Origin of the sequence: Shewanella sp. AC34-MNA-CIBAN-0136 (assembly GCF_040309945.1) — a bacterium.
In the GTDB taxonomy this organism is placed as follows: Bacteria; Pseudomonadota; Gammaproteobacteria; order Enterobacterales; family Shewanellaceae; genus Shewanella.
Window position 1 is genome coordinate 1 of record NZ_JBEOPJ010000012.1, and the last position, 57671, is coordinate 57671.

At 41.9% G+C, this 57671-nt stretch carries 53 protein-coding genes (1 of these 53 running past the window's edge); 29 read left to right on the top strand and 24 right to left on the bottom strand.

Annotation, left to right across the window (positions count from 1 at the left end; all coding sequences use genetic code 11):
* Window positions 1–870: 870 nt before the first annotated feature.
* From AAEY94_RS12915 to AAEY94_RS13015, 21 genes are all read left to right on the top strand, one after another.
* A complete protein-coding gene (locus AAEY94_RS12915; protein WP_101085232.1) occupies window positions 871–1326 on the top strand; it encodes a hypothetical protein in 456 nt (151 codons plus the stop codon).
* A gap of 172 nt (window positions 1327–1498) precedes the next feature.
* Window positions 1499–1957, top strand: a complete 459-nt coding sequence (gene tsaE, locus AAEY94_RS12920) for a tRNA (adenosine(37)-N6)-threonylcarbamoyltransferase complex ATPase subunit type 1 TsaE (protein WP_101085233.1) — start codon at window positions 1499–1501, stop codon at window positions 1955–1957.
* A 7-nt stretch (window positions 1958–1964) separates the two neighbouring features.
* Window positions 1965–3308 (top strand): N-acetylmuramoyl-L-alanine amidase, encoded by a 1344-nt coding sequence (locus AAEY94_RS12925; RefSeq protein ID WP_502959398.1) that lies wholly within the window; start codon window positions 1965–1967, stop codon window positions 3306–3308.
* A gap of 1 nt (window position 3309) precedes the next feature.
* Window positions 3310–5172 carry a DNA mismatch repair endonuclease MutL gene (gene mutL, locus AAEY94_RS12930; RefSeq protein WP_350979017.1) on the top strand — a complete coding sequence of 621 codons (1863 nt, stop codon included), beginning with the start codon at window positions 3310–3312 and terminating at the stop codon, window positions 5170–5172.
* Between the two features lies 1 nt (window position 5173).
* Window positions 5174–6100, top strand: a complete 927-nt coding sequence (gene miaA / locus AAEY94_RS12935; RefSeq protein ID WP_101085236.1) for a tRNA (adenosine(37)-N6)-dimethylallyltransferase MiaA — start codon at window positions 5174–5176, stop codon at window positions 6098–6100.
* Window positions 6101–6183: 83 nt separating this feature from the next.
* A complete protein-coding gene (gene hfq, locus AAEY94_RS12940; RefSeq protein WP_011638750.1) occupies window positions 6184–6441 on the top strand; it encodes an RNA chaperone Hfq in 258 nt (85 codons plus the stop codon).
* Between the two features lie 20 nt (window positions 6442–6461).
* Window positions 6462–7769 (top strand): ribosome rescue GTPase HflX, encoded by a 1308-nt coding sequence (gene hflX, locus AAEY94_RS12945; RefSeq protein ID WP_101085237.1) that lies wholly within the window; start codon window positions 6462–6464, stop codon window positions 7767–7769.
* A 33-nt stretch (window positions 7770–7802) separates the two neighbouring features.
* Complete coding sequence (gene hflK, locus AAEY94_RS12950; RefSeq protein ID WP_162023870.1) at window positions 7803–8963, top strand: FtsH protease activity modulator HflK; 1161 nt, start codon at window positions 7803–7805, stop codon at window positions 8961–8963.
* Between the two features lie 2 nt (window positions 8964–8965).
* A complete protein-coding gene (gene hflC, locus AAEY94_RS12955; RefSeq protein ID WP_101085239.1) occupies window positions 8966–9844 on the top strand; it encodes a protease modulator HflC in 879 nt (292 codons plus the stop codon).
* Between the two features lie 704 nt (window positions 9845–10548).
* The gene (gene petA / locus AAEY94_RS12960) at window positions 10549–11139 is read left to right on the top strand and encodes a ubiquinol-cytochrome c reductase iron-sulfur subunit (protein WP_101085240.1); all 591 of its coding nucleotides are present in this window, start codon (window positions 10549–10551) and stop codon (window positions 11137–11139) included.
* Window positions 11139–12353: a cytochrome b gene (locus AAEY94_RS12965; protein WP_101085241.1), complete on the top strand. Its 1215-nt coding sequence runs from the start codon at window positions 11139–11141 to the stop codon at window positions 12351–12353. Before petA ends, AAEY94_RS12965 begins: the two co-directional genes overlap by 1 nt.
* Window positions 12353–13087, top strand: coding sequence for a cytochrome c1 (locus tag AAEY94_RS12970; RefSeq protein ID WP_101085242.1), 735 nt, complete (start codon window positions 12353–12355; stop codon window positions 13085–13087). Before AAEY94_RS12965 ends, AAEY94_RS12970 begins: the two co-directional genes overlap by 1 nt.
* A 94-nt stretch (window positions 13088–13181) precedes the next feature.
* The gene (gene sspA / locus AAEY94_RS12975; protein WP_011638743.1) at window positions 13182–13811 is read left to right on the top strand and encodes a stringent starvation protein SspA; all 630 of its coding nucleotides are present in this window, start codon (window positions 13182–13184) and stop codon (window positions 13809–13811) included.
* Window positions 13811–14281, top strand: a complete 471-nt coding sequence (locus tag AAEY94_RS12980; protein ID WP_011638742.1) for a ClpXP protease specificity-enhancing factor — start codon at window positions 13811–13813, stop codon at window positions 14279–14281. Before sspA ends, AAEY94_RS12980 begins: the two co-directional genes overlap by 1 nt.
* 97 nt (window positions 14282–14378) lie before the next feature.
* Window positions 14379–14948, top strand: coding sequence for an aminodeoxychorismate/anthranilate synthase component II (locus AAEY94_RS12985; protein WP_350979018.1), 570 nt, complete (start codon window positions 14379–14381; stop codon window positions 14946–14948).
* A 128-nt stretch (window positions 14949–15076) separates the two neighbouring features.
* A complete protein-coding gene (locus AAEY94_RS12990) occupies window positions 15077–17566 on the top strand; it encodes a S9 family peptidase (RefSeq protein ID WP_350979019.1) in 2490 nt (829 codons plus the stop codon).
* 102 nt (window positions 17567–17668) lie between these two features.
* Window positions 17669–18811 carry an HDOD domain-containing protein gene (locus tag AAEY94_RS12995; RefSeq protein ID WP_101085246.1) on the top strand — a complete coding sequence of 381 codons (1143 nt, stop codon included), beginning with the start codon at window positions 17669–17671 and terminating at the stop codon, window positions 18809–18811.
* Window positions 18812–19147: 336 nt separating this feature from the next.
* Window positions 19148–20365 (top strand): aspartate aminotransferase family protein, encoded by a 1218-nt coding sequence (locus AAEY94_RS13000; RefSeq protein WP_101085247.1) that lies wholly within the window; start codon window positions 19148–19150, stop codon window positions 20363–20365.
* Window positions 20366–20481: 116 nt separating this feature from the next.
* On the top strand, window positions 20482–21501 hold the full coding sequence (astA, locus tag AAEY94_RS13005) for an arginine N-succinyltransferase (RefSeq protein ID WP_350979020.1): 1020 nt from the start codon (window positions 20482–20484) through the stop codon (window positions 21499–21501).
* Between the two features lie 9 nt (window positions 21502–21510).
* Window positions 21511–22971 (top strand): succinylglutamate-semialdehyde dehydrogenase, encoded by a 1461-nt coding sequence (astD, locus tag AAEY94_RS13010; RefSeq protein WP_182743169.1) that lies wholly within the window; start codon window positions 21511–21513, stop codon window positions 22969–22971.
* Window positions 22972–23040: 69 nt separating this feature from the next.
* Window positions 23041–23841, top strand: coding sequence for a DUF1338 domain-containing protein (locus AAEY94_RS13015; protein WP_162023868.1), 801 nt, complete (start codon window positions 23041–23043; stop codon window positions 23839–23841).
* A gap of 104 nt (window positions 23842–23945) precedes the next feature.
* On the opposite strand, the gene AAEY94_RS13020 is transcribed toward AAEY94_RS13015, so the two are convergent.
* The 4 genes from AAEY94_RS13020 to crp all read right to left on the bottom strand — a co-directional run bounded on the left by AAEY94_RS13020 (window position 23946) and on the right by crp (window position 27048).
* Window positions 23946–25280 (bottom strand): ATP-binding protein, encoded by a 1335-nt coding sequence (locus AAEY94_RS13020; RefSeq protein WP_182743171.1) that lies wholly within the window; start codon window positions 25278–25280, stop codon window positions 23946–23948.
* A complete protein-coding gene (locus tag AAEY94_RS13025) occupies window positions 25277–25951 on the bottom strand; it encodes a response regulator transcription factor (protein WP_101085252.1) in 675 nt (224 codons plus the stop codon). Before AAEY94_RS13025 ends, AAEY94_RS13020 begins: the two co-directional genes overlap by 4 nt.
* Complete coding sequence (locus AAEY94_RS13030; RefSeq protein WP_242445083.1) at window positions 25932–26282, bottom strand: PepSY domain-containing protein; 351 nt, start codon at window positions 26280–26282, stop codon at window positions 25932–25934. The genes AAEY94_RS13025 and AAEY94_RS13030 overlap by 20 nt, the downstream gene beginning before the upstream one ends.
* Before the next feature lie 130 nt (window positions 26283–26412).
* Window positions 26413–27048 carry a cAMP-activated global transcriptional regulator CRP gene (crp, locus tag AAEY94_RS13035; protein ID WP_350979021.1) on the bottom strand — a complete coding sequence of 212 codons (636 nt, stop codon included), beginning with the start codon at window positions 27046–27048 and terminating at the stop codon, window positions 26413–26415.
* Window positions 27049–27345: 297 nt separating this feature from the next.
* Between crp and AAEY94_RS13040 the strand changes: the two genes are divergently transcribed.
* On the top strand, window positions 27346–28125 hold the full coding sequence (locus tag AAEY94_RS13040) for a tetratricopeptide repeat protein (protein ID WP_502959399.1): 780 nt from the start codon (window positions 27346–27348) through the stop codon (window positions 28123–28125).
* Window positions 28126–28365: 240 nt separating this feature from the next.
* Here the strand turns inward: AAEY94_RS13040 and AAEY94_RS13045 are convergent, their stop codons facing one another.
* From AAEY94_RS13045 to AAEY94_RS13055, 3 genes are all read right to left on the bottom strand, one after another.
* Window positions 28366–29262 carry a phosphoribulokinase gene (locus AAEY94_RS13045; protein WP_059744602.1) on the bottom strand — a complete coding sequence of 299 codons (897 nt, stop codon included), beginning with the start codon at window positions 29260–29262 and terminating at the stop codon, window positions 28366–28368.
* Window positions 29263–29395: 133 nt separating this feature from the next.
* Window positions 29396–29644, bottom strand: coding sequence for a YheU family protein (locus tag AAEY94_RS13050; protein WP_101085255.1), 249 nt, complete (start codon window positions 29642–29644; stop codon window positions 29396–29398).
* 13 nt (window positions 29645–29657) lie between these two features.
* Window positions 29658–30671: a hydrolase gene (locus AAEY94_RS13055; protein ID WP_101085256.1), complete on the bottom strand. Its 1014-nt coding sequence runs from the start codon at window positions 30669–30671 to the stop codon at window positions 29658–29660.
* 112 nt (window positions 30672–30783) lie between these two features.
* Here AAEY94_RS13055 and AAEY94_RS13060 point away from each other — a divergent pair, with 112 nt between their 5' ends.
* Together AAEY94_RS13060 and AAEY94_RS13065 are read left to right on the top strand one after the other, a co-directional pair.
* Window positions 30784–31296, top strand: coding sequence for a TAT leader-containing periplasmic protein (locus tag AAEY94_RS13060; protein ID WP_101085257.1), 513 nt, complete (start codon window positions 30784–30786; stop codon window positions 31294–31296).
* A 23-nt stretch (window positions 31297–31319) separates the two neighbouring features.
* Window positions 31320–32909, top strand: coding sequence for a GMC family oxidoreductase (locus tag AAEY94_RS13065; RefSeq protein WP_101085258.1), 1590 nt, complete (start codon window positions 31320–31322; stop codon window positions 32907–32909).
* A 70-nt stretch (window positions 32910–32979) separates the two neighbouring features.
* Here AAEY94_RS13065 and AAEY94_RS13070 read toward each other — a convergent pair whose 3' ends face one another.
* Together AAEY94_RS13070 and AAEY94_RS13075 are read right to left on the bottom strand one after the other, a co-directional pair.
* Window positions 32980–33471, bottom strand: a complete 492-nt coding sequence (locus AAEY94_RS13070) for a TIGR02444 family protein (protein ID WP_350979022.1) — start codon at window positions 33469–33471, stop codon at window positions 32980–32982.
* 72 nt (window positions 33472–33543) lie between these two features.
* Window positions 33544–35454: an ABC transporter ATP-binding protein gene (locus AAEY94_RS13075; RefSeq protein ID WP_101085260.1), complete on the bottom strand. Its 1911-nt coding sequence runs from the start codon at window positions 35452–35454 to the stop codon at window positions 33544–33546.
* Between the two features lie 176 nt (window positions 35455–35630).
* Between AAEY94_RS13075 and AAEY94_RS13080 the strand changes: the two genes are divergently transcribed.
* Window positions 35631–35828 (top strand): YheV family putative zinc ribbon protein, encoded by a 198-nt coding sequence (locus AAEY94_RS13080; protein WP_162023862.1) that lies wholly within the window; start codon window positions 35631–35633, stop codon window positions 35826–35828.
* Window positions 35829–35864: 36 nt separating this feature from the next.
* Here AAEY94_RS13080 and AAEY94_RS13085 read toward each other — a convergent pair whose 3' ends face one another.
* The 8 genes from AAEY94_RS13085 to sfsA all read right to left on the bottom strand — a co-directional run bounded on the left by AAEY94_RS13085 (window position 35865) and on the right by sfsA (window position 43157).
* Window positions 35865–36383, bottom strand: a complete 519-nt coding sequence (locus AAEY94_RS13085; protein ID WP_101085262.1) for a hypothetical protein — start codon at window positions 36381–36383, stop codon at window positions 35865–35867.
* A 491-nt stretch (window positions 36384–36874) separates the two neighbouring features.
* Window positions 36875–37729, bottom strand: coding sequence for a pantoate--beta-alanine ligase (panC, locus tag AAEY94_RS13090; RefSeq protein ID WP_350979023.1), 855 nt, complete (start codon window positions 37727–37729; stop codon window positions 36875–36877).
* 243 nt (window positions 37730–37972) lie between these two features.
* Window positions 37973–38767, bottom strand: a complete 795-nt coding sequence (panB, locus tag AAEY94_RS13095) for a 3-methyl-2-oxobutanoate hydroxymethyltransferase (RefSeq protein WP_101085264.1) — start codon at window positions 38765–38767, stop codon at window positions 37973–37975.
* A 68-nt stretch (window positions 38768–38835) separates the two neighbouring features.
* The gene (gene folK, locus AAEY94_RS13100; protein ID WP_350979024.1) at window positions 38836–39321 is read right to left on the bottom strand and encodes a 2-amino-4-hydroxy-6-hydroxymethyldihydropteridine diphosphokinase; all 486 of its coding nucleotides are present in this window, start codon (window positions 39319–39321) and stop codon (window positions 38836–38838) included.
* A gap of 5 nt (window positions 39322–39326) precedes the next feature.
* Window positions 39327–40628 (bottom strand): polynucleotide adenylyltransferase PcnB, encoded by a 1302-nt coding sequence (gene pcnB, locus AAEY94_RS13105; protein ID WP_162024398.1) that lies wholly within the window; start codon window positions 40626–40628, stop codon window positions 39327–39329.
* Window positions 40629–40869: 241 nt separating this feature from the next.
* Window positions 40870–41751: a tRNA glutamyl-Q(34) synthetase GluQRS gene (gene gluQRS, locus AAEY94_RS13110; RefSeq protein WP_101085267.1), complete on the bottom strand. Its 882-nt coding sequence runs from the start codon at window positions 41749–41751 to the stop codon at window positions 40870–40872.
* A gap of 139 nt (window positions 41752–41890) precedes the next feature.
* Window positions 41891–42334, bottom strand: coding sequence for an RNA polymerase-binding protein DksA (dksA, locus tag AAEY94_RS13115; RefSeq protein ID WP_011638715.1), 444 nt, complete (start codon window positions 42332–42334; stop codon window positions 41891–41893).
* A gap of 118 nt (window positions 42335–42452) precedes the next feature.
* Window positions 42453–43157, bottom strand: coding sequence for a DNA/RNA nuclease SfsA (sfsA, locus tag AAEY94_RS13120; protein WP_101085268.1), 705 nt, complete (start codon window positions 43155–43157; stop codon window positions 42453–42455).
* Window positions 43158–43301: 144 nt separating this feature from the next.
* Between sfsA and pepB the strand changes: the two genes are divergently transcribed.
* Window positions 43302–44576: an aminopeptidase PepB gene (pepB, locus tag AAEY94_RS13125; protein ID WP_011638713.1), complete on the top strand. Its 1275-nt coding sequence runs from the start codon at window positions 43302–43304 to the stop codon at window positions 44574–44576.
* A 53-nt stretch (window positions 44577–44629) separates the two neighbouring features.
* On the opposite strand, the gene thpR is transcribed toward pepB, so the two are convergent.
* Complete coding sequence (gene thpR / locus AAEY94_RS13130) at window positions 44630–45175, bottom strand: RNA 2',3'-cyclic phosphodiesterase (protein WP_157822766.1); 546 nt, start codon at window positions 45173–45175, stop codon at window positions 44630–44632.
* A 221-nt stretch (window positions 45176–45396) separates the two neighbouring features.
* Between thpR and AAEY94_RS13135 the strand changes: the two genes are divergently transcribed.
* From AAEY94_RS13135 to mrcB, 3 genes are all read left to right on the top strand, one after another.
* Window positions 45397–47658: a putative bifunctional diguanylate cyclase/phosphodiesterase gene (locus AAEY94_RS13135; protein ID WP_182743183.1), complete on the top strand. Its 2262-nt coding sequence runs from the start codon at window positions 45397–45399 to the stop codon at window positions 47656–47658.
* Between the two features lie 184 nt (window positions 47659–47842).
* Window positions 47843–50389, top strand: coding sequence for an ATP-dependent helicase HrpB (gene hrpB, locus AAEY94_RS13140; RefSeq protein WP_101085368.1), 2547 nt, complete (start codon window positions 47843–47845; stop codon window positions 50387–50389).
* A 68-nt stretch (window positions 50390–50457) separates the two neighbouring features.
* On the top strand, window positions 50458–52758 hold the full coding sequence (mrcB, locus tag AAEY94_RS13145; protein ID WP_350979025.1) for a penicillin-binding protein 1B: 2301 nt from the start codon (window positions 50458–50460) through the stop codon (window positions 52756–52758).
* A 141-nt stretch (window positions 52759–52899) separates the two neighbouring features.
* On the opposite strand, the gene AAEY94_RS13150 is transcribed toward mrcB, so the two are convergent.
* The 6 genes from AAEY94_RS13150 to AAEY94_RS13175 form a co-directional block, all read right to left on the bottom strand.
* Window positions 52900–53709, bottom strand: coding sequence for an ion transporter (locus AAEY94_RS13150; protein WP_101085273.1), 810 nt, complete (start codon window positions 53707–53709; stop codon window positions 52900–52902).
* Window positions 53710–53838: 129 nt separating this feature from the next.
* Window positions 53839–54174 (bottom strand): hypothetical protein, encoded by a 336-nt coding sequence (locus AAEY94_RS13155; protein WP_101085274.1) that lies wholly within the window; start codon window positions 54172–54174, stop codon window positions 53839–53841.
* Window positions 54175–54197: 23 nt separating this feature from the next.
* On the bottom strand, window positions 54198–54851 hold the full coding sequence (locus AAEY94_RS13160) for a hypothetical protein (RefSeq protein WP_162023855.1): 654 nt from the start codon (window positions 54849–54851) through the stop codon (window positions 54198–54200).
* Window positions 54852–54857: 6 nt separating this feature from the next.
* Window positions 54858–55547 (bottom strand): PspA/IM30 family protein, encoded by a 690-nt coding sequence (locus AAEY94_RS13165; protein ID WP_101085276.1) that lies wholly within the window; start codon window positions 55545–55547, stop codon window positions 54858–54860.
* 10 nt (window positions 55548–55557) lie between these two features.
* Window positions 55558–55971, bottom strand: coding sequence for a YjfI family protein (locus AAEY94_RS13170; RefSeq protein ID WP_101085277.1), 414 nt, complete (start codon window positions 55969–55971; stop codon window positions 55558–55560).
* Window positions 55972–56050: 79 nt separating this feature from the next.
* Window positions 56051–57671, bottom strand: the 3' portion of a protein-coding gene (locus AAEY94_RS13175) for a polyamine aminopropyltransferase (RefSeq protein ID WP_259395368.1). It continues 140 nt past the right edge of the window; the window shows 1621 of its 1761 coding nt (coding positions 141–1761); the start codon falls outside the window, past its right edge — the gene reads right to left on this strand; the stop codon is at window positions 56051–56053.

The following is a 57671-nucleotide window of genomic DNA, read 5'->3' on the forward strand; positions in this document are numbered from 1 at the left end:
ATTAGCTCAGTTGCGCTTTTAGAAAATGCGATACCTTTTTGTTTGCCAAGCTAGACGTCATAAAGCGGTCATCAGTTCGAACCACTCTTTATTTATAAAGAAACGTCGCTCCAAATCACTTCCCTAGTTTAAAATACAACATTAGCTCAGTTGCGCTTTTAGAAAATGCGATACCTTTTTGTTTGCCAAGCTAGACGTCATAAAGCGGTCATCAGTTGGAACCACTCTTTATTTATAAAGAAACGTCGCTCCAAATCACTTCCCTATTTTGAAATCCCTATTTTGAAATCCCTATTTTGAAATCCCTATTTTGAAATGCGACATTAGCTCAGTTGCGCTTTTAGAAAATACGCTACCTTTTTGGTTGCCAAGCTAGACGTCATAAAGCGGTCATCAGTTCGAATCCCCCATTATTAAAAAGATATGTCACTCCAAATTACTTCCTTATTAATCCTATTTGCTCCAAATCTTCTTTGTTCTAAATCTTACGAATAACTACAGCGACATTAGCTCAGTTGCGCTTTTAGACTATGCGCTACCTTTTGATTGCCAAGCTAGACGTCATAAAGCGCTCATCAGTTCGAACCATTGCCGATATAGGGCGATCTACATTTCTGGTGTTCATCAATGTGCTCTAACTCACCCTAAACCTTATTATTTTAATAAATTTGCATCATTTGTGTTTGAGCAAATCTTTTTGCAATCAACAAATAAGTGATCTAGTACTCACTTCTTCATGGATCTCTAAAGTAAGCGCATATTGGTGAAGTAAAACATGATCTGGTTCAAATCATTTACCGTTGTAATCTTTGATAATCAACTCAAGATAGATTTTCCTAAGAAGTTAGGGCTTTAAACGAGGTGAGTTTTATGCGGATCCAACAACTAAGTGAGCTACTTGATTACGTTGCTAATTGCCATCTCGATATGGAGAAATTATATAAGCGCTTAGATCGTAATGCGGATTCCTCTCGAGTTAAGATGATGTTGACTTATTTTCAACAACACCAAAGACATATTTACGAAACGTTAGAAAGCTATATTGAAGATGCACCATCAAGAATATTAAATACTTGGTATAAAGACATTACTTTTGAAGATTTTAGCAAGCGTTGCAATGAAACGTCACTCCCTGCCAATATGAAAGAAGACGAAGTGCTTGAATTGCATTTAGACCTAGAAAACCGCTTAATCGCGTTACTAGAAAAAACAGCTATTAGTAGCCCAACTGATGAAATTAAAAGTGCATTAATGGACTTAGTCCGTGTTGCACAAACTCAACAAAAACGTTTAGTTCATAGCACCATCCGTATGGATGACATTTAAACGAGGCGTTGAAATTTTAATATAACTTCCTGAAGTGTGATTTTGCCAGCTATTCCCAGTAGCTGGTTTTTTTATTAACAAAAAATAACCACTATAACAGTGGGAGTTCCCCGGTAACTTCTGGTATATTTAGCATTCTTGTATCTCTTTTTTATGGAAGCTGACTTTACACATGACATCGCTGTTTAAAACCCTTGAAAATGAACAAGCTACTGTTGCCCTTGGACAACAAATTGCACAGTGGATAAAGCCGCCACTCACTATTTATCTTACGGGGGATTTAGGGGCGGGTAAAACAACGTTTAGTCGAGGCATTATTCAAAGTTTAGGTCATCAAGGCGCGGTGAAAAGTCCGACATACACCTTGGTCGAGCCCTATGAATTTAATGATATGGATGTATTTCATTTTGACCTATATCGATTAGCTGACCCAGAAGAGCTCGAGTATATGGGTATCCGTGATTATTTTACTGACAGAAGTGTGTGTCTAGTTGAATGGCCTAATAATGGTCATGGATTACTCCCTGAGGCTGACATCCATTTGCATTTGCGTTATAAAGAATCTCAAAGACAAATTGAATTACAAGGCTTATCCCCTGCTGGGCAGGCAATTATAAATAAAATAAAATAAAATAATAATGACTTCAAAAAATACGTTTTTTACCTCTGTAGTATTCATGCTGTTGTTTTTGCAGTCTAATGTGGTTTGGGCTGCCAACCAACTTGATAGCGTGCGCATTTGGGCTGCCCCAGAATCGACGCGAGTGGTGTTCGATTTAACTCAATCACCTAATTATGACAGCTTTACCTTAACCGGTCCTCATCGTTTAGTGGTCGATATTCAAGATACTGGCGCCAAGATTAATTTAGATAAAATAGCTAATAACAGTAAAATTATCAAAAAGATACGCTTTAGCTCTCCACCTAAAAAAGGTGTATTGCGTCTGGTTATGGATTTAACTAAACCGGTAAAGTCCAGTCTGTTTACATTGCCTCCAACCGCTCCTTATGGCAACCGCCTTGTCGTCGATTTAGAAGATTCTAACGGCGAGTCGCCAACGGTGAATACGGTCAGTCGTTCTGCTAATCAGTCATCTAGAGATATTGTGATCGCCATTGATGCTGGACACGGTGGTGAAGATCCTGGCTCAATTGGCCCCTCTGGGACTTACGAAAAGCGTGTGGTGATGGAAATTGCAACGCGTTTAGCCAGCAAAATTAATCAAACAGCAGGAATGCGTGCTGTGATGACGAGGCGTGGTGATTATTATATTCATCCAAATAAACGCTCTGAGCTGGCGCGTAATATTAAAGCAGATTTATTGATTTCAATTCATGCAGATGCATTTACTTCTCCTCAGCCTCAGGGCGCATCGGTTTGGGTATTATCTATGCGCCGTGCAAATACTGAAATTGGTCGTTGGCTTGAGCAAAAAGAGAAGCACTCTGAGTTATTAGGGGGTGCTGGAGAAATTATTCAAAACTCTGATAGCGAACAATATTTAGCCATGACCCTTTTAGATATGTCGATGAATAGTTCTATGGCAATAAGTAATTCTATTGCTGGCGATGTATTAAAAGATCTCAACAGTGTTACCAAATTACATAAACATAAACCAGAAGCTGCTAGTTTGGCGGTACTAAAATCGCCGGATATTCCTTCAATTCTGGTGGAAACAGGTTTTATTTCTAATCCACAAGAAGAGCGTTTACTAAGAAACCCAGCGCATCAAGAAAAGATAGCCCGCGCCATCCATTCGGGAGTGCAACGTTATTTTGCTAGTAATGCGCCCAGTGATACTTTGATTGCTAAAACACGCTCTGACAGCTCGCAAACACAAAAGCATAAAGTACAACGTGGTGAGTCATTGTCTGTTATCGCTCAGCGATACCGCGTTTCTATTTCACGTTTAAAGCAGGCTAATAACTTGAAGTCAGACGTGGTTCGTGTTGGTCAACATCTTGTGATCCCAAGGGCTTAATATGGCTATTCAGCTGCTACCACCTCAACTTGCAAACCAAATCGCAGCCGGTGAAGTAGTGGAACGTCCGGCTTCGGTGGTCAAAGAACTGGTTGAAAACAGCCTTGATGCTGGTGCGACTAGAGTTGATATTGATATCGACAAAGGCGGCAGCAAGCTTATTCGTATTCGCGATAATGGTGCGGGTATTCCTAAAGATGAGTTGGCATTGGCGTTATCGCGTCACGCAACCTCAAAAGTACATACGCTCGATGACCTCGAAGCTATTTTAAGCTTTGGTTTTCGGGGCGAGGCCTTGGCCAGTATTAGTTCAGTGTCGCGATTAACATTAACGTCGAAAACTGCAGAGCAATCTGAAGCTTGGCAGGCCTATGCTGAAGGCTCGCAAATGGACGTGAAAGTGACTCCTGCTGCGCATCCTCAAGGTTCGACTATTGATGTGGTCGATTTATTTTTTAATACTCCCGCCAGACGTCGTTTTTTAAAAAGTGATAAAACTGAATTTACTCATATAGATGAGTGGTTAAAGCGCATAGCCATTGTTCGTAGCGATATTCACTTTACCCTGACACACAATGGTAAGTTAGTACGTCAGTATCGTCCTGCTAATACTGACATTCAAACTCAACAACGTTTGGCGCAAATTTGTGGCAGAGCTTTTGCTGAACAGGCATTGAGCATTGCTTGTGAACACGATGATTTATTATTAACGGGTTATCTGCAGTCGCCACAAGACACTGTTATCACCGATACCAACTTTTTTTATGTCAACGGACGCTTAATTAGAGACCGATTGGTTAACCATGCCGTAAAACAAGCATTTGCTGAATATGGTATTGAACATCAGCCGGGCTATGTGTTGATGTTATCACTTGACCCACATCAAGTAGATGTCAATGTTCATCCTGCTAAGCATGAAGTGCGGTTTCATCAATCTCGTTATGTACATGACTTTATTTTACAAGCGGTGCAATCGGCATTAGTCGAAATGCCTTTGTTACCTTTATCAGATGAATTAGAGCATCATGATACTGTTGTCACAATGCGCACCGAATCAAACGTGATGCATGATGCGAAAGTGGTCGATACCACAGAAGACATTTTTACACTTAATCATGATTCGAGTAAGGCGATTAACAGCGTTAGTCAATTTGGTTCGATGCATGTACCTGGTAAGACAAATGGCTCATCTGGTGGCTATTCAGCTGCAATTAAGTCTAGCTATGGTACAAAGCCTTCTGGTGCATCTTCATCTGCCCAGACGAAAACCGCTATTGCTAATTATGGGCAGTTGTTGCATACCCCGATGAATAGCGCGGTATCCTATGTTAACGAGGCTGTACATCAAGTTGCCATGCCGCCGTTATTAGCGGGTGAGCATTGGGTTATCTGTAAAGATGATAAGCTGTCATTACTGTCGATAAAAACCGTGTTATTGGCAGTAAGAAAGAAAGACATAGCAACCAAATTAGCTAACGGTTTAGTGTCGCAACCTTTATTAATGCCTGTGTCTTTAGCCGCAGATTTGGACTGGATAGAAACCTTAGCCGCTCGTGATCAATTACTGCGTCAAATGGGTATTGAATTAACAATTCGCTTCCAACAGTTGATTATTAAAAAAGTGCCCCCATATTTGAGGGAATGCCAACTTGCTATTGTGATCCCAGAGTTACTGCAATGGATACAATTAGAGCAACCTACAGAAAGCGCTATCGTAGGTTGGTTGGCACAACAAAGTTTATCGCAATTTGAGCCAGCTCAAGCTTTATGGCTGCAATTTTGTTCACTTGACGATGAAACGCAACAAACTTGTTATGACCAAGAGCGCATAATGCCTTGGCAAAATTGGATGAAAGATAATTAACGTGAATAGTGTCGATAAGCCGAAAGTGATTTTTTTAATGGGGCCTACCGCCTCAGGCAAAACGGCATTAGCCATTGATATGGCAACTCAATATAATTGTGAAATTATCTCAGTAGATTCTGCGTTGATCTATCGTGATATGAATATAGGGTCTGCTAAACCCAGTGCTGAAGAGCTGGAAATGGCTCCGCATAAATTAATTGATATTCTTGACCCTAGCGAAAGTTATTCCGCGGCAGATTTTCGCCGTGATGCATTATTGGCTATCGAAGACATTATTAGCCGTGGTAAGACCCCTTTACTCGTGGGTGGCACCATGATGTACTTTAAGGCATTGTTAGAAGGCTTATCACCTTTACCCAGTGCTGATGAAGCTATTAGGCAACAAATATTAGCGCAAGCGCAAACCGAGGGTTGGGATGCGCTGCATCAAGAATTGTGTAATATTGACCCTGTTGCTGGAGAAAGAATTCATCCTAACGATCCACAACGATTGTCGCGGGCTTTAGAGGTTTATCGGATCAGTGGCAAAACAATGACTGAATTGACACAAACTAAGTCAGCCGCTTTGCCGTATGATGTAGTGCAATTTGCTATTGCACCAAACGATCGAAAAGTATTACATGAGTTAATCGCAAAGCGTTTTAATATCATGTTAGAGCAAGGTTTTATCGAAGAAGTTGCGCGTTTGAAAGCGCGTGATGATTTGCATTTAGAGCTACCATCTATGCGTTGCGTTGGTTACAGACAGTGCTGGCAGTACCTAGATAATGAATTTGATCATGCGACAATGGTCGAAAAAGCTACCGCAGCCACTAGGCAATTGGCTAAACGTCAATTAACATGGTTGAGGAGCTGGCCAGATTTACAGTGGCTTGAAAGTGGTGTAGAAGGGAATTTAGTTACGCTTATGCGACAAAGCCGCTAGCTTATTAGCTGTTGCTGTATAATACTAAAACTAAACAATAAAACTTAATTCAACATATTTTAAAATAAAAAAGGAAATTGAAAATGGCTAAGGGGCAATCTTTACAAGACCCATTTTTGAACGCATTGCGTCGAGAGCGTGTACCAGTCTCTATCTATTTAGTGAATGGTATTAAATTACAAGGCCAAGTTGAGTCATTCGATCAATTTGTTATCTTGTTGAAAAATACTGTAAGCCAAATGGTTTACAAACACGCTATTTCAACAGTCGTACCAGCACGCCCATTTAATGTTTCTGCTCACCAGGGTACTGCCCATGGTGAAGAAAGCGATGCTGAATAATTTGAAAAGGAATATAATTTTTGTTTGATCGTTATGAAGCGGGTGAAACAGCTGTATTGGTTCATATAGACTTTTCAGACGAAGAGCGTCGAGAAGATCTAATTGAATTACAGTTGTTAGTTGAATCTGCTGGTGCTCGCTCTGTTGGAGTGATTACTGGCAGCAGACGCTCGCCGGACCGAAAGTTTTTTATTGGTTCCGGTAAAGCAGAAGAACTTGCTGCTATGGTCGCTGCTACTGAAGCCAATGTAGTGATTTTTAATCATGCATTGAGTCCAGCTCAAGAGCGTAATCTTGAAGTGGTGTGTCAGTGTCGAGTCTTAGATCGAACTACGTTGATCCTTGATATTTTTGCTCAACGAGCGAGAACTCATGAAGGTAAGATGCAAGTGGAGCTAGCGCAATTGCGCCACATGTCGACACGCCTAATTCGTGGTTGGACTCATTTAGAGCGACAGAAAGGTGGTATCGGGATGCGAGGGCCGGGTGAGACCCAGCTCGAAACAGACCGACGTTTATTACGAGGCCGGATTAAGAATATTAATCGACGCCTCGATAAAGTAGATAAACAACGTGAGCAAAGCCGACGAGCTCGTAAGCGCAGTGATTTAGCGACTGTGTCTTTAGTAGGCTATACAAATGCGGGTAAATCGACATTATTTAATGCGCTAACGTCATCGGATGTTTATGCAGCCGATCAGTTATTCGCAACATTAGATCCGACACTGCGTAAATTATCGTTACCTGATGGTGCGGTGATTTTAGCGGATACTGTTGGCTTTATTCGTCATTTACCTCATGATCTCGTCGCAGCATTTAAAGCCACATTACAAGAAACTCGACAAGCTGAAATTCTTTTACATGTCGTTGATTGTGCTGATGACAATATGACTGAAAATTTTGACCAAGTACAAAGAGTATTGGAAGAAATTGATGCAGATGAAATCACTCAATTGATTGTATGCAATAAGATTGATTTACTTGAAGATTTCGCGCCTCGTATCGATTACGATGAAGATGGTAAACCTGAGAGGGTTTGGGTCTCTGCGCAAAAACGCATTGGATTTGATTTGCTGCTGAAAGCGATAACCGAATTAATCGGTGAAGTGATTTGCGAGCTTACATTGAAAATACCTGCATCAGCAGGACATTATCTTGGCCAGTTTTATCGACTGGATGCAATACAGCAGAAAGAGTATGACAATCTGGGGAACTGTATTTTATCTGTTCGTTTATCGGACGCCAATTGGCGCCGATTAGCTAAACAGAGTCAAGGGGAATTAGAGGCATTTATTTTTGAACCTTCAGAAGTAGACGCCACTTGTTAATCTCATTTATTTCATCCAATTATGGAGTGCTAAATGGCTTGGAATGAGCCCGGTAACAAGGGGAACAAAGACCCTTGGGGAAATAAAGGTGGTAACGATAAAGGGCCACCAGATCTTGACGAAGTATTTCGTAACCTATCAAAACGCTTTGGTGGCAAGGGAGGCGGTAGCGCCACTGGTCAGCCATTTAATTCATCTTTACTGATTATAATAGCAGTGATTGCCTTAATTATTTGGGCATTGTCTGGCTTATACACGGTTAAAGAAGCTGAGCGTGGAGTGTTACTCCGTTTTGGTCAGCACATCGGTGAAGTGAGTTCCGGTTTACATTGGAAAGCCACTTTTATTGACGATGTGACAATGGTTGATGTGGAAACGTTCCGTTCGATTCCAGCGTCTGGCAGAATGCTGACATCTGATGAAAATATCGTGAATGTTGAACTTGTGGTTCAATATAGCGTATCAGATGCTTATTCATACTTGTACAGTGCAGTCGATGCCAATTCGAGTTTACGTGAAGCGACTGATAGTGCGTTGCGCTATGTCATTGGTCATAATCGTATGGATGACATTTTAACCACTGGACGTGATGCTATTCGTCGTGATACTTGGACTGAGTTAGAGCGTATTATTGAGCCGTATAAATTAGGCTTGGAAATTCGTGATGTTAACTTTTTACCCGCTCGTCCTCCAGAAGAAGTAAAAGATGCATTTGATGATGCTATCTCTGCTCAGGAAGATGAACAGCGCTTTATTCGCGAAGCTGAAGCTTATGCTCGTGAAATCGAACCCAAAGCGCGTGGTCAAGTAGAGCGTATGGCACAACAAGCTAGTGCTTATAAAGAGCGTGAAGTTCTTGAAGCTAGAGGTAAAGTCGCTCGATTTGAGAAGTTATTACCTGAGTATAAAGCTGCTCCAGGTGTAACCCGAAATCGTTTATACATAGATGCGATGCAATCTGTGTTGGCTGATACAAATAAAGTTCTTATCGACACTAAGAGTAGCGGTAATCTGATGTATTTACCTTTGGATAAGCTGATGGATTCTTCTAAGAGTCTGCGCAATCAAGTAGAACCTGAGGTAGAACGTCACATCAATTCTGTTTCTAGTAGTGGTGTAGACACACCTATTACTAGCATGCCAACAGATGGTCGTCTCAGCCGCGAAGATCGTAATCGCCAAGGGAGGAACTAACAATGGGTAGATTAGCTCTGATCATTCTAGTGATCATTTTAGGGGTGAGTTTTTCCTCTTTGATGGTGGTAAGCGAAGGTGAACGCGCGATTGTTGCACGTTTCGGTAAGGTGCTTAAAGATGGTGACGTAACAACCGTTTTTGCTCCTGGCCTTCACTTTAAATTACCTTTAGTCGATAAAGTTCGCTATCTGGATGCTCGTATCCAGACATTGGACGGCGCAGCAGATCGTTTTGTTACTTCTGAAAAGAAAGACTTAATGGTCGACTCTTATGTTAAGTGGCGTATTCGTGATTTTGAAAAGTACTATCTTTCTACCAATGGCGGTATTAAAGCCAATGCAGAAAGCTTATTACAAGCCAAAATTAGCAACGATTTACGTACTGAATTTGGTCGTCGCACAATCAAAGAAATTGTTTCAGGTAAGCGTGATGAATTGCAAACTGACGCATTAGAAAATGCTTCTGAAAGTGCACAAAATCTCGGTATTGAAGTAGTTGATGTGCGCGTAAAGCAAATTAATTTACCTGCTAATGTCAGTATTAGTATTTACCAACGTATGCGTGCTGAACGTCAAGCTGTGGCGAAAGAACACCGTGCACAAGGTAAAGAACAAGCTGAAATTATCCGTGCGACTATTGATGCCAATGTGACAGTAAAGATTGCTGAAGCTGAACGTAAAGCCCTTACTATTCGTGGTGAAGGTGATGCATTAGCGGCAAAAATTTATGCTGATACTTACAGTAAAGATGCTGAGTTTTATAGTTTTTTACGTAGCCTAGAAGCATACAAAGAAAGTTTTGCCGGTAAAAATGACATTATGGTGTTAGAACCTGAAGGTGATTTCTTCAAGTACATGAAATCATCTAGCGTTAAATAATACCCGCGTATGTTTTTTGCATTAAAAAGCTCGGTTTTTACCGAGCTTTTTTGTGCCTATTATCTAGGTCTGTTGATCTTTACTGGTAGAATTTTGTTCGAGATAAAAATGTGTTAACCGAGGCGAGTAGATTACAGCCTAGTAATCTAAGCAACTATCACGTCGAGAAGATGCACTCAACAAAGAGTAAAACGTTTTTAGCCGAACCCTTGGGCAGTGTTTGTGAGCCATTTCTACTGCGTTATCAGCTTTTCATGTAGAATAACTACGCCACAAAGCCTCTGCCTTGTAGCTCTTGTTTAAGTAATGACCAAAAGTTCGCTGTAAAAATAACCTTGAAAGATCAACCGGCCCTAATGTTTTTGCTATGAATTCAGTTTTCCCAAAAGCGGTCATCAATCACAACAGTAGATATTTCTGATGTCTTTTATTATTTATCATTAATAATTTATTGTTTTAAATGCATTTCTCAAGCTTTTTATTGCTAATTAAGTGGCAACTAATTGTTATAAAATGGCTGATTTATAAGCGATTTTGAAAAAAATGTTAATATCCTCATCTTAGATGTGTGTTTTCACTATGATCTGGTTCTAATTTTTCGCTATAATGAGCACCGCCTCAAACTATGATTTTAGCGTTTCACCATTTTGGGTCGCTAAAGTATTGAAATATAAAAATTCCAACACCCTCTGGGAGATAAGTGGATGAGCAATGCGCCAGTCGATACCGGACGTCGCAGATTCCTGACAGCTGCAACCGCCGTAGTAGGTGGTGCTGGTGCCGTCGCTGTAGCGGTTCCTTTCATCAAGTCATGGAATCCGAGCGCCAAAGCGAAAGCTGCAGGTGCGCCGGTCGAAGTAAATATTAGTAAAGTAGAACCAGGTCAGTTAATTCGTGTCGAATGGCGCGGAAAACCGGTTTGGGTCGTTCGTCGTACAGAAGCTGTGCTAAATAATCTTAAAACATTAGACAGTCAATTACGCGATCCTGCTTCAGAAGAAATGCAGCAACCAGAATATGCAACTAACCCTGCGCGTTCTATTAAGCCTGAATTTTTTATTGCAGTCGGTATCTGTACTCACTTAGGTTGTTCACCAACTTATCTGCCTGATTCATTCGGTGAGCAGGTTGAAGGTGTAACTTCTGGTTTCTTCTGTCCTTGTCATGGTTCTAAATTTGACATGGCTGGTCGTGTATTCCAGGGTGTTCCAGCACCACTAAACTTAGTGATCCCACCGCACAAATATGTTGATGATGCTAACGTTATCATCGGTGTAGATACAGGAGCGGCGTAATGGTTAAGAATATTATTGATTGGATTGATGCTCGCATCCCAATGACGGCTACATATAACCGTCATGTGGGACAGTATGCGACACCAAAGAACTTTAACTTTTGGTATTTCTTTGGTTCATTAGCGCTATTAGTTTTGGTTAACCAATTGCTGACAGGTATTTGGCTGACCATGAATTACGTACCGACAGCAGAAGGCGCATTTGCTTCTGTTGAATACATCATGCGTGATGTTGATTACGGTTGGTTGCTACGTTACATGCACTCTACAGGTGCATCGGCATTTTTCTTTGTCATCTACATGCACATGTTCCGTGGATTAATATACGGGTCTTATCAAAAACCAAGAGAGCTATTATGGCTGTTTGGTATGTTGATTTTCCTTGTGTTAATGGCTGAAGCATTTATGGGTTACTTACTACCTTGGGGACAAATGTCTTACTGGGGTGCGCAGGTAATTATCTCTTTGTTTGGTGCCATCCCTATTATTGGTGATGACCTAACATTGTGGATCCGTGGTGATTACGTTATTTCAGGTGCAACACTAAACCGTTTCTTCGCCCTGCACGTTATTGCGCTACCACTTGTATTGGTTGTGTTGGTGTTCTTACACCTAATCGCCTTGCATGAAGTTGGCTCAAATAACCCTGATGGTGTCGAGATTAAAAAGAACAAAGATGAGAACGGATGGCCTATTGATGGTATTCCATTCCACCCTTACTACACTGTAAAAGATATTATGGGTGTCGCTGGGTTCTTAATCGTGTTCTGTTATGTGTTGTTCTTCATGCCTGAAGGCGGTGGATATTTCCTAGAAAAGCCAAACTTTGAAGCGGCTAATCCAATGAAAACACCGGAACACATTGCGCCAGTTTGGTACTTCACACCTTTCTATGCCATTTTACGTGCTATCCCTGATAAATTGGTAGGCGTTATTGGTATGGGTCTGTCTATTGCAGTGTTATTCCTACTGCCTTGGCTTGACCGTTGTAAAGTGAAGTCTATTCGCTATCGCAGCATGATCCACAAGATCAACATTGCACAATTTACAGTGTCGTTCATTATTTTAGGATATTTAGGTGTTGTTCCTGCAACTCCTGAGTTAACTATTGCGGCACGTGTATTCACTTTCACTTACTTTGCTTTCTTCGTAGCCTTATGGGTTTACAGTAAGAATGAGAAAACAAAAGAAGTCCCAACGAGGGTGACACACTAATGAAAAAGTTATTAATTGCATTAGTTACATTGCTGCCATCTCTCGCAATGGCCGCCAGTGGACATAGTGTTCACTTAGAAAGTGCTAACGTTGATTTGCATGATAAAGCGTCATTAGAGCGTGGTTTGGATTCATTCCAACATTACTGCTCTGGTTGTCACAGCACTCAATACCAACGCTACGAGCGTGTTGCAACTGATTTAGGCATCTCTAACGATGATATGCGTAACAAGTACATGTTCACCGGTGCAAAAATCGGTGATTTAATGGAAAACGCTATTCCTACTCCAGATGCCGCTAAATGGTTTGGTGCTGCGCCTCCTGATTTAACGTTGGTTGCTCGTGTTCGTGGTGCTGATTGGGTATTTTCATACCTAAAAGGTTTCTACGCAGATGAGACTCGTCCATTTGGTGTGAACAATATAGTGTTCCCAGCAGTGGGTATGCCACACGTATTACAAGACTTACAAGGTCTTGCTACTGTTACGAAAGATGAAGCTGGTAATGTATCTCTTGTAAAAGATAAAGATGGTAATATTGTTACCACGGGTGGCAAATTGACGGCAGAAGAATACGACCAAGTCGTTCGTGATATCACGGGTTTCTTAGTTTATTCTGCCGAACCAGTTCAGCTAGAGCGTGAAGCTTTAGGTTGGTGGGTACTTGGATTCTTGTTTATTTTCTTCATAATTGCGTATTTGTTGAAGAAAGAATACTGGAAAGATGTGCACTAGCCATCAATAACGGTTAATATACATTATCCGCATTTTGTAAACGGGGGGCTTAGCCCCTCGTTTGTTTTGTTTTTCTAGATTCTGGAGGGTATCAATGGCTGTTGCTGCCAACAAGCGCTCTATCATGACACTTTTTTCTGGTGCCGATGATTTATATAGTCACCAAGTACGTATCGTATTGGCTGAAAAAGGGGTTACCGTTGATGTTTTACAGGTAGACCCAAGTGAGATGCCTGAAGATTTACTTGAAGTAAATCCATACAACTCTGTACCGACTTTAGTTGATCGTGAACTCGTGTTGTACGAATCACGCATTATTATGGAATATTTGGATGAGCGTTTTCCACATCCTCCATTAATGCCTGTATACCCAGTATCTCGCGGCCAAAGCCGTTTAATGATGCACAGAATCGACACCGATTGGTATGCGCTTGTAGAGCGTATCCGTAAAGGTGAAAAGGCTGATGCAGCGCGTAAAGAGTTAATGGAAAGCTTAATTGCTTTAGCGCCAGTATTTGCTGAAATGCCATACTTCATGAGCGAAGAGTTTGGTTTATCTGATTGCTACTTAGGCCCATTATTGTGGCGTCTACCAGTATTAGGTATTCACTTAGATCCGCGTACATCGAAAGATATCAGTGCTTACATGACACGTATTTTTGAACGTGAATCATTTAAGGCATCGCTAACTGAGGCTGAGCGCGAAATGCGCATGGGCATGTAATGAAACCAATAACAGCTAATCGTCCATATTTGTTGCGTGCTTACTATGAGTGGTTGATGGATAACCATTTGACGCCACACGTAGTCGTGGATGCATTTGTTAACGGTACGCAGGTTCCGCAGCAATTTGTCAAAGACGGTCAAATCGTCTTGAATATTGCAACCGGAGCGGTGGCTAATCTTCACATGTCTAATGATGCAGTAGAGTTTAATGCACGTTTTGGTGGTGTACCACAGAATGTGTTTTTGCCTATGGCATCGATCGTGGCCATTTACGCTCGTGAAAACGGTGCTGGTACGGTGTTTGATATGGAAGATGCATATATGATCGAAGGTGAACATGATGAGTTATCATCTGTACCGCCATCAATGAAATCTGTTGACGACACTTCGACATTGCCACCATCGTCTAAATCGACAAAGCCTGATGATAAAACTAAGCGTAAAAACCATTTAACTGTGGTGAAGTAGCGTTTAGTTAACATTACATAAAACCAGTCGCAAGGCTGGTTTTTTTTAAGCTAAAATTGATGTGCTACAAACATTTATAGCGCAACTGGAACCCATAATGTTGTTGATGATTGATAATTATGATTCTTTTACGTTTAACTTAGTTCAGTACTTCCAAGCTCTTGGGCAAGAGATACTGGTTAAACGTAACGATGAAATCAGCATTGAACAAATTGAAGCTTTAGCACCTACACATTTGATAATCTCTCCCGGTCCATGCACTCCTAATGAAGCGGGTATTTCACTTGCAGCTATTAAACATTTTGCCGGTAAAATTCCTATTCTTGGTGTGTGTTTAGGACATCAAGCTATCGCACAAGTGTTTGGCGTTGATGTTGTGCGTGCCAAGCGTGTTATGCACGGAAAAACCAGTTTGATTGAACATAATAAACAGGGATTATTTCGTCAATTAGCATTACCTCTGCAGGTTACTCGTTATCATTCATTGTTGATTAACCATGTACCTCATGGCTTTAGTCTGGATGCGTGGTTTGATGACCCAATTTATGGCCGTGAAATTATGGCGATGAGCCATGACGCGTTACGTATTTACAGCGTCCAGTTTCATCCTGAATCTATTTTAACTCAGCAAGGTCATGAACTTTTGGATAACTTTTTGCATTTATAAAGCATTTTCGAATTTATATCTTCGGGTTCATTATCACGTATTCTGTTACAACTTCTGCAACTAATCTGGCTAAATTCTCGCGTCTATTTGTGCTATAAATAGCGCTTAAAATAATAAAAGGGATAACCATGACAAGCTTTATGCGAAACTTTGCGGTTAGCGCACTTTCTTTGGCAATGATAAGTGGCTGTGCTGCCACGGCTAAACCTGACGATACAATGGTTATCACAACGCCGAGTGCAACGACATTGACCGTGCCATTTGCACAGCCTCCAAAAAACCAGCAACCGTTGACACTTAATCAAATTATGGCTAATCCAGATTGGATGGGCATATTTGCTCAAGGAGCTTATTGGAGCGATGACAGTCAGTCGGTATATTTCAGTCGCCAAGCACATCAATCTCCGGTCCGTGATTTTTATCAACAAGCTATTGGACAGTCTGAAGCAAATAAACTAGCACTCAATCAGCTACACCTTGCCGATCAACGTAATGGTGTCTTCGATCAGGCAAAGACTCAAAAAGCCTATATTTATCAAGGTAACGTATTTGTAAAAGATTTATCAAACGGTGAAATAAAGCAACTTACCCGTCAAAACGATGCAATTAATGGGGTACGTTTTTTAAAGGGTGGCGACCTTGCATTCTGGCAAGGTAATAATATTTTTCGTGTGCACCAGTCTAGCGGCCTAGTAGAACAAATTGCCGCGATCCAAATGGAAAACGAACCAAAAGCGACGCAAGAGCCAAGTAGCTTTATTGCTAAGCAACAGCATAGACTTATTCAATATGTTGCCATGGAACATGATAACAGCCTGAGGCGTGATCAATACCGCGACTCATTGGCTAAAGCCGATCCCACTTTTTCTGCTAAACCTTGGTATTTAGGTGACGCTGAAGTGGTATCAGAAATGAGTTTGTCGCCAGATGGACGCTACGTAGTATTAGCGTTAACCGATAAAAATTATGATTGGCGTGCAGAACACGACATTATGCCGAATTATTTGGGCCAAGAGGGTTATGTTGACCCTGTACCAGCCCGCTCTCGGGTTGCCGAAGATGTCTTTCCTGGTCAACGTTTAGTGTTACTCGACCTTGTTGACCACAGTAAAAAAGACATTTCCATTGAAGGCTTAACGGGTTTTGATGAGGATGTACTGGCGAGCGTTAAAGCTGAAAATGCTCAAGCGAAAGGTAAAACCTATAAAAGCGAAAAAGCCCCGCGTTTAGTGCAGTTAATGCAAGATTGGGAATGGAGTCAGAGCGCAATTCAGTGGCATGAGTCTGACGATAAATTATTGGTGATGTTGGAAGCCGTTGACAACAAAGATCGCTGGATCGCCAGTGTTGATCTTCAAAAAGGTAAGCTGATAACCGAACACAGATTACATGATGATGCTTGGGTAAATTATAATTTTAATCAATTTGGCTGGATACCAGGTACAGATAGCATGTACTACTTATCTGAAGAAACAGGGTTTTCACAGTTATATATTAAAACCGCAGCAGGTAAGGTATCGGCATTAACCAATGGCAAATTTGTGGTTGATAATGTGACTTTATCACCCGATGCAAAACATCTTTATTATCGTGCCAATAAAGACCACCCAGGTAGCTATAATGTTTACCGTGTTGAGATTGCCAGTGGTAAGTCAGAGCAATTGACCCAGTGGTTAGGTACATTGGATTACAGTTTAAGCCCTGATGGACAATCACTATTATTAACCGCTTCGTCTGCGATTCATCCAGATGAGTTATATATTCAACCTATTGGCGGCGACATAAGCCAATTAACCGATTATACCAGTACAGCATTTAAACAATATCCATGGCAAGTACCACAAGTTGTCGCGCTAGCTTCAACTCATGGCGCTGAGCCAATTTATGCACGGGTTTATTTGCCGCAAGGTTATGATGCTAAGCAAGCTGAAAAATATCCAGCTGTGATGTTTAACCATGGTGCGGGTTATTTACAAAATGCCCATTATGGCTTTTCGGGTTACTTCCGTGAATTTATGTTCAATAACTTACTCACACAACAAGGTTACGTGGTAATGGACATGGATTATCGAGGCTCGAAAGGCTATGGACGTGATTGGCGTACGTCCGTTTATCGTAATATGGGCCATCCAGAAGTTGAAGATTTGAAAGATGGTGTGGCTTGGATGGCAAGCAATGTTAATGTAGACCCCCAGCGAGTAGGGACTTATGGCGGTTCATACGGCGGATTCCTTACTTTTATGGCGCTGTTTAATGAACCTGAGTTATTCCAAGCAGGGGCCGCATTGCGCCCTGTAGCTGATTGGGCTCATTATAATGCGCCATATACCTCTAATATTTTAAATACGCCTGACGTTGATCCTATCGCTTATGAGCGTAGTTCTCCGATAGAGCATGCTCAAGGTTTACAAAAACCATTACTGATCATGAGTGGTGTGTTAGATGACAACGTGTTTTTCCAAGACAGTGTGCGCATGGTGCAACGGCTTATTGAATTAGAAAAGCCGATGTTTGAAACCGCAATCTATCCTGTCGAGCCGCATGGATTTAAGCAACCTTCTAGTTGGTTAGATCAGTATCGTCGTATTTATAAACTGTTTGAACAAGAGTTGAAGTAATCGGCTCTGAGTTCAAAAAAACAAATAAATATCTATTAAGGCTTCCTTTGTGAAGCCTTAATTTTTATGATTAAGTGATGAAAACAGTAAAAGGCAATGTGAGTGGCAATATCAATAGCAGGTGGAGTTCGGCCCGGAAAAGTCATTGAGATTGAGCGCCGACTCTATAAACAACTTATTGTGGGTAAGCATAAAGCCAATGCAATGCCTGATGAGTTGAACGAAGAGTTAGAAGAGAGTGCCAATAAGCTTGATATTGAGCGCAAAGCATTGAAAGTGCGCCTTGATAAGCAAGCAAAAGAGAAAAATGTGTATTTAGAGGTGTCCGCGCTGTTAACTAATACGGTTAATAATGCGATAGAGCATCAATTAGCTCATCCTCAAATGATATTAGAAGCATCGGCAATTTGTGAAAATCAAATTTTACTGCTCGACCTATTATTACATCCTGACCTGAATATTAATCGACTTCGACCGATTATCGAAAGTATTAGCTGGTTATCACGTGATTTAATCAATTTAATTAATAGTCCAGCATCTCGTCACCGACGGCCTAAACATGGCGATGTTCAAGTGACCGACATAAAGCTGGTGCTTAACTACATTGGTATTGAAAATTTACGTTTGCTGATCCCTTATTTTTGTTTACGTAACTGGTTACCTTCAGGCAATGCTAATTTATTGTGGATAACCCGCAAGCTTTGGCGTTACAGCATGGTCAGTGCCATTGCGGCGCAAACCTTAGCAGAGTTGCATAATGAAAAGCCTGGTTTGGCTTATAGCTGCGCGTTAATGTACCAATTTTCTACCTCGATTATACTGAGCCAAAGTGGACGTATATTTGATAACACTTGGGGGACTTGGTTACGAGAGGCAAGCCATAGTCGAGAAAAACAAGTTTACGATGCCATTATGGCAACGGATTTTCCTGCTGAAGCTGTATTGGGGCAAGTATTACTCCATAGCCATCGATTGAATTGGCAACTGTTGAGTTTACTTAAATTTGATGATTCACCGATCACACAAGTATTAAAAGAGCTCGACCACGATTACCATTTTACAGAGTTGTCTGTCGATGCCGCCATTGTGGCTAAGGCGAGTTGTTATGCCAAAGTGCTTTTGTTAGAAGAGCAACAACAAATCGATCCACAAGAGAAACGCATTATGTTTGATTATTATCAGTTTTCGGCGCAAGAACTGATTCGGCTTAAAGGGCAAAATTTTCGTAAGCTTGATTTACTGTAAATAGCCTTTTTCTATCAAAAGCGTAAATGTTAAATCTGTGTAATTATTCACTTTTGATGAATAGCTACACAAATTCGAGTCAAATAACTTTTTTTATGACTATTTATGCTTCATAACCCCCCAATAAACGCGTTGTTTAGTCATATTTCTCAATCTTTATGCAGAATGCCAATCAGGCCTGCAGAAGTTAATTGTACTGAACTGGTATTTTGATCACATTTTCGCTAATAATGTCGCATAAATAACACAAACTTCCGCTAATGCACTTACAGAATATAAAGCAGACAGCGGAAACAGCGGCTTTCAAGCCGCTTACAACCTGAAGGATGAAATGCAATGAGTGTAGAAATGAATCTAACCCGTGCCCAATTCGATGAAGTTATGGTGCCTAATTATGCGCCTGCCGCTGTTATTCCTGTTCGTGGAGCGGGTAGCCGAGTATGGGATCAAGAAGGTAATGAATTCATCGATTTTGCCGGTGGTATTGCAGTAAATTGTTTAGGTCATTGTCACCCAGCTTTAGTGTCAGCATTAAAAGAGCAAGGCGAAAAATTATGGCATTTATCAAACGTAATGACCAACGAGCCCGCGCTTGAATTAGCGACAAAGTTAGTTAATGCCACATTTGCTGAGCGCGTCTATTTTGCTAACTCAGGTGCTGAAGCGAACGAAGCTGCATTAAAATTAGCTCGTCGTTATGCATTAGATAACCATGGTGCAGATAAAGACCAAATCATCGCATTCGATAAAGCGTTCCATGGCCGTACATTCTTTACTGTAACGGTTGGCGGACAAGCTGCTTATTCAGACGGATTTGGTCCTAAGCCACAAAGTATTACCCACGTGCCATTTAATGATATCGCTGCACTTGAAGCAGTAATTTCAGACAAGACTTGCGCCATCATGCTTGAACCTCTTCAAGGTGAAGGCGGGATTATCAATGGTGATCCTGAGTTCTTAAAAGCAGTACGTCGTTTAGCAGATAAGCACGACGCATTAGTGATTTTTGATGAAGTACAAACTGGTGTAGGCCGTACTGGTGAGTTATTTGCTTACATGGGTACTGACATCGTGCCAGATATTTTAACCAGCGCCAAAGCACTAGGCGGTGGCTTCCCTATTGCTGCAATGCTAACCACGGCAAAAATTGCCGCTCATTTAAAAATTGGTACTCATGGTTCTACTTATGGCGGCAATCCATTGGCTTGTGCTGTTGGTAATGCGGTAATGGACGTAGTGAATACCAAAGAAGTACTCGACGGAGTTAAACATCGCGAACAGTTATTCCGTGATGGTTTAGCGGCTATTAACGCCAAATACAACGTATTCAGTGAAGTGCGCGGTAAAGGTTTGTTAATTGGTGCGGTATTAAATGAACAGTATGAAGGTCGTAGCCGTGACTTCTTGGTTGCTTCTGTTGCTGAAGGCCTTATGAGTTTGATGGCTGGTGCAAACGTTGTGCGTTTTGCTCCTTCATTAGTGATCCCAGAAGCTGACATCGCAGAAGGCTTATTGCGTTTTGAACGCGCAGTAGCAAAAGTGGTTGCTGGTTAATTAACAAATCAGTGCGGGCCTAGCTTGCACTGATGTGTTTGGGTACGCCTGTTGGGTGAATACGTGTTGAAATGTATTTCAGCGCGATTCGCTTATGGCGCAATGAGGAGATTAAGATGTTAATCATACGTCCTATCCGTGCAAGTGATTACGATGCACTTTATGGTATCGCAGTTGAGTCAGGCCACGGTTTTACATCTTTACCAGTTAACGATGAGTTGCTGCGTTCGAAGATTGCTAGGGCAGAGGCATCTTTTATCAAGCAAATTGATAAACCTTTTGACGAAGGTTATTTAATGGTACTTGAAGATACAAAGACCAATGAAGTTGTCGGCACCTGTGGTATTGAAGCAGCCGTCGGCATGCAAGATGCTTTTTATCATTACCGTTTAGGTACTGAGGTCTATCATTCTCAGCAAATTTCTGTTCGCAATGAAGTTGAAACCCTCACATTATGCCACGACTACACTGGCGCAGCAGAAGTGTGCACTCTGTTTTTAAAAGACGGATATCGCAAAGGCAATAACGGCCGCATGTTATCACGCTCGCGCTTTTTATTATTAGCACAGCATCCTGAACGCTTTGGCGAAACGGTTATTGCTGAAATGCGTGGTGTCAGTGATGAACATGGCGACTCACCGTTTTATGAATGGCTACAAAATCACTTTTTAGGTATCGATTTTGTTGAAGCAGACTACTTGTCTGGTTTAGGCAAAAAAGCCTTTATGGCCGAAATGATGCCGCGAAACCCCGTTTATGTTTGCATGTTGCCTAAAAAAGCCCAAAAAGTGATTGGTGAAGTGCATAAAAACACTAAGCCAGCATTACGTTTATTACAAGCTGAGGGTTTTAAGTTCCGTAATTATGTCGATATTTTTGATGGCGGCCCAACGGTTGAATGTGCACTAGCTGAGATCCGCTCAGTGAAAAAGAGCCGTTTATTGACCGTTTCAGTTGGCAAGATGCCACATGCCGATCATCATTTTATTATCTCCAACACCTCGCTTGCTGATTATCGTGCGTCAGCAGCTAAATTGTTGGTCTCTGATGAACACGATAATGTTGTGCTCAGCCCTGAAATCGCAGCTGGTTTACTGGTGAGCGATGGTGAGCAAATTCGTGTTTTAGCAATGTAGGAGCAAGAAATGACACAATATATTCAAGGTCAGTGGTTAGCTGGCGAAGGTCATGAGATTAATTCAAAAAACCCTGCCAACGGTGACGTAATTTGGCAAGGTAACACGGCTACTGCTACTCAAGTTAATGCAGCTGTAGATGCCGCTCGTGCGGCGCAGTTTGATTGGTTTATGCTGGGGTATGAAGCTCGCTTAGCGATAGTAGAAGCGTATCGTGCACAGTTAGAAGCTAATAAAGCCGAGATCGCAGAAACCATCGCTCAAGAAACCGGTAAGCCACAGTGGGAAACGGCTACTGAAGTGGGCGCTATGATTGGCAAGATCGCATTGTCAGCAAAAGCTCATGACAAACGTACTGGTACTGAAACTAACGATTTACCAGCAGGACGTGCCGTATTACGTCACAAACCTCATGGTGTTGTAGCGGTATTTGGCCCTTATAATTTCCCTGGGCATTTGCCAAACGGTCACATAGTGCCAGCATTATTGGCCGGTAACACCGTGGTATTTAAGCCATCAGAATTAACGCCTAAAGTGGCTGAGCTAATGCTGAAGTGTTGGGACAAAGCCGGTTTACCACAAGGTGTGGTTAACTTAGTGCAGGGTGAAGTTGAAACCGGTAAAGCGTTAGCGTCACATCCACAAATTGACGGTTTATTCTTTACCGGTAGTTCACGTACTGGGCATATTTTACATGAACAATATGCTGGCCTGCCTGGTAAGATTTTAGCCTTAGAAATGGGCGGTAATAATCCGCTTATCGTTAAAGGTGTTACCGATACCAAAGCTGCGGTACATGACATTATTCAGTCTGCTTATATTTCGTCTGGCCAACGTTGCACCTGTGCCCGTCGTTTATATATTGAAGAGGGCGCACAAGGTGATGCGTTAATCGCAGAGCTAGTAAAGGCTATTAAACAAATTAAAGTGGGTGCTTGGAACGTTCAACCACAACCTTTTATGGGCTCGATGATTTCTGAAACCGCTGCACGTGGCATGGTTGCCGCACAAGCAACACTTCAGTCATTAGGTGGTGTTTCATTAGTTGAGTTAGTGCAAGTTGAAGCTGGTACTGGTTTAGTCACTCCAGGCTTAATAGATGTCACTAAAGTCGCTGAGTTACCTGATGAAGAATACTTTGGTCCATTATTGCAATTAGTGCGTTACAGCGATTTTGACCAAGCGATTCATTTGGCCAATGCGACTCGTTATGGTTTATCTGCCGGTTTATTAGCCGATAGCCGTGAAGATTATGATTACTTTTTAGCGCGCATTCGTGCTGGGATTGTTAATTGGAATAAGCAGATTACAGGCGCATCAGGTGCAGCACCGTTTGGTGGCGTTGGCGCATCAGGTAATCATCGTGCAAGTGCATTTTATGCGGCTGATTACTGTGCTTACCCTGTCGCTTCAATGGAAGCTGACTCAGTAAGCTTACCCGCTACTTTAAGCCCTGGTTTATCAATTTAACTGATAAATTCATCGCATGATCCGTGCTGGTGACTTTGTTCACCAGCCTTATTTTAGAAGGATTTAACCATGCATACTGACGTTAATGCTTTATTTGCTGCCTTATGGCAAGACTACATTAAGATGACGCCTTCAGCGGCGAAAATTCATCAGCTATTAGGCCATGGCGCGCCAATCATCAATGACCATATCGCTTTGCGCACCTTTAATATCGCCAAGGTGAATTTAAGCGTATTGGCTAAACACTTTACCTCTATCGGTTATGTCGACAGTGGCGATTATCAGTTTGTGCAGAAAAAACTGATTGCCAAGCACTTTGAACATCCGGATCCAAAGCAGCCGAAGGTGTTTATTTCTGAGCTATTAGTAGAAGAATTTAGCCCTGAGTTGCAAAAGAGCATCCATGGTTTAATCGATCAGGTTGATGAAACGGCAACCACTGCAGATAATTTTATTTATTCTGGTCGTCATTGGGATGTAGATAAAGCAACATACCAAGCCTTACTTGCTGAAAGCGAATATGCTGCTTGGGTTGCTGCATTGGGATATCGTGCCAATCACTTTACGGTTTCAATTAACGATCTGCCTGAGTTTGAGCGTATTGAAGATGTAAACCAAGCCTTAAAGCTGGCTGGGTTTGTGTTAAATAGCTCTGGCGGTGAAATTAAAGGATCGCCAGAAGTCTTGTTAGAGCAATCTTCTACCATGGCGGATAAAGTGGTGGTTAACTTTACTGATGGCGATGTGGAAATCCCAAGTTGTTTCTATGAATTTGCCCGCCGTTATCCAATGGATAATGGTCAGCTTTATACTGGCTTTGTTGCGGCATCAGCTGACAAGATTTTCGAAAGTACCAATGCAATGATGTAACGTTTATGCATGGACAAAAAAAGACCTAATTGAGTGATCAATTAGGTCTTTTTTATTGGTTATTTTAGGCAAAAAAGCTTAGTTGCTCATCAATATACTGATGCTTAGTTGCTCATCAAAATACTGACATTAAGTCCTTGTAATGCCTTACTACGACTAAATTGCAATACAAAACCATATTGGTCGCATATCTCTTTAACAATCGATAAGCCCAATCCGTGGCCAATAGTGGCTTCATCTAGTCGTGTGCCACGAGAGGTTAATAATGCAATTTGCTCCTGCTTTACGCCTCGACCATCGTCCTCGATCTGAATTAATATCTCTCCCGAAGGTAATTCTTCGACGCTGACATTAACCTGTGAATTCGCCCATTTAAAGGCATTATCGAGCAGGTTGCCAAACAGCTCCATACCATCTTCGCGATGTATTGGAATACGACTAATATGTTGTGGGTTAACAATGCTGCCATCAATACTCCGCTGATGATGCACTTTATGTAACGTTTGGATTAAACTATCAAAATCTTTTGGTACCGCCAGTTGTGCTGCGGGTAGCATGTCTCCGGTTATCCTCGCTGCAGCCAATTTACGTTCAATCATTTTATGAACTAAATCTAATTGCTGCTGCATGGCTATAGCGGCATCCGGATGGGTGAGCCCGAGCGCTTCAACTTGTTGCTGCATGACCGCTAATGGGGTTTTTAAGCCATGGCTTAAATTACCCAAGTTATTGCGACTACGTTCAATTTGTTTGGCTGTGTAGTCTAATAACTCATTATAGGTTTCGGCTAACGGGCGGATCTCTGCTGGAATTTGTGAAATGGCTAACGAGGCAATTTCCCCTTCGCGCAATTTAGCCAGCGCCCCTTGGATTTGATTCACCGGTTTAAATGATTGGCGTAAAATGATAAAAATACCGGCAATCATCGCTAATAACATGCCGATATTAATTGCCAGTTTAGTGCCAAATACTTCGCTAAAAACACGCCGTCCAATACTGAGATCTTGGGCGACAGTCAAGGTTGCTGTGTTGTGGCTGTTTGGCGCACCGATGCCGATAGATAACAGCTGCATATCATTGTTTTTTGGCCCTTTAGCCTGCCAAACTCTTTTCTGCTGCGCTTGTAACTGTTCAATCTGTAATTCCGCATCCCACAGTGAACGGGAGCGAATTGTACGGTCGGGCAAATTTAATTGGAAATAACGCCCTGAATAGGCAGGTTTATAAAAACTGGATAGTTGGCTTTGGTCGATAACTATCTCACCATCATCGAGTCTGGTGGCGATAATGATGTGTTCTAAATCTTCTTCAAGACGATTAATAATGGAGTCATGAAAGGCATCTCGCAACATCGACTCAAATAAAAATAAACCTATGAGCGTGGCAATAATGATTAAGCCACTGAGCCATAAGCTTAATTTAAACCGAATTGAAATCATTCAATAATGCCATGGAAGATATAACCCTGACCACGGCGGGTTTCGATAGCGGTTTTACCGAGTTTTTTACGTAAGTGTGTTACGTAAACTTCCACGACATTACTTTCTTTTTCATCATCAAATTGATAAAGCTTGTCTGTAAGCTGCTGTTTCGAAAGAAGCTTCTTTGGTGACATTAAGAAAATTTTCAATAACCTAAATTCCATCGACGTCAGTTCGTATACGTGTCCGCCTACCGTCACTTTTTGCTCATTTTCGTCTAAATTAACCCCGGCATAACATAGTTGCTTCGACGACGAATTAACCCGCCCATGGGCACGATGGATAAGTGCCTGAATACGGGCGAGGAGCTCTTGAGTATGAAAAGGTTTGCCTAAGTAATCATCAGCACCAGCATTAAAACCTTCAACTTTTTCGTGCCACTGACTGCGGGCCGTTAGCATAATGACAGGGGTACTGATGCCACGTTCACGCCATTGAGTCACTAATGACAAGCCATTGCCATCGGGTAAGCCGATATCAAGAATGACACAGTCATAATCTGTTTCTTTCATCAAATAATCGGCTTCAATAGCTTTGTCTGTAACATCCGTAATATAACCAGCTTGCTTGAGTTGTTTTTCAAGTTCAGCAACCAGTAATGGGCTATCTTCAACGAGTAACAGTTTCATGTTTAGTACATTCGCTCGGTAATTGAGTCAATGAGTCCTGCATACCGTTAGCTGCATCTAATTGCAGATTAACAACATGCCCTTGTTTTAGCTTAAATTGTAAATCATAGCGCCACTTATCTTGATGTTGATAAAGCTGGGCGTCGATTAAGTGACCATCACAATACTGCGATAGCCAAGTTAAGTAATCATCTAATGAACGTATATTACCAGAAGATACCAATTTTTGGACGTAGTCATGATCCAGAGGGAGTTCTTTTGCGGGAATATCTTGTTGATTAATGGTGATGGCCATTAAGCTGCTTATTGCTGTAAAGAACAAGCTATTCATGGGCGCTCCAAAATAAAAAAGTGGCGTTCAGAGTATGAACACCACTTTAAGTATCTTGGCTTAAATCAAGCTGAAGCTTATATGATTAAACATAAACATTTTGCTTGATTCGTCGTTAGCCTTTTGTCATTTAGCGTGTACCGTAAACTACGATCGTTTTACCGTGTGCTTGGATCAAGTTTTGTTCTTCAAGCATTTTTAAAATACGACCAACAGTTTCACGTGAACAACCAACAATTTGACCAATCTCTTGACGGGTTATCTTAATCTGCATGCCGTCAGGATGTGTCATAGCATCGGGTTGTTTTGCAAGATGTAATAGCGTTTGTGCAATACGTCCAGCAACGTCAAGGAAGGCTAAGTCGCCTACTTTTTGACTAGTACTTTGTAAACGATAGGCCATTTGCGCCGAAAGTTTCATCAAGATTTCAGGATTTACCTGAATCAATTGCTTAAATTTCTTATAAGAAATTTCTGCAATTTCACATGCTTGTTTAGCACGAACCCATGCAGTATGTTCAGATTGCTCTTCAAACAGCCCTAGTTCACCGATAAAATCGCCTTGATTTAGATAAGAAAGGATCATTTCTTTACCTTCTTCATCTTTGATCAATACAGCGACGGAACCTTTGACGATGTAATATAAAGTGTCAGACTCTTCACCTGCGTGAATTAAAGTACTCTTTGCTGGGTACTTATGAATGTGACAATGTGAAAGAAACCATTCTAATGTTGGGTCAGGTTTTGGCTTACCAATCAGAGCCATATGATATTCCTCGATTGATTAAAAATGAAAGTAAGTAATGTCTAATTAAGCATTCTACGCTATTGAAACGGTGAAAACTTTGATAGAGATCGTATTTAGAAGTGTGCGTAGTGTATATTAACTTGTTAAATTTTAGATTAAATTTATCTCGTTTGTGATGGCGGTCGACTTTTTTTGTGAATTTGTCTTAATCATCACTACGATTGAATTGTTGCCAATGTTATTTGTCTATTGTATTGGATCCATGAGTTAGCTAATGTTATTTAATCAGCTTCATAAATAGTTGTCGAGGTATGCGTGAAAAAACTGAGTCAAATTGGGGTTATTGTTTGTGTTGTTTTATTAAGTGGACTTAGTTCATCTGTAAAAGCATTTGTTATCCCGCCCTCTATTGAGTCTCAAGCGGCGAGTAAACTGGTTCATATTCAGATTAAAGCTAAACAAGGTAATGCAGACGCACAATTTCTATTGGGCTTAATGAACCTTTCCGGACGATTTGTTTCTCAAGATACCAAGCAAGGATTAAGCTGGGTTAATCTTGCTGCGCAACAGCAAAATATTAAGGCGCAACAAACATTAGCCGACCTAGCTTTTGACGGCAAATTAATTCCGCGGGATTTAGCACTTGCCGAGAAATGGTATTTGCAAATGGTTGCACAGGGGGATAAGTGGGCTCATTTTCGTTTAGGGTTTATTTATTCTGCTGGTGGTGATGGCGTAGTGCGTAATTGTGGTAAAGCAATGGAGCAGTTTAGTGCTGCGGGAGATGCTGTTTCAATGGGCAATATTGCGTGGATATTAGCTACATGCCCTGAAGCGGAATATCGCGATGGTTCACGTGCAGTATCGATGTCGTTAAAGTTACTTGAGCATAATCAAAATGATCCGACGGTATTAGATAATCTTGCGGCCGCGTATGCAGAACAGGGTGATTTTACTGCGGCGATAGATACCCAGAAAAAAGCGATTGATGCGTTGAAAGATAACCCTGAAATTGTGCGCAGCGATGAATTTATTTTACGTTTGAAGCAGTATCAGAATAATCAAGCTTATCGAGAAGTTATCCCACTGATGTAATGCTCTGAGTGAGCAATGTGAGTCATTTACTATTATCAATCAGTCAGTGTATTCACTTGTTTATCAGAAGAGATAAAAGTTGATGTGGGTGCTGGAACATCGACTTTTTTGGGTTTCGTTGATGTGCTTAATGCACTAACAGATCAAAAAGGGGGAATTAGCACTTCAAGCACATCAACTGCCGTTATTTCGCTTGAAATCACGATGCAGCTATCTTAATAGTTCTGACTTAAATCAAACTTAATCGGGTTTGATATCATCAAGGTTTTGCAACTCTATACGCTTATCCATTAAGTCTTTAACTAATGGCGTTAAAATTAATTCCATTGCTAATGACATTTTTCCACCGGGAACAACCAGTGTATTAACGCGTGACATAAATGAGCCTTGGATCATGTTGAGGTAATAAGGGAAATCAACATTGTTAATGCCGCGAAAGCGAATCACTAAAAAGCTTTCATCTAGGCTAGGTATGTCTTTTGCGCTAAAGGGATTTGAGGTGTCTACGGTCGGCACTCGTTGAAAATTAATGTGTGTCCGTGAAAATTGCGGCGTCATGTGCTTGATGTAATCGTCCATACTACGGACTATCGAGCCCATTACTTTTTCACGACTATGACCCCTATCGTTTGTGTCGCGAATAATTTTCTGAATCCACTCTAAATTGACAATCGGCACCATGCCTATCAATAGATCAACATGTTTAGCGACATCGGCATCTTCCGTCACCACACCACCGTGTAGCCCTTCGTAATACAACATATCGGTATTGGCTGGCAAATCACGCCATTGCGTGAATGTACCAGGCATTTGGTTAAATGGCACCGCTTCATCGAAGGTGTGCAAGTAGCTGCGGGTTTGGCCATTGCCTGTATCACCATAGCTGGTAAAACACTCTTCGAGTTTTTTGAAATTATTGGCTTCGGGGCCAAAATAGCTTAGATTTCGATTTTCAGCTTGTGATTTTCGAATTAACACTTCCATTTCTGCGCGGGTGAAATTATGGAAACTATCACCTTCAACGAATGCAGCATTAATACCCAGCTGTCTAAAAATATGAATGAAGGCCGTCGTGGTTGTCGTTGTGCCAGCACCAGATGAACCGGTTACAGCAATAATAGGATGTTTTGCTGACATGTTATTTGCCTAGGTAAAGTTGTGGACGCGAAAAATCGAGTCACTAGTTATACGGTAATCATCACCCGTGGGTCAATTCTTCGCGGGTAACAATGTGATCATTTTGTGGTAAAACCATTGTTTTGTTTTACAACTAATCGAAAGATGAACGTGAAATATGCTCGCGTTGTCTAATGGCGATAGACTCATCATCCTCACTATACTCGACAACCAAGTCGCCTTTTTTTAGTGCTAGCTTACATTGGTCCATTGCACGACTTAATTGTTGCTCGTCTGCGTCACTAAAACTGCCATCTTCAAGTTGTGATAACAGATATTCTTTTATCATACGTTGAAGTACTTCTTGAGGTAATGAAAGTAACGCTTCATAAGGCACAAGCATGGTGTATTTCCTATTAATGACTGACTAAAGAAGCATGGGCATCGTGTTCGGTTACTGTATCACTCGCCGTTAGTATAAACTCGATGATGCGACGTTCGAGGTAAAAGCGCGGTTTCCAAGGCCAGCCACCTTCAACAAAACCTACATGTCCGCCAAACTGATGCAACTCGTATTCAACCATAGGCGACAATTGAGCTTGGTTTGGGATCACTTCATCAGTCATGAAGGGGTCATCTTTGGCGTGGATGACTAATGTAGGCTTGGTAATATGTTGCAAATAGCCTAGGCCGCTAGATTGTTGATAATAATCATTAACGTCAATAAAACCATGCAAAGGTGCAGTGACTTTATCGTCAAATAAATAAAAGGTATTGAGCATTTTGAGCTGTTCTTTAGTGATCGGCATTTGCTCGGTTAACTCTGCAGTGTTAATTTTTTCGAGCATTTTATCTTGTAAGCGTTTAATTAAAAAGCGTTGATACAGAGTTGAAAAACCATTTTCTAAGCGTTTTGCACATGCGCTTAACGTGAGAGGCGCCGACACCACCACAGCGCGTTCGAGTAAGCTATGTTGTTGTTTGCTGCCTTGGTATTTTGCCAATACATTACCGCCTAAACTGTAGCCAACAGCATACAATGGCGAGTCTGGATAGTAGTGTTTTAGTTGTTCTAGGGTGTAGGCTAAGTCGTTTACATCGCCGCTATGATAACTGCGAGCTAAGCGGTTAGGTTCACCCGAACAACCTCGATGATGATGAACAACAGCAGATATTTTGGCTTTTTTTGCTTCGATGAGCATTCTGCGTGCATAATGCGATTCTGTGTTACCTTCAAGACCATGGATAATCACTAAAATAGGCGCGCCATTTTGCGCTTGGCCTAGCCAATCTAAATCGATAAAGTCGCCGTCGGGTAACTCTTGTCGTTGCCTAAATGTTATTGGTCTGGCCACTTTAAAAATGAATGGTAGAATCGTTTGTACATGTGGGCTAGCAGCCCACCAAGGCGGAGTGAACAAGGTTTTCATAGAAGGAATATTTCTGTAATTGTTTGTGAAAATTTAAACGTATGTTTAAATGTTACTCATGCCACTCTACCACATAAAAAATAGAGACAACAATAAACTCAAGGGGAAGTAAATGAAGCGGCGTGCCTTTCTTACTGGTGCTTTTGCTGGAACTGCGGCAATAGCACTCGGCGTTAATTTATATTCACCTAGTATCACGACCTCTACCGATGATATTCATCATCGAGTGTTGTTCAGTGTGTTGCTGCCAGTGTTCCTAGACGGTGCATTGCCCGAGGTTCCAAGCCATAGAGAAATCGCGATAAATCGCACATTGGATGCGATTTCACAATCAATTACCCATTTGCCTGTAGAACAACAACAAGAGTTAATGGAATTGTTGGAGTTGCTTGAAGGACGCTTCGGCTTATTGTTGCTCAGTGGCAGTATGACACCGTTGCTAATGCGTGAACCAAAGCAATTGATTGACATGTTAGAGTTTTGGCGCCACAACTATTTGGATATGTTAACGACCGCTTATAACGGATTACGTGAATTGATAATGGCAAGTTATTACGCCTGTCCGGAACATTGGGGCAATTTACGTTATGTAAAGCCTACTTTCTTGGTGCATAACGCGCATTAATCCCTCATGTAAGGAGCTCTCCCTTGGCCATTATTGATCCTATTATTACCGGATTAAGTTCAGGCTGGCATCATATCGATGCTAGTACCTTAGAAATGGATCGCCACTTTGACGCTGATGTTGTTATTGTTGGCACCGGAGCTGGCGGCGGCACCGCAGCAGAAATACTCACTGAAGCTGGATTAAAAGTGATTATGATTGAAGGCGGATCGCTAAAATCATCAACTCACTTTGATATGGAAGAGCGCCACGCTTATCCGAATTTGTATCAACAAGCAGCCGCAATGAAAACTGCAGATAAAGGTATTGGTATATTTCAAGGTCGAACGGTAGGCGGTTCAACCACGGTCAATTGGACAACCTCAATTAGAACCCCAGAACAAACCTTGGCCTTTTGGGAGCAAGAAAAATCGGTAAAAGGTTTGTCCTCGCAAGATTTACTGCCTTGGTTTGAATTGATGGAGCAGCGGCTCAATATTGAGCAGTGGCAGTTTGAGCCCAATAGAAACAATGGTGCACTGCGCGAAGGTTGTGAAAAGCTGGGTTGGGATTACACCGTCATTAAACGTAATGTTAAAGGTTGCTGGAATACCGGTTACTGTGGCATGGGTTGTCCTGTTAATGCCAAACAATCTATGTTAGTGACTACTATTCCAGCGGCTTTGGACAAAGGCGCGACGTTGATTTCTCGCGCCAAGGTCATCAAACTTGAACACAAAGGCGATCAAGTTGTTGGTTTAACGGCGCAGGCATTAACCGAAGGGTTAATGCCGACATCGGTTAACATTACTTTTAGTGCTAAGCATTATATTTTAAGTGCGGGTGCAGTTCATACACCAACGATATTAATGCGTTCTAATACCCCAGATCCACATAAGCAATTAGGCAAAACGTTTTTACATCCGTCATTGTTATCGGGCGGTATTTTTGCAGAACAAATTAATGGTCACAGTGGTGCGCCGCAATCTATCTATTCAGATGAATTTGTTTGGCGTGATGGCGCGACTGGCGATTTAGGTTATAAGCTTGAAGTTGCGCCTGTACATCCCGTGTTGATAGCATCTAAAACCATTGGTTATGGTGTAAGCCACGCACAATTAATGGCTAACTTTAACCAAATGCAGGTGACTATTGCGCTTATTCGTGATGGTTTTAATCAGCAATGTCCTGGTGGTCAGGTAAGATTAACCGATACGAGTTTGGCGTTAGATTATCCTTTAGATAAAGGTTTTTGGGATGGTGCTCGTCGGGCATTTTTGTCGATGGCCGAATTACAATTTGCTGCAGGAGCAAAAAAGGTGTTGCCGATGCATGATGGCTTGTCATTTCTTAATTCGTGGAGTGAAGCAAAGCAGGCTATCAATAATGCCGATTTAGGTTTATTAAAAACCATTGTCGCGTCGGCCCATGTGATGGGCGGTTGTGCAATGGGTGAAGATAAAACCCTATCAATGGTCGATACTTTTGGTTATTCGCATTACCTTGAAAATTTATCGGTGATGGATGGTTCGGTATTCCCAACAAGTTTAGGCGCGAATCCGCAGTTGTCTATTTATGGTCTAGTGGCTCGAAATGCAACGGCATTAGCACAAAAATTGACTCAAACTAGCTAGCTGAACAGCTTGGTATGCCGTAGCATGGCGGTATATCAACGTACGGCGAGTCGCTAAACTAGATGATGCGTTATGAGTGAGTAAGGCCTGTTTGGGTGGTCAACTCAGTCATAATGCTTTCATCTAAACCAAATAAGCTAAGGTAGTGTTGTATATTGCTCGGCTCAGTATTATCAGGTTCAATATCTAACGTTTTTCCCTGCAGTAAGTTCAATTTGTGTAATAACATGTACTGAGATTTACGTTCCATAATGAGCTCAACATCGAGCATTTTTTGATATTCTTCACCGTCTAAGTATGCTTTAGCAATCCGCCGTAATCGTCGATAAGGTTGCAACACATTTGCTTCCCATTGATCTACAACACCCGTCAATAATTCCCACAGTTGTGGCGTCAACACATAATGCTGTTGATCAAGGTATTGAGCCAATAATAAAATATTCACATTTACTTGGTAAGTGTCTTGTAAGTTTATGTAAAAATTGGGATTAGTTGAGTAATTTTGTTCGCAATCATGCCAAATTAAATAGCTAAATGTTTGCTGGTGAGAAGGCCGCGACATACAGTATCCCTTACAGCCTTAAGTGGTGTGAGTTAACACCACTTAAGGCTTGAATAAAATAAAACTAACTGTTTATTGAAAATCTTGCTCGAAAAGCTCTATCTGCTCTTGAATGTCTAACCAATGCATTTCACTTTCATCCATAGCTTGAGTCAGCGTAGTCCGTTCGTTGAGAACATTGGTCATTTTAGCTTTGTTCTCGGCTTCGTATAAGCTGCCATCGGCTAACTCAATTTCTAATTCGGCTAATCTGGCATTAATTTTTTGCTGTTGAGTTTCTAACTTTACTTGTTGTTTTTTCAGCGGCGATACTTTCTGACGTAATTCAGCTTCCATTCTTTTTTGCTGTTTTTTATCAACTGCATCACCGCCAGTGCCAACATCTGTTTTGTTGTTGGCTTGTGCTAGTTTAGCGGCATCGAGCAACCATTGATGGTAGTCATCTAAGTCACCGTCAAAAGGTGTTACAACACCTTGGTCAACTAAGTAATAATCACTACAACTTAAGCGTAATAGGTGACGATCGTGTGACACGATGACCATTGCACCCTCAAAGGTTTGCAATGCCATGGTGAGTGCGTGACGCATCTCTAAATCTAAATGGTTGGTCGGTTCATCGAGTAATAGTAAATTTGGACGCTGCCAAACCACTAATGCTAATACTAGGCGGGCTTTTTCGCCGCCAGAAAACGGCCGTACTGGCGATAAGGCCATATCACCATTAAAGCCAAACCCGCCTAAAAAGTTGCGTAATTCTTGTTCGCGAACACTTGCTGGTGCAAGCCTTACTAAGTGTTGCATTGGAGAGTCATCAAGCGTTAAAAATTCAACTTGATGCTGAGCAAAATAACCAATATTCAATCCTGGGTTAGGTTGGTATTTACCCGTTTTAGCTTGTAATTGCCCTGATAACAGTTTGATCAGCGTCGATTTACCGGCACCATTTCTACCTAACAAACCAATACGCGCACCAGGGACTAGGTTTAACTCAACCTGTTTCAGGATGGTGTTATCTTCATAACCAATAGAGACATTTTCCATTACCACTAATGGGTTAGGTAGCGCTTCTGGTTCTCTAAAGGCCATTTGAAATGGATTGTCTACTTGTGAGGGCAACAAATCGGCCATGCGTTCGAGGGCTTTTAAGCGGCTTTGTGCTTGTTTAGCTTTACTGGCTTTATAGCGGAAACGATCAACAAATGACTGCATATGTGAGCGTTCTTTTTGTTGACGCTCAAAGGCGACTTGTTGCTGGGCCATGCGTTCGGCGCGTACTCGTTCAAAAGAAGAGTAATTACCTTTATAGTAATTTAGTTTGTGATTTTCAACATGAACAATTTCACCAACAATGCCATCGATAAAGTCACGATCGTGACTGATCAAAATGAGTGTCCCTTGATAAGATTTTATCCAACCTTCTAACCAATACATGGTATCTAAGTCTAAGTGGTTGGTTGGCTCATCGAGTAACAATAAGTCTGAACGACATAATAGTGCTTGGGCTAAGTTGAGGCGCATACGCCAACCACCAGAGAAGCTTTTTACCGGGTTACTTTGGTCTGCATCCTTAAATCCTAAGCCTGCTAATAGCGCGCCTGCTCGAGCTTTAATGGCATAGCCGCCAATAGCATCAATTTTGCCGTGAATAAGCGCAATGGCATTACCGTTATTGTCGGTTTGGGCTTTCTCTAGTTGGGCTTCTAAATCACGGTATTCAGTGTCACCGTCGAGGACATACTCTAGAGCCGACACATCTAATGCCGGTGTTTCCTGCGCAACAGAGGCAACTTGCCAGCCTGAGGGGAAACTAAATTCACCCTTATCTAGATGTAAATGACCCAAAATCAAGGCAAGCAATGATGATTTACCTGTACCGTTGGCGCCGACAAGGCCAACCTTGTGTCCGGGATAAATCGTCAGTGAGGTTTCATCGAGTAAGGTTTTACTGCCGCGAATTAACTGAGCTTGGCTTATGTTGATCATTAATTACAACTTGATACTTAAGAATAGAATAATGGTGCAGATAATATCGCATCTACGATTTATTTCCCACAATCACGGGACTCATGTGGGCTAATCATGGCAAAATAGGCGTATAAATCAGGTAAAGACCTTATTGAGTTAACCGCTCATTCAGTAAACACTAAGTTGAGTAAATCATGACCAAAATTAAAAAGCGTTTTGTTGCAGGGGCTAAATGCCCTAAATGCAGTGCTAAAGACAGTATTTTATTGTTTAAAGAAAATGGAATTGAAACGGTTGAATGTACTGACTGTGATTATCGTGAGCAACAAACGGATATTAAAGTGCCTCAAAAAACCAGTGGTAGCATGATCGGGGTATTCAAACCTGATTAACATGTAGTGGCATCTCAACGCAGATGAAGAGTTGAGTTAGTTACTCATATATTCATCTGGTTGTGTTTCAGCAGATATCTTCATTTTATGTTTAGTTAATATCTGGATAACATTAGTATTATTTTTAATTAGGCCGTTGAAGCGTGTAGTAATTTCTTGTAATTCTAGGCCGTAACTTGGGTCGTCTCTAGGTTTAGTTTGCCAGTAACGCTTACGATCCAATTTTTGTATTTCGCTAGCCCGTAAAATTTCAAAATAGCTGTTTTCTTGATTTAAGCGATAAATTTCACCATCAAGTAGCTGCAGTAATTTCTCTTTAGAAATGGTTTGTTTATTGAGTATTGCTTCTAAGGGATCTTGTTTGAGCTCGCGCTTGTCAGAGTCAACCTCAGTGGTTATACCCAATTGGTATTCAATTTTATGTTGGCTATATTCCTGAGGGCAAGCTGTTTGGCTGAAAACGACTTTTTCATCCATCATGCATTTGTAAATAGTATTGGCTTGAGCAGTAAAAGTGCTCATGGCGAGTACGATGAATAACAGTCTTTTTGCCATGCGGCCACACATCCTTTTGTCATCACTATTACGATTTTGATATCACATGTTTACGTTTTCGACACTAGGCCTTGTCGATGATGCATTCAACCTCACAGTTGACAACCATGTCTAGCTGCTAATGGTAAGCAATCACCGGTTACGTATTTTGGCTAAAGGTATTGTTTTTTACTGTATCTTGCCAACTCACTTATTTAACTAGTGTTTTGATGAGCTTATGTACTTAAACAGATTAGCATGTTTTAACGCTACGCAAGTAAGACATTACCCATACTCATTACCGGATATTGAATACTCGGCAATCATACTTTGCTAACTATATAACTATAATCACGACGATAACACTATTCTAACGCTTAAATATGGTTCAATTTTATCGATAAAACCAGTTTTTTGACAATGGAAATCTCAATAAAATAAAAAATCTTTGTTTTTTATTTTATTGAGTTAAGCCAAAAAATAATGTTTTTTTAGCGAAGCGTGCTATGTGCCTAACTTGAATGACGAGAAAATGACACGTTGTCTATCAAGCGCGCTTTGCCGAGATACGCCGCCCCAATAACCACTAGCTCACTGTCAGCTGCCGTTACTTGGCGTAATGTATTGGCATTTCTCACTTCGAGATAATCAGGAGTAAAACCAACTGTTATAAGTCGTTTTTTGGCAATTGAGATAGCTTGTTGTATTGCTTCACCGCGTTGAATCGCGTTAACAATACTGTCTAATGCTTGTTTTAATGTTGCTGCTGAGTGTTTTTCTTCAGTGGTTAAATAGCCATTACGAGAGCTCATCGCAAGACCCGACGCTTCTCGGATAGTTTCCACTCCAATTACATCGATTGGCATCGATAAATCTTCAACCATGGTTTTGATAATCATCAATTGTTGAAAATCTTTACGGCCGAATAAGGCGATATCAGGTTGAACAATATTAAACAGTTTGGAAACTATAGTGGCCACACCACGAAAATGACCTGGGCGGCTTGCACCGCATAATTCATCACCAATTTCTGGTACTTCAATAAATGTTTGCTGTGCCAATCCTTTGGGATAAATAATCTCAGGTGTTGGAGTGAAGAGTAGTTCTGTTCCGGCAAGCATTAGCTTTTCGCTATCTTGTGCGAGTGTGCGTGGGTAACCATCTAAGTCTTCATTGGCACTAAATTGCATCGGATTAACAAAAATAGATACCACCACATGGTCTGCGCGCTTTTTAGCTTCATTCACTAAGGTAATGTGACCTTGGTGTAAGTTACCCATAGTAGGCACAAAAGCAACCGTTTCGCCTTTGCTGCGCCAAGTCTTAACATGTTCGCGAATGGTTGAGATAGCGGAAGTGGTTATCATTTTCTGTTCGAACCTTAATAAAAACAATGTAGTCATTGATGTAGATTTAATGATTAGCCTCAAGCCGAATAAGAGCTAGGGTAATCGATAACAACGGGTTTATTTCGCATCTGCAAATCAAACTTGCCGTTTGTGTTGCTAACGAAGGTGCATTGACTCATCAACTGTCGATCTATTGTAAGTCAATGCAACGTAGATAGCAGAGCAAAAATGATAATAAATTTATATTATCAAGATGTTATATTAATTAAAGGTATGTTCTTCCGCTGGGAATGTGCCGTTAGCAACTTCATCAATATAAGCTCTGATAGCCGAACGGATTTCGCCGGTTTGTTTGAGATAGTTTTTTGAAAAACGGGGAATGTAGCCACTCGAAATGCCTAAAACATCGTGCATAACAAGAATTTGGCCATCGGTGTCAGCTCCAGCGCCGATACCGATAACTGGAATGGTTAGTGCTTCAGTAATGGCTTTAGCCAGGGAGGCTGGAATACACTCAACCACTAATAATTGCGCACCAGCAGCTTGCAATGCTTTAGCTTCATCTAGAATGCGTTGCGCGTTATCAGCGTCGCGACCTTGCACTTTAAATCCGCCAAAAACGTTCACCGACTGTGGCGTTAATCCTAGGTGAGCACAAACTGGAATACCACGTTCGGTTAACATTTTTACGCTTTCAAGTAACCAATGTCCGCCTTCTAATTTAACCATGCTGGCACCTGCCTGCATTAATATTGCAGCGTTAGTCATGGTCTGTTCTGGGGTGCTATAGCTCATAAACGGCATGTCTGCGATGAGTAATGCGCGCGAAACACCACGTTTGACACAAGCGGTATGGTAAGCAATATCGGCAATGGTTACTGGTAAGGTATCGTTATGGCCTTGAAGCACCATACCGAGTGAATCACCCACTAGAAGTACATCAACACCTTCACTGTCAAATGCGCCGGCAAAGCTAGCGTCATAAGCCGTTAATGCGGTGAACTTTTTACCTTCTTGTTTGAACTTGATTAGGGTCGAACTGGTGACTTTTGACATAGTAGACTCTTAAAACAATATTGAAATACTAAAAGCTGAGCTTAATCTTCTGTCTGTTAAGATCAACTTTAATCGATAAGCTTTTGTAATTCATCACGCATTGCCACACTAATAAGGCTTTCAAGGCTTGTATTACAAGGCAATGTTAGCCCTGGTGCAATGTCTGCTAATGGAATTAACACAAAACTGCGTTGCTTCATGCCGTAATGAGGCACACAAAGTCGAGGTTCGTTGATGTGTTGTTGACCATAGAGTAACAAATCTAAATCTAAGGTACGAGGTCCCCAGTGTTCAAGTCGTACACGCCCTTGTTGCTGCTCGATTTCTTGTAAGGTATCGAGTAACTCAATGGGCAATAGCGAGGTTTGAAACCCCGCGACAGCATTGACATAATCTGGCTGAATAACATCACCCATGGGCTTGGAACCATAATATGCTGACACCGTAAAAGTGTTGTTTATTGCCAATGCCTTTAGCGCCAATACTGCAACATCGAGTTGTTGTATTGGCTCTGCTAAATTAGCGCCTATGGCGACATAAACTTGAACCGCCATGATTGTTATTCTTCCGCTGGTTTGGCTGCTGGTTTACGGCGACGCTTACGCTGTGGTGCATTTCTGTTACGATTATTGCTGCCTTTGATGCTTTTAGCTATGTCGCTACGGTCAGTTTCATCAGCTTCTACAAACGCTTTCCACCACTCAGCTATCTTGGCAATATTACCCATTTCAACTTCACCGCGCAGTAGCAGTAAATCATAAGCTGCTCTGAATTTAGGGTGCTCTAGTAGTTTAAATGCTCGAGTGCCTTGACCGCGTTCTAATCGTAACTGCAATTGCCAAATGTCGCGTGCTGGAGTGCTAAATCGGCGAGGTAAGCTAATTGTTAGACACTGTTTTTCAAGCACATCACCCATTGCAGCAACATATGCATCGTAATGAGTTAAGCCGCTTTCAATGGCAATATCATCAGCTCGTTGCTTAACGGGATACCACAAGATTGCCGCAAAGAAAAATGCCGGAGTCACGGTTTTATCTTCGCTAACACGGATATCGGTATTACGCATAACGACTTGCAGCATTTTAGCGGCATACCCTTTAGGCGACTCTTCAATTAATGCACCGACTTGTGGGAACAAGGGCGCGAATAAACCAAAACGTTGCATCATGTGGTAATTAGCTTCTGCTTTACCGGCAAAAAACAGTTTCAATACTTCTTCATACATGCGCGCAGCAGGAATATCGGCTAGCAATGGAGCAAGGGCTTTGATTGGATCCGCTGTTACTGCATCGATTTGCATATCAAGTTTAGTCGCAAAACGAACAGCACGAAGCATACGCACCGGGTCTTCGCGGTATCGCGTGTCTGGATCGCCAATAAGCTTAATCGTTCTAGCATTGAGATCGTTTATTCCACCACCATAGCTGCGAATAGAATAATCACTAATATCATAGTAGAGCGCGTTAATGGTGAAGTCACGGCGCTCAGCATCTTCATCGATCTCACCGTAGACGTTATCGCGTAACAAACGGCCTTCAGCGTTGGATTTTGATACTTTATCATTGCTTTCACTGTGGTGACCGCGGAAAGTGGCAACCTCAATGACATCACGACCAAAAACGATATGCGCCAGTCTAAAGCGACGGCCGACTAAGCGACAATTGCGGAATAACTTTTTAATGTCATCTGGGGTGGCATTAGTGACGACGTCAAAATCTTTCGGTTCAAGACCTAATAGAATGTCACGTACTCCACCGCCCACTAAATAAGCTTTGTAGCCAGATTTATTAAGACGATAAAGTACTTTTAGTGCATTTTCACTAATTTGACGACGTGAAATTGAGTGACCATCTCTGGAGATAATATCCAGACGTAAGCCATCTTCTTGAATGGGTTCTTCAAGGACTGGAGCTACTTTGTTGTTTTCAAATAGCTGTTTACAGAATTGGCTAATACGGCGAAAAATAATACACCTCGAAATGCTATAATAATTTGATTAAAAATCTGGCGGGTATAATACATTAAATGTGACCGAATGAGTATACGTACAGTTGCGCTAAAAAGGGCTTAATGCAATAACTTATGTCAGTTAATGACGATACCTAGTTGTTTATTGTCGATAAGACAATTTCTTTTTGTGCAGGAATCGTGCTTAGGTCAAATTGTTCAACAGCCTGTTTAAGCATCACTTCTACCGAATCTACATCGACAGCTTTTTGGCCTAAAAAGGTCAGTGCCGCATTAATACTGGCTTGAGGGTGAATGACATCTATGGCTGGAGCATAATTCTGCTTGGATAATTTAAAGCCTTTCTCGGCACAAACTAACGGCAAATGTAGCCAATCAGGTGGCGTAAATTCCAATTGGGTAAACAAACTTATTTGTCGGCAACTGGCTTCAAGTAAATCACAACCTCTGACCACTTCAGTTATGCCTTGATACGCATCGTCGAGAACAACGGCGAGTTGGTAAGCATACAAACCATCACTGCGTTTAATAATAAAGTCTTCTTCGGCGAAAGCTTTATCAACCATCACCGAGCCTTGAAGTTTATCAACAAAATGATCAATTTTAACGTGATTACGAATTCGAATTGCGCCGTGTGTCAGTCTAGGCTGAAGTCGGCCACAACGGCCATCATACACTCCGCCGCTGGTTTGAATTATTTTACGTGTGCATTGGCAATAATAAGCAAGATCACTGGCGATAAACGCTTCAATTTGATCTTGATAAGCCTGATATCGTTGCTGTTGAAATAGTACGGTTCCATGCCAATGTAAGCCGTAGGCATCGAGTGTTCTAAGGATGTTATCGCTTGCACCGGGGACTTCGCGTGGCGGGTCGATATCTTCTATGCGGACAAGCCATTGGCCTTGTTGACTGTGCGCGCGAAGATAACTGCCTAATGCAGCAATGAGTGAGCCAAAATGCAGTGAACCTGATGGTGAGGGCGCAAAACGTCCGATATAGGATGGGGGAATCATGTTATAGCGTTGTTTTTCGTTAACATCGTATTGTTATTATCGTCAGTTAATGCGACAACACAATAGCCTTGTTAATTTGTTAGTGGGTAAATAAAGTCAATAAAAAGGGCGAGATAATCTCGCCCTAATCAATAACGGGTTAACCCGCCATTTGTTTTTCTTTTATTTCAGCTAGCGTTTTACAATCGATACATTGATCGGCTGTAGGGCGAGCTTCAAGTCGACGGATACCAATTTCTACGCCACATGAGAAGCAGAAACCAAAATCGTCTTCTTTGATCAACTGTAAAGTCTTTTCAATCTTTTTGATCAATTTACGTTCTCTGTCACGAGCGCGTAATTCTAAGCTGAATTCTTCTTCTTGTGCTGCACGGTCGACAGGATCAGGAAAGTTTGCAGCTTCATCTTGCATGTGAGTTAACGTACGGTCGACTTCTTCACGCAATTGGTTACGCCATGCTTCGAGAATCAATGTAAAGTGACCACGTTGCTTGGTATTCATATACTCTTCACCAGCCGATTCCTGGTAAGGATCTACTCCAGCGATAGCGAGTACGCCAAGTTTTTTCGTGCCTTGAGGCATAACGCATCTCCTGTAATCATTTGCGTTTTAAGGACGTCTTAAATTTATGGCCGCTATCTATACCAGAAACTCTATAGCGTGGCAAATTTTTTACTTGTTATTTAATTTTTATTTTGATCTACAGCATGACTTTACAAGCTGAAGTGATCAGGCTTCCCTGTGGCGAAAGCGCTGTTTTATAAGCTAGCACTTCAACGCCATTTGCTACGGCTTGTTCAAGTAAGTCTGCATATTGTGGATCTATATGTCGCGCGGGTTTAACACTCGTGATGCCACTGTGCTGCACCACAAATAATAAAACAGCACGATGGCCTAATTCCACCATGTGGATGAGTTCTCGCAGATGCTTTTGTCCACGAGTGGTTACGGCATCGGGGAAGTAACCCATTTTATCCTCTAGTAAAGTACAACTCTTCACTTCAATATAGCACTCTGGCCGGTTTTGGCTAGTGAGCAAGATATCGATGCGGCTATTTTCACTGCCATACTTTACTTCGCGTTTTAAATGCTCGTAACCTAATAGTTCGGTAATCACTTGCCGATTAATCGCTTCTTCTGCAAGAGCATTGGCTCGCCCGGTATTAATCCCGATATAATGCTGCTGATCTGTCTGCATTAATTCCCATGTGTGGGCATATTTTCGTTTTGGATTGTCGGAGCTGGAAAACCACACCTTTTCACCAGGGAATAAGCAATTTTTCATTGAACCAGTATTTGGGCAATGAATCGTGATTTCTTGCCCGTTAGGTAGCATGATATCGGCAAGAAAGCGTTTGTATCGTTTAATTAATACACCGGATTCTAATTCGGGAGTAAATTTCATCGATGACTCATCTAATGAGTTGATTTACAACAATGCTAACAAACTTTAGCTTGGTTTATCGATTATGTTTTGTCTACACTACTGCCATTAGCTCGTGATTAAGCTCGAGCATTGGTGTTATTTGGCTTACTACAAGGGATTATTATGAATATTATGACCGTTACGCTCACCACCGAAGCCCCTGCAGAACATTGGGGTAAAGCTGATGTGACTTACCAAGGTACTAAGGCAACAATCCATCTATCGGGTAGCGATGAACTGCGTCAAGTGCAGATGGCCGCAAGAAAAATCCGCAATCAAGGCATTAATTATGTGCAGCTAGACGGTGGCTTATGGACCCTGAATTCACAGTGGGCATTTGCACAAGGTTTTGCCACGGCTAAAGCAGGATACCAAGTGGACTGGTGTGGTAGTGACGCCGATAAAGAAACGTTGAATCAACGTGCCGTAGCGGCCCAGTTTGCGCGCAAATTGATCAATGATACTCCAGAAGATTTATCGCCTTTATCGTTAGCTAATCAAGCGGCGTCTTGGCTAAAAAATATTGGTGGTGACCATGTCAGTTTTAACATTATTGAAGGCCATGAATTATTAGAAAAAAAATGGGTCGGTATTCATGCTGTGGGTCGTGGTAGTGAACGTCCTCCTGCATTGTTAGAGCTTGATTTTAATCCGTTAGGCGCAGATGCTCCAGTCTCTGTTGCCTTAGTGGGTAAAGGTATTACGTTTGACTCAGGCGGCTATAGCTTGAAGTCGTCAGAAGGTATGTTAGCGATGAAGTGTGACATGGGCGGTGCTGCCACGGTTACTGCTGCATTGGGATTAGCCATGAAGGCTGGTTTGAACAAACGCGTTAAGCTATTTTTGTGTTGTGCAGAAAACTTAGTTAGCGGTAATGCTTTCAAGCTGGGTGATGTTCTAACCTACAAAAACGGCACCACGGTTGAAATTGTTAATACTGATGCTGAAGGACGTTTAGTTCTAGCCGATGGTTTACAAGCTGCATCAGAAACGGGCGCAGGCTTAATTATTGATGCTGCAACGTTAACCGGCGCTGCTGTGATGGCTGTGGGCTCAAATTATAACGCCATTTTTTCACCACAAAAGGCGACATTACAGCTTGCACAGCAATGTGCTGAAGCCGTTTCTGAAAACGTATGGCCATTGCCGTTAGATGCTTGGCATAAAGATATGTGTCCATCAGCTTATGCTGATACTGCAAACAGTCGCCCAGTTAAAGGTGGCGGTGCAGGTGGCGCATCAAACGCGGCCGGTTTCTTATGGCGTTTTGTGTCACCAAAAGCGAATTGGTTACACGTTGATCTCGCAGGTGCTTTTGAATCATCAGCGTCGGCGCTATGGGCCGCTGGTGCGACAACGCATGGCGTATTGACCATTGCTGAGTTATTAAAAGACTAGTCATCAATTGTAATTATCATTAAACCGTCGCTCACATTCTGTGGTGACGGTTTTTATTTTTGCCGTAACGGCCAACTTTCTAATATCGTGTAGTTAACGTTATGGCGGTGGCCAGTCGATTGATATAAATGTAAATGGCTTGGTGCGATGATGAGCTGAGTGTCCTTTACCACGGCTGGTAAAGAAGCTGTTGTCACCCCACGAAATAGACTAATGTGCGGAACATAATCGTATTGACTGATGGCTAGATGGTGAGTTTTTGCAATGTTCTTAATGTCATTCGCCATAGTGTTTAATGATGTACTCGCTTGTCCTTTTAAACAGATTAATTGTGCTGTTTGCCACCAAGCGAAGGTGTCGATAACTTGACTGAAAGTTGTTTTAGGCATCTGATTTATTGCTTCATGGATTTTTGAACAAGTGGTCGGATCTATTTGACCGAAAAAGCCTAATGTTATGTGTAAGTTGTGTGCTAAAGTGGCTACTGAATTTGTATTTATTTTAGTTATAAGTGTTTGTTGTAGATGTAATATTTTATCTATTTGTGGTTTGTCTACGCTAAAGCCGACAAATAATCTTGCTGACGAAGGTGTTTGCATCCGGTTGGCCCTATTATTTATTGAGCTGAAACATAAACGTTGATAGATTAACAATACTACCGATTTTAAAAACATATCGTGGTTTCAGTTAACTACCTAATCAATATAGTGCTTATAGTTAGCGCTTACAGTTAGCGCTTACAGTTAGCGATATGGCATCTACAAGATAACTGATTTTATTCCCAAGCAAATTGAATTGCTAACCTTGAATGAGTTGATGAATGGCCGATAGCACCCAGCAACTATTGAAAAGTGTTTTTACAAATGGACCTATTGAGGGTAGTAATACTTCGGTGTTATCACTGCTTAATCAAGCATTACAGTTAGTCTGTCAAAGGCTAGAATGCAGCGCTGCATTTGTGTTGACGAGTCAATATGATAAATTATTTGCCGTCGATACTGATATTATCGACACTTCAGAGCAACAATGTGTCAGTCATTTTGGTGCTTCACCAGCATCAGAAGCGCTGTTTAACCAGCATTTACAAGATAATTTGTCACTGTGCGAATCATTATTTAACAGCTATCAAGCAATCATTTATCCTCATTCCCCAGAGCAATCATTTACCGCTGACGAAAATCGACTCCTTACACCGCTTTTAGGCATCTTTAATCAACTCGATATTGATTGTAAGCATCTTGCTCTGAGTCCTGTTTTGCACGTTGGCAATGTTAAAGTTGTTTTAGGCACTATGTGTGCATCCGATGCTAATCCAGTTGTGAGTCAGCAAGATGATCCTTGTACGTTTGTGCAAAAGTTACTCGATGATACTGCATATCAATTAGCCTCTTCACTTGAACTTCGTCGTTTATCCGTGCTTTTAGACAGTAAAGATAAACAGTATCAAGAGCTATTTCAGTTACTGCCGATGCCATGTGCGTTGATTGATTTACACAATAATGTTGTATTGCAAAATGATGCGAGTAAACAAAATTTACCCATTACAGTCGGGCAGAGTTTATTTACGTTGCTACGAGAAGATGATCACCCACTATTACTCGATACCTTGCATATCGTTCGAGAAGGTATTTTACGCCAAGCCTGGTGTGAAGTGCCGTTACGAAATGGGGTTCAAATATACTGGTATAAGTTTAGCTTTTGCCATGCACTTAATAAACAGCAACAGTTATTATTAATGATTGAAGATGTCACCGAACGTTATCGACTTGCCGATGAGTTATCGTTTCATTCCAATTATGATGTGCTGACCGGATTGCCAAATCGATTACAGTTCGAAAACATGCTTGAAGAGTTATTAAAAGACGACGAACACGCTCCGGCTTGTATTGCCTTTCTCGATCTCGATCAATTTCAAGTGGTAAATGATCTTAGTGGTCATCAAGCGGGTGATGTGTTGCTGCAACAAGTGGCGACTCGCTTAAAACAATTATTACGTAAAGACGATGTGGTTGCGCGTTTAGGCGGCGATGAGTTTGGCTTATTGATGCATTATTCTGATACAGCATCGGCGCAACAAGTGGCAAAACGAATTTGCCAACAGTTGTTTGATCATGAATTTACTTGGAAAGGTATCAAACACAACATTAGTGCCAGCATTGGCATTGCCAAAGTCGATTATGTTGACTCCGATATTTACGGTGTGATGAGTAAAGCTGATGCCGCTTGCCGCTTGGCCAAAGAAGAAGGCCGTAACCGTTGGCATTTTTATAATCCTGACGACCCACAAATGCACATGATGTATAACCAAATGCTGGCATCTGTGGATATTACAGGCGCACTGGCATTAAATCAGTTCGAGCTATTCTATCAATTAATTGAGCCGCTCGATAAACCCGACACTGGCATCCACATGGAAATTCTACTTCGCATGGTGCAGAGTGATGGCCAATATGTATCGCCGGGGGTGTTTTTACCTGCTGCTGAGCGTTATAACTTAGCGCCTCGAGTAGACCGTTGGGTTATCGATAATTTATTGACGTGGGGCGGTAATAATTTAGCTACATGGGAACAGCTTTCTATGGTGTCGGTGAATTTGTCTGCGATGTCACTTGCTGACCAAAAGTTCATGACTTGGCTCGAAATGCGCTTAATGGTTGAACCTGAGCTGGTGAGTAAATTATGTTTTGAAATAACCGAAACTGCAGCGGTAAGCCAATTAGACCAAGCTACCGGATTAATTGAGTTGTTACGACCATTTGGTTGTAAGATTGCATTAGATGATTTTGGTTCTGGTTTTTCTAGCTTTGCATATTTGAAATGTCTTGATGTCGATTACGTTAAAATTGACGGCCAATTTGTAGTGAATTTATGCGAAAACCGCAGTGATAAAGCCATTGTTTCGGCTATTTGTCAGCTCGGAAAAGACATGGGGTTTGAAGTTATCGCAGAGTTTGTTGAAAACACTGATATTGGCGTATATCTGAAAAATATTGGCGTCGATTATGCGCAAGGCTATGCTATTAATAAACCGACACGATTAGCTGAACTACAACACGGTTTACGAACTCCCTGGTTAATCTAAATGAGTAAAATGACTCAATAACTGAGAGCGGTTAATTGCTTTGTTAAAAAGGTAGCCAAATAGGCTCTGAAATAGGCAATTAATGACACCTTGATACAATGTGGGTAAAATGAACCGCAGAAAATAGCCGTAAAAGTTAATCGCGTTGACCTCAAAACAAGTATTGCAGCAGCACCCATCATTGATGCCCACGACATTGCCGATTCACGCGGTACTCGACTCGTTGCGTGTGCAGTTTTCGGCCCATTCACACATTATTATCGAAGCGCCAACCGGTGCAGGTAAATCCACAGCATTACCATTAGCGATGTTAGCCTGGCCTGAAATTCATGGCAAAATTCTGATGTTAGAACCCCGTCGAGTCGCGGCCCGCAATGTCGCTAAGTTTATTGCCCAACAATTGGGCCAAAATGTTGGCCAGCAAGTGGGTTATCGTGTCCGTGGCGAATCAAAAGTCAGCGCAGATACTCGATTAGAAATTGTCACCGAAGGTATTCTGACCCGAATGATCCAACAAGACCCAGAGCTTAGTGGGATTGATGTGATTATTTTCGATGAAATACATGAGCGTCATCTTACGACTGATTTAGGCTTGGCTTTAGCACTGGAAGTGCAGCAATCATTACGTGACGATTTACACATTATTGCTATGTCTGCCACCTTGTCTGGCTTACCGCTAGACACGTTAATGCCCGATGCTGCGCAAATACACAGTGATGGTCGCAGTTTTGAGGTTGAGATTGCTTATCAGCCTTGCCCTGGGCAACAGTTGTGGCTAACACACATGTCCCGCGTGGTTATCGATACCATTTCAGATCCCAATCTAGCGCAATATCAACAGGGCAGCGTTTTGGCGTTTTTACCCGGTAAAGGTGAAATTCGTAAATTAGCTGGATTATTGCGTGAGCGTTTAGATGCATCATGGCTTATTTGTCCTATGTATGGCGACTTGTCGTCAGCGGAGCAAGATCAAGCCATTCGTGCAGCAGAACCGGGTAAACGTAAAATCGTCCTCGCGACTAATGTGGCTGAATCGAGTTTAACGATTGAAGGCATCACCCTTGTTATAGACAGCGGTTATCGACGTGAAGCGAGTTTTAACCCTAAAACCGGCGTGACACGCTTAGGGCTTAAGCGCATTAGCCAGGCATCGGCTATTCAACGTAGTGGCCGAGCAGGGCGCTTAGCTGCGGGTTATTGCGTGCGGTTATGGAGCCAAGAAGAACAAGGGCGCATGCGCAAAGTCGATGAGCCAGAAATCACGCAAGCGGAACTGACTTCTATGGCACTTGATTGTGCCAGTTGGGGCGCTAAATCATTTGCTGAATTATCATTGCTCACACCACCGCCGCCGATCCATGAACAAGTCGCATGGCGATTACTTATTCAACTTGAATTAATTGACCCACAACGTAAATTAACGTCACTTGGCCGAGAGGCTTATGCATTAGGTTGTCATCCGCGCTTAGCGCATATGCTGCTCAAAGCTAAGCAACTTGCCTTGCACGACAATCAGCCGCAACTTTGCCTGCTGGCTTGCGTATTAGCAGGCATTATTGAAGCCCGTGGACTACCGAAAAAAGGCGCTGATATTCATCATTATTTGACCGAGGCTTTGCAGGGGCAAATTAAACAGCAAGTTAGGCAATGGCAACAATCTTTGGCGATATCGGGTCAGGTCAATGAGGCAATACGTAATGCATCGACTCGTGATATAAGCTATTTGTTAGCACTTGCTTACCCTGATCGTATTGCCAAAGCTCGTGGCCATGAAGGCTTTTTATTAAGTAATGGTACGGGTGTGGTGATCAATGCCGAAGACAGTTTGGCTCATGAACCTTGGTTAGTGGTTGCTGACTTTCAAGAGACTCAAGGTCGTAATGCTGGCCAAATTTACCTTGCAGCAAGGTTAGATGAACGCTTGTTTACTGCCGAACTAGCCTCGTTAGTAACTACTCATGTTCACGGTGGTTGGGATGAAGCAAAAGGGCGTTTTTTTGCTGAAAAACATACCAAAATCGGTGAGGTTATCATTAAAATCGACACCGGTATTACGCCTGAACGGGCACAAATTACCGCAGCATTATTAGAACAGATCCGTATAAAAGGGTTAACAATCCTTAATCGTGACGAGCTGTTAATCCAGTTACAATATCGGGTTGAATTAGCTCGATACTTTGCGCCAGAGCATGATTGGCCTTGTTTAAGCGATGAGTACTTACTGGCGACGTTAGAAGATTGGCTTGAGCCACATTTGGATAACATTCGTTCATTGGCCGCATTGGCTAAAGTAGCCGCGTATGGATTGGTGAAAAATTTACTCAATTGGCAACAGCAGCAGCTATTAGAGCAACTGGTGCCAACACATTGGCCGATGGCAACTGGCACTCGTGCCCCCATCCGTTACCAGATGCCACTTGATACTGACGGACATTTTTATCATAACAATGACCAACAAGGCCGTGCGTTGCTTAGTGTACGTTTACAAGAAGCATTAGGGATGGCGCAAAGCCCGACAATATTGCACGGCAAAATGACGGTTACTATGGAGTTGTTGTCGCCAGCACAACGACCATTAGCCGCCACGGCAGATTTAGCCAGCTTCTGGCAAGGCCCATATATTGATGTAAAAAAAGAAATGCGTGGTCGTTATCCTAGGCATTTATGGCCTGATGACCCAGTGAATACAGTGGCAACAAAATTTACTAAAAAGAAAACTCCAGGCGTGTAAATAAGTCATCTAGCTTATTAATAACATGCAATTATTTCAGCGTTATATGGAAAACGAAACCATTATTTATGAGTAAAAAAACCAAAAAGTCTTCAGCCAACACAAAAAAAAGTGGCTCATCTTGGTGGCAAAAACTGTGGTCGCTCACATGGAAATTATCAATCGTTGGTATTGCTGTTGTGAGCTTTTACGCTATTTATTTAGATCAAATTATTGCGCAGAAATTTGAAGGCCAAAAGTGGCATTTACCGGCCCAAGTTTTTAGTCGTTCAATGGCATTGTACCCAGGTGCTGCGATAAACCATCCGCAGTTAATGGCTGAGCTTAATTTGTTGGGTTACCGTAAAGTGTCCAATCCGCGGCAAGTTGGCGAGTTTTCTGCTTCAAGTACTCGTATCGAATTATGGCGTCGGCCGTTTTTGCATCCCGAAGGCAACCAAGCCGAGCAGCGAGTGATGATAAGCTTTGACTCTGAAGGCGTTAGCTCAGTTAAGCGGATGTCTGACAAACGTGAATTAGCGGTATTTCATTTAGAACCGGTATTACTTGACCGTATTATTGCCGGCGATGGCGAAGACCGTTTATTTGTGCGAACGCCAGAGATGCCTTCAATGATTATCGATGCGCTTATTTTGGTTGAGGACCGCAGTTTTTATGATCACTTTGGGGTAAACCCATTGGCGATTGCACGCGCTGCGGTGGTCAATATTACTGCCGGTCGTACGGTGCAAGGGGGTTCAACCTTAACTCAGCAGTTAGCCAAAAACTTCTTTTTAAGCAGCGAACGCTCAATTGTGCGTAAAGTGCGTGAAGCCATAATGGCATTGATTATCGATTTTCGTTATAGCAAAGATGAAATTTTAGAAGCTTATCTCAATGAAGTGTACATGGGCCAAGACAAGGCCCGTGGTGTGCATGGTATGGGATTAGCCTCACAATTCTATTTTGGTCGCCCCATTGGTGAATTAACCGTGTCGCAGCAAGCATTTTTAGTTGCGGTCATTAAAGGACCTTCTTATTACAACCCGTGGCGTTATCCTGAACGAGCCCAAGAGCGCCGTGATTTAGTGTTACGTTTGCTTATGGAAAACGATAAATTAACCGTTGCCCAATATAAAGCTGCAGCAGAGTCGCCAATCGGTCTACGCAGTGCTAAAAAATCGGTACATCAGAAGTTACCAGCGTTTTTTGCTGTGGTTAAGCAAGAGTTACGCGACCGTTATGGTGATTCGTTACTGAAGCAGTCGGGCGTAAAAGTGTATACCACGCTCGATCCTATGGCCCAAGAAGCCGCAGAAAAAGCCGTGTTGTCTACCATGGCATCACTGGATAAACGGGCTAAAAACGTTCAAGTCGGCATGGTTGTCACCGACAAATATACTGGCGGCATAGCAGCAATGGTGGGTGATAAACAACCGAGTTATGAAGGGTTTAATCGCGCGGTTGAAATTAGACGTCCAATTGGGTCGTTAATAAAACCATTCGTGTATGCCAGTGCATTACGCCAAGCAGATAAATTTACTTTAGCCACTCCCGTAGAAGACAAACCCATCACCCTTAAAAATGAGCAAGGTAAAACGTGGTCACCTAAAAACGTCGATAAAAAGTTCAGTGGTCAAGTGCCTTTATTAAACGCATTTAAAGATTCAATGAACGTTCCAACGGTTAACGTTGGTTTGGCTGTTGGTGTTGAAAAGGTTGCTGCTACATTGAAAAAATCGGGTTGGGAGGATGATATATCCCCTTATCCATCGATGTTGTTGGGTGCGGTGAATGGCTCGCCATTAATGGTGGCTCAAGTTTATCAAACCATTGCTGATGAAGGTCGCTATCGTAAGTTATCATCGATTACAGCGGTATTAGACAGTCAAAACCAAGCGTTGGAAGTCACTCGTGTTCCATCGTCGATGGCAATTGATCCGGCAACCGATTACTTAGTTCAATATGCAATGAACCAAGTAGTGCGTAATGGTACGGCTAAGCGTTTAGGCGCTGCATTTCCTGGGGTTCGTTTAGCGGGTAAAACCGGCACCAGTAATGATAGTCGTGACTCGTGGTTTGCTGGATTTGATGAACGTAACGTAGCGGCTATTTGGGTCGGCCAAGACGATAACAGTAAAACGGGCTTGTATGGTAGTAGTGGCGCAATGGCCGTGTATCAGGCCTTTTTACATGAACGTCCACCGCTTAGTTTACGAATGATGCCCGTTAATGGGGTTATTAATGGTTATTTTGATCGTACAACGGGTGTGGCTAAGAAAGGTAATTGTGACAATATTATCGGTCTACCGGCATTAGACGCAAGCTATCATCCGGTTGCCAATTGTGGCGAGTCATTATCTTGGTGGCAGAAGTTGGTGGGAGAGTAACGCGTTAGCTTAGCCATTATGTCTTTGCCAACAATAAGTCCAAAGTAATTGATTACTTTGGGCTTATTTTTTGGTCCCGCGCAGGATAATCAACATTTTTAAGCAATCTTTTTTCCTGCTGACGATATTGCAGAGCAGAAGCTATTTACCTTGTCCGAGTTGATTACGTAAGGTGGCAATTTCTTCGATCATTTGCTGCTGATTGTGCTCCATGCGCTCTAGCGCTTGTTCTAGCTTGGTATTGATTTCTGCTTTATGCGCTGCTTGAGCCTCTTGCGCTTCGTTACGTTCTTGCTCATCTGGTGCGACGAAAACAGATGCCATATAACCGGATATCACTCCGAAAAAGCTGACACCACTAATGATCACTAATCCACCGATGATATGGCCTACCGTACTGACGGGATAGAAGTCACCGTAACCGACGGTTGATATGGTCACTAATGCCCACCAAATAGCTTGCTCTGCTGTTTGGATATTGGCGTTAGGCTCAGTGCTTTCTACTAATAAAATAAGTACAGATGCAGTGGCCAAAATTAATACCATCGCCACCAGTAAACTGGCTAATGTAGATTGTTTTCGCTGACGCAATAATGGGATTAATAATGACCGGCTCATGCGGATTAAACGAATAACCCTTAATATTTGGAATATACGTGCGATACGCAGTGCTTCAATGGCTGGAATGCTGGCAACAAAGTCTATCCAATGGTGCCTAACGTAAAAGGCTTTATTACGTGCTTTGAACAAACCATGGAAAAACTTGGTCATAAAAATCATGCAGATTGTAGTGTCTATATACAGCAGTACTTTGTTGGTTTCAGCGTCTAACTTACCAAAGGTAATCGTGAGTACTATCACCACAGAGATCAGTGATAACACCATCATTGCGAGTTCGAATGGACTTGGGCCATCGACATTTTTGACCGACCAACGTTTAGATTCGAGCATATAATAAGTCCGTTTGCATTCGTTCGCCGTGAGGCTTTGTTAAGATGTTGAGTTTATCATAACAAAAAACGCACAAGACAAGTGTCTGGTGCGTTGTTTTTAGTTAATGTACTGTACTGATAACGGTGTTTATTTTGACGATTTAGTATCAACGAAGTGGACCAAATCATCTAATACGCGCTTTTTGATTTCCAGCTGCGACTCAGATTCTAAGCCGTATTTCTGGGCTAAAATCACATAATCTTCAGCATTTAATGACACAGTTAAACGAGGACGCTTTGGACGTTTGGATACAGAGAGTCCAAGTATGGTCCTGATTTGGTCTGAAGGACTGACGCCTTTATCTAAGGCTTCTTTTCGGATTGAGTATTGAAACTTCTCATCCAGATCAAAAGCCACTTGGGTTGCTTTTGCAGCTTGTTGGTTTTTAAGCCATTTCTCTGGTAACGGTTTGCCTGAACTCATTAGAAAATCGTCTCCTACCTGTATCAGCTTGCTGGCCAATACTCTCTAATATCGGTCAGTGGGCGATATAAAGTCAACATCACTTCAGTGTCTCCACTTTCGTAAACTTCAATATCAACCGCGTGAGAGTCATCAGCATTAGCCAAACTGTAACCTTCAAAACCTTCACCGCGAGCATCATCGTCATTTTGAGGAGGCTTTAGGTCGCGATAATCTTGACGATGGAAGTAACCAAAACCGGCAAATTCAACTTGATGATATTCATCACTGAGCCATTTATCGAACTCAGCGGCTAACTCGGCAGGAAGTGCCTGCAATGTCAGCGTTGCTTTGCCTGGTTCTTCAAATATTTCAGCAAATGCGTCAAGTTCAAACAATTGTTCAACCACAGCGCGGTTGATTTTGATTGAAATACTTAAGTAAGATTCGTCTTCTTGCACGTAGGATAAATAGATTGCGGTGCCGCTATGGCCACGTAATAAGAATTCACAAAGCTGCGAGCGTTGGTATTCATAAGTATGAATAGCTTCAACCTTAAGCTGTTGCCCGCGCAATTGCGTAGGCAAAGCAAAACTGTCATCAAAGGTGATCATATCACCCTTGAGCAGTTTATTTGGATGGTCAAGCTTACGCTTCGGGGCTTCTTTTTTGCCGAATAGGCCACTAAGAAATCCCATAATAGCTTAACCTTTACGTGCTTTAATGCGATCTAGCACAGCATTAGCATTCGACTTTTGCTCACCAATACCTGCTTCAGCTAGCTTGGCATGTAATGACTTATCGCTATTCTCTTCAGCTAATGTTTCTGACGCTTTTAAGCGGTCATCAAACTGTTGTTGACGTGCTTTGATGCGCTCTAGTGAATCTTTAGCGTTAAGCAGTTTTGAATTACTTGACGCAAATGAGTCAGTGATAGTTGCAGTGGCTTTTTGCACGCTTTCAGTGGTTTTAACCATAGTAAGTTGACGTTGGTAATCATTTAACTGACGCTCAGTCTTCTTCACTAAATCTTTTAAACGCACTGCATGTGAGCTAAAGCTATCATTGGCTGTTTGTTGTTCAGCTAATTCTTCGTCTAGCTGAGCGATCTTTTCAGCAATTTCAATTGCTAAAGCTTCGTTGCCTTTGTCTAGCGCTTGGGTGACATAGCCTTCGTGCTCAACAACACTACGCTTTAGGCGATCAATTTCACGACTGGCTTGCATTTCTTTAGCCATAACATCAGTTAATTCACGTTTAGCTCGGGTTAAATGCTTTTCTGCATCACGAATTTCTTGTTCAAAAATTCGGGTTGAGTTTGAGTCAACGATATTTTGGCCAACTTCAGTTGCACCACCACGAAACGCTGTAAGAATCTTGTTTAGAATGCCCATAATTGGCTCCTTAGATTAAAAATTCGACGAGTTCGTCGATGACTTCCAGACAGTTGTCTGACAGTACTGCTAATTCTTGTTCAATTTCTTCCATGCTTGATTGCACAGATAATGCCCCGTAAACCACATATTTATCATCAATTTTAGCAAACGATGATAATGGCATTGGAATGTTGAGCTCTAACATGGTCTCGAACATTTCAGCGCGGCGAGCTTGGTTTACTTCGTTTTCGCCCCACAAGTAACTGATACACAATATTTGGTTGTCAGTTACTGATACAAACACCGGAATTTCTTCTCGGCCGACAATATTGACTTGTAACACTTCAACATCACCGTCAATCGGATAACAATCAAACTGAAAACCGGTTTTGCTGTGATCGCATAGTCCGTTTAGGTGACCTGCAATGGTATGGATGTTCATATTCGTCCTTAATTGACATATTATGTCTGTGAGTAAAGATAGCATCTAGACATAATATGTCAAGCGCTATCTGGTCCAATTAAAAAAGATTAATTACTTCATTTTCTGACCAAGCCGCTAAGTGGTAGTAATACAGCTGTAATGAACCAATTTCGTTTACTTTGATGTTGTCTATATCGGCATAGAAATTCTTTGGGAATTCAAATGAAGCGTGAATAAGTCCTGGGGTTAGCCATTCTTCTGGTACCGGTATATCTGTTAGTGCAGCAAGTCGTTGTTGTGGGTTTTTACCCATTTTACTGCCAATGCTCCAACCCCATTCACCAAAGCTAGGGACATTATGGTGATACTGTTTTACATTAAACCCTGCAGCAGTCAGTGTTTTACCAACCGATATAAACGCTTTTGGCGCATGATAAGGTGAGGTTGATTGCACCGTTATCACGCCATCGGCGCTAAGTAATTCATTAAGCTTACGATAAAATAAGTCTGAATACAGTTTGTTTAAATCAGGATGACTTGGGTCGGGTAAGTCAACAATAATGGCATCAAACATTTTGCCATTTTGAATTAGCTTATCAACCCCGTTAAATGCATCGTCGACCATTAATGTTAAGCGTGGATCGTTTAACGCATCGCCGTTTAACGCCAGTAATGCATCCTGTAAGCGTTGTGGCATATCTGCTGGTGGCGATTTAAACAGTGCCAGTAAGTCTTTATCTAAATCCATTAAGGTAACCGTTTTAGGTTGCCATTTGAGTACTTGCTTCAGTCCTAAGCCATCACCACCACCAATAATGAGCACGTTATCGTGCCGTGCGCTGGCAGCCAATGTTGGATGAACCAAAAAGCTATGATAGATGTGCTCGTCGCTGCTTGAAAATTGTAACCGACCATTGATGTATAAATTATAAACGGGAGGTAAACCACCACCGCGCAAACGCTCAGTAAAATTGAGCTGCTGAAAGCGGGTCGCTTTGGCATAAACCACATGATCTTTATACAAAAGATTATTAAAATGCTGTTCCCAGCTCGGGCCTTTAACGGCTAATATGCCAATCACCACACTGGCAATAATATGGCCGATAAGCAGCAATTTTACATGATTTATTTTTGACCAAAAACGCCAAATAAACACCAGTCCAGCGAGTAGGTTAACGCTCGCTGTAAGCGCAGCAGCTAATTGAATATCAATGGCCAGCATAAAACCGACCCAGATTGCGGCGCCTATTCCAGCGCCAATGTAATCGGCACCATATATGGTGCCGGCATTATGCAGTAAGTGCGCTTCAGACAATGATTGTCGAACGCGGGCAATAAGTGGAATTTCCATGCCAATCATTAACCCGAGTAATACACCCCAAACATACGGTAAATATGCACTGAGAGTTTGCAAACTGGCAATAAAGCCACCATTGGGTAAATGATCTGGCGGTAGGCCGAGTGTATTGGCGATGGTTAACGGCAGTTGTTGACCGAATCCGATGACCGCTGCGGTAATGATAATGGCAAAAGAGCCACACAGTGCTACGGTTAATTCAAGCATGGCAAAGCCAGTAAAAGCGCATTTTATTTTACGTGCGGCAAAAGCGCCCACACCCATGGACACAATCATTAGACCAATCATGGTGTAAATGGCGGCTTCTAATGCGCCGAGAATGCGACCAGCATAGTGTGATAATAAGTATTCATAAATAAGA

What these genes read in the sequence shown, in the direction of transcription:
- thpR (WP_157822766.1), bottom strand. Translation starts at nt 45,175, where the DNA reads ATGCAAACACCTTCGTCAGCAAGATTATTTGTCGGCTTTAGCGTAGAC.
- AAEY94_RS13085 (WP_101085262.1), bottom strand. Translation starts at nt 36,383, where the DNA reads ATGGCAAAAAGACTGTTATTCATCGTACTCGCCATGAGCACTTTTACT.
- AAEY94_RS13075 (WP_101085260.1), bottom strand. Translation starts at nt 35,454, where the DNA reads ATGATCAACATAAGCCAAGCTCAGTTAATTCGCGGCAGTAAAACCTTA.
- AAEY94_RS12985 (WP_350979018.1), top strand. Translation starts at nt 14,379, where the DNA reads ATGTTGTTGATGATTGATAATTATGATTCTTTTACGTTTAACTTAGTT.
- AAEY94_RS13045 (WP_059744602.1), bottom strand. Translation starts at nt 29,262, where the DNA reads ATGTCAGCAAAACATCCTATTATTGCTGTAACCGGTTCATCTGGTGCT.
- AAEY94_RS12970 (WP_101085242.1), top strand. Translation starts at nt 12,353, where the DNA reads ATGAAAAAGTTATTAATTGCATTAGTTACATTGCTGCCATCTCTCGCA.
- hflC (WP_101085239.1), top strand. Translation starts at nt 8,966, where the DNA reads ATGGGTAGATTAGCTCTGATCATTCTAGTGATCATTTTAGGGGTGAGT.
- panC (WP_350979023.1), bottom strand. Translation starts at nt 37,729, where the DNA reads ATGATAACCACTTCCGCTATCTCAACCATTCGCGAACATGTTAAGACT.
- AAEY94_RS13155 (WP_101085274.1), bottom strand. Translation starts at nt 54,174, where the DNA reads ATGAGTTCAGGCAAACCGTTACCAGAGAAATGGCTTAAAAACCAACAA.
- AAEY94_RS13135 (WP_182743183.1), top strand. Translation starts at nt 45,397, where the DNA reads ATGGCCGATAGCACCCAGCAACTATTGAAAAGTGTTTTTACAAATGGA.
- astA (WP_350979020.1), top strand. Translation starts at nt 20,482, where the DNA reads ATGTTAATCATACGTCCTATCCGTGCAAGTGATTACGATGCACTTTAT.
- AAEY94_RS12990 (WP_350979019.1), top strand. Translation starts at nt 15,077, where the DNA reads ATGACAAGCTTTATGCGAAACTTTGCGGTTAGCGCACTTTCTTTGGCA.
- sfsA (WP_101085268.1), bottom strand. Translation starts at nt 43,157, where the DNA reads ATGAAATTTACTCCCGAATTAGAATCCGGTGTATTAATTAAACGATAC.
- AAEY94_RS12965 (WP_101085241.1), top strand. Translation starts at nt 11,139, where the DNA reads ATGGTTAAGAATATTATTGATTGGATTGATGCTCGCATCCCAATGACG.
- AAEY94_RS13165 (WP_101085276.1), bottom strand. Translation starts at nt 55,547, where the DNA reads ATGGGCATTCTAAACAAGATTCTTACAGCGTTTCGTGGTGGTGCAACT.
- astD (WP_182743169.1), top strand. Translation starts at nt 21,511, where the DNA reads ATGACACAATATATTCAAGGTCAGTGGTTAGCTGGCGAAGGTCATGAG.
- tsaE (WP_101085233.1), top strand. Translation starts at nt 1,499, where the DNA reads ATGACATCGCTGTTTAAAACCCTTGAAAATGAACAAGCTACTGTTGCC.
- mrcB (WP_350979025.1), top strand. Translation starts at nt 50,458, where the DNA reads ATGAGTAAAAAAACCAAAAAGTCTTCAGCCAACACAAAAAAAAGTGGC.
- folK (WP_350979024.1), bottom strand. Translation starts at nt 39,321, where the DNA reads ATGGCGGTTCAAGTTTATGTCGCCATAGGCGCTAATTTAGCAGAGCCA.
- AAEY94_RS13030 (WP_242445083.1), bottom strand. Translation starts at nt 26,282, where the DNA reads ATGAATAGCTTGTTCTTTACAGCAATAAGCAGCTTAATGGCCATCACC.
- hflK (WP_162023870.1), top strand. Translation starts at nt 7,803, where the DNA reads ATGGCTTGGAATGAGCCCGGTAACAAGGGGAACAAAGACCCTTGGGGA.
- AAEY94_RS13160 (WP_162023855.1), bottom strand. Translation starts at nt 54,851, where the DNA reads ATGGGATTTCTTAGTGGCCTATTCGGCAAAAAAGAAGCCCCGAAGCGT.
- AAEY94_RS13170 (WP_101085277.1), bottom strand. Translation starts at nt 55,971, where the DNA reads ATGAACATCCATACCATTGCAGGTCACCTAAACGGACTATGCGATCAC.
- AAEY94_RS13025 (WP_101085252.1), bottom strand. Translation starts at nt 25,951, where the DNA reads ATGAAACTGTTACTCGTTGAAGATAGCCCATTACTGGTTGCTGAACTT.
- AAEY94_RS13150 (WP_101085273.1), bottom strand. Translation starts at nt 53,709, where the DNA reads ATGCTCGAATCTAAACGTTGGTCGGTCAAAAATGTCGATGGCCCAAGT.
- pepB (WP_011638713.1), top strand. Translation starts at nt 43,302, where the DNA reads ATGAATATTATGACCGTTACGCTCACCACCGAAGCCCCTGCAGAACAT.
- dksA (WP_011638715.1), bottom strand. Translation starts at nt 42,334, where the DNA reads ATGCCTCAAGGCACGAAAAAACTTGGCGTACTCGCTATCGCTGGAGTA.
- AAEY94_RS12980 (WP_011638742.1), top strand. Translation starts at nt 13,811, where the DNA reads ATGAAACCAATAACAGCTAATCGTCCATATTTGTTGCGTGCTTACTAT.
- mutL (WP_350979017.1), top strand. Translation starts at nt 3,310, where the DNA reads ATGGCTATTCAGCTGCTACCACCTCAACTTGCAAACCAAATCGCAGCC.
- AAEY94_RS13055 (WP_101085256.1), bottom strand. Translation starts at nt 30,671, where the DNA reads ATGAAAACCTTGTTCACTCCGCCTTGGTGGGCTGCTAGCCCACATGTA.
- AAEY94_RS13020 (WP_182743171.1), bottom strand. Translation starts at nt 25,280, where the DNA reads ATGATTTCAATTCGGTTTAAATTAAGCTTATGGCTCAGTGGCTTAATC.
- AAEY94_RS13000 (WP_101085247.1), top strand. Translation starts at nt 19,148, where the DNA reads ATGAGTGTAGAAATGAATCTAACCCGTGCCCAATTCGATGAAGTTATG.
- panB (WP_101085264.1), bottom strand. Translation starts at nt 38,767, where the DNA reads ATGTCAAAAGTCACCAGTTCGACCCTAATCAAGTTCAAACAAGAAGGT.
- AAEY94_RS12915 (WP_101085232.1), top strand. Translation starts at nt 871, where the DNA reads ATGCGGATCCAACAACTAAGTGAGCTACTTGATTACGTTGCTAATTGC.
- AAEY94_RS13080 (WP_162023862.1), top strand. Translation starts at nt 35,631, where the DNA reads ATGACCAAAATTAAAAAGCGTTTTGTTGCAGGGGCTAAATGCCCTAAA.
- AAEY94_RS13060 (WP_101085257.1), top strand. Translation starts at nt 30,784, where the DNA reads ATGAAGCGGCGTGCCTTTCTTACTGGTGCTTTTGCTGGAACTGCGGCA.
- AAEY94_RS12925 (WP_502959398.1), top strand. Translation starts at nt 1,965, where the DNA reads ATGACTTCAAAAAATACGTTTTTTACCTCTGTAGTATTCATGCTGTTG.
- gluQRS (WP_101085267.1), bottom strand. Translation starts at nt 41,751, where the DNA reads ATGATTCCCCCATCCTATATCGGACGTTTTGCGCCCTCACCATCAGGT.
- AAEY94_RS13050 (WP_101085255.1), bottom strand. Translation starts at nt 29,644, where the DNA reads ATGCTTGTGCCTTATGAAGCGTTACTTTCATTACCTCAAGAAGTACTT.
- hfq (WP_011638750.1), top strand. Translation starts at nt 6,184, where the DNA reads ATGGCTAAGGGGCAATCTTTACAAGACCCATTTTTGAACGCATTGCGT.
- AAEY94_RS13070 (WP_350979022.1), bottom strand. Translation starts at nt 33,471, where the DNA reads ATGTCGCGGCCTTCTCACCAGCAAACATTTAGCTATTTAATTTGGCAT.
- AAEY94_RS13015 (WP_162023868.1), top strand. Translation starts at nt 23,041, where the DNA reads ATGCATACTGACGTTAATGCTTTATTTGCTGCCTTATGGCAAGACTAC.
- hrpB (WP_101085368.1), top strand. Translation starts at nt 47,843, where the DNA reads ATGCCCACGACATTGCCGATTCACGCGGTACTCGACTCGTTGCGTGTG.
- crp (WP_350979021.1), bottom strand. Translation starts at nt 27,048, where the DNA reads ATGGCTCTGATTGGTAAGCCAAAACCTGACCCAACATTAGAATGGTTT.
- petA (WP_101085240.1), top strand. Translation starts at nt 10,549, where the DNA reads ATGAGCAATGCGCCAGTCGATACCGGACGTCGCAGATTCCTGACAGCT.
- sspA (WP_011638743.1), top strand. Translation starts at nt 13,182, where the DNA reads ATGGCTGTTGCTGCCAACAAGCGCTCTATCATGACACTTTTTTCTGGT.